Source organism: Arcanobacterium haemolyticum DSM 20595 (assembly GCF_000092365.1).
Classification (GTDB): Bacteria; Actinomycetota; Actinomycetes; order Actinomycetales; family Actinomycetaceae; genus Arcanobacterium; species Arcanobacterium haemolyticum.
In genome coordinates this window covers 1,899,922-1,957,592 of the sequence record NC_014218.1, presented here as the reverse complement: position 1 = coordinate 1,957,592, position 57,671 = coordinate 1,899,922, and the positions used below count along the sequence as shown (strand labels likewise).

41 protein-coding genes, 3 tRNA genes and 1 CRISPR repeat array (2 of these 45 only partly in view) are annotated in these 57,671 nt (G+C 53.0%); of the genes, 21 read left to right on the top strand and 23 right to left on the bottom strand.

Translation table 11 applies throughout. The features are described 5' to 3' along the window. Both ARCH_RS09515 and ARCH_RS10570 read right to left on the bottom strand, forming a co-directional pair. Positions 1-80 carry the start of a hypothetical protein gene (locus ARCH_RS09515; RefSeq protein ID WP_148214505.1) on the bottom strand. It extends 175 nt beyond the left edge of the window, so 80 of the gene's 255 nt are visible here — the first part of the coding sequence; it begins with the start codon at positions 78-80; its stop codon lies off the left edge, out of view. A gap of 401 nt (positions 81-481) precedes the next feature. Further along, entirely contained in the window at positions 482-733 is a 252-nt protein-coding gene (locus ARCH_RS10570) for a transposase (protein WP_389401101.1), read from the bottom strand. A gap of 443 nt (positions 734-1,176) precedes the next feature. Between ARCH_RS10570 and ARCH_RS09020 the strand changes: the two genes are divergently transcribed. Beyond that, positions 1,177-4,191 (top strand): Cys-Gln thioester bond-forming surface protein, encoded by a 3,015-nt coding sequence (locus ARCH_RS09020; RefSeq protein ID WP_013170959.1) that lies wholly within the window; start codon positions 1,177-1,179, stop codon positions 4,189-4,191. 286 nt (positions 4,192-4,477) lie between these two features. Here the strand turns inward: ARCH_RS09020 and ARCH_RS09015 are convergent, their stop codons facing one another. Further along, positions 4,478-5,812, bottom strand: a complete 1,335-nt coding sequence (locus tag ARCH_RS09015) for an MATE family efflux transporter (protein ID WP_013170958.1) — start codon at positions 5,810-5,812, stop codon at positions 4,478-4,480. 695 nt (positions 5,813-6,507) lie between these two features. On the opposite strand from ARCH_RS09015, the gene dnaB reads away from it, so the two are divergent. Then, positions 6,508-7,854 carry a replicative DNA helicase gene (dnaB, locus tag ARCH_RS09010; protein ID WP_111724864.1) on the top strand — a complete coding sequence of 449 codons (1,347 nt, stop codon included), beginning with the start codon at positions 6,508-6,510 and terminating at the stop codon, positions 7,852-7,854. A gap of 24 nt (positions 7,855-7,878) precedes the next feature. On the opposite strand, the gene ARCH_RS09005 is transcribed toward dnaB, so the two are convergent. Genes ARCH_RS09005 through ARCH_RS08985 form a run of 5 tightly spaced genes read right to left on the bottom strand, consistent with a single transcriptional unit; the run spans position 7,879 to position 11,708 of the window. Beyond that, entirely contained in the window at positions 7,879-8,592 is a 714-nt protein-coding gene (locus ARCH_RS09005; RefSeq protein ID WP_170121722.1) for an HD domain-containing protein, read from the bottom strand. A 5-nt stretch (positions 8,593-8,597) separates the two neighbouring features. Further along, positions 8,598-9,428: an aldo/keto reductase gene (locus ARCH_RS09000; RefSeq protein WP_013170955.1), complete on the bottom strand. Its 831-nt coding sequence runs from the start codon at positions 9,426-9,428 to the stop codon at positions 8,598-8,600. After that, complete coding sequence (locus ARCH_RS08995; RefSeq protein ID WP_013170954.1) at positions 9,425-10,012, bottom strand: 1-acyl-sn-glycerol-3-phosphate acyltransferase; 588 nt, start codon at positions 10,010-10,012, stop codon at positions 9,425-9,427. Before ARCH_RS08995 ends, ARCH_RS09000 begins: the two co-directional genes overlap by 4 nt. Before the next feature lie 12 nt (positions 10,013-10,024). After that, complete coding sequence (locus tag ARCH_RS08990; RefSeq protein WP_013170953.1) at positions 10,025-10,780, bottom strand: DsbA family protein; 756 nt, start codon at positions 10,778-10,780, stop codon at positions 10,025-10,027. A gap of 7 nt (positions 10,781-10,787) precedes the next feature. Further along, positions 10,788-11,708, bottom strand: a complete 921-nt coding sequence (locus tag ARCH_RS08985) for a DUF4862 family protein (protein ID WP_013170952.1) — start codon at positions 11,706-11,708, stop codon at positions 10,788-10,790. Positions 11,709-11,775: 67 nt separating this feature from the next. On the opposite strand from ARCH_RS08985, the gene ARCH_RS08980 reads away from it, so the two are divergent. From ARCH_RS08980 to tgt, 3 genes are read left to right on the top strand one after another with little or no spacing between them, the layout of a single operon-like run. Then, positions 11,776-12,354, top strand: a complete 579-nt coding sequence (locus tag ARCH_RS08980) for a hypothetical protein (protein WP_145961597.1) — start codon at positions 11,776-11,778, stop codon at positions 12,352-12,354. 24 nt (positions 12,355-12,378) lie between these two features. Then, positions 12,379-13,206: a DUF4261 domain-containing protein gene (locus ARCH_RS08975; protein WP_013170950.1), complete on the top strand. Its 828-nt coding sequence runs from the start codon at positions 12,379-12,381 to the stop codon at positions 13,204-13,206. A gap of 19 nt (positions 13,207-13,225) precedes the next feature. After that, complete coding sequence (tgt, locus tag ARCH_RS08970; protein WP_013170949.1) at positions 13,226-14,449, top strand: tRNA guanosine(34) transglycosylase Tgt; 1,224 nt, start codon at positions 13,226-13,228, stop codon at positions 14,447-14,449. A gap of 49 nt (positions 14,450-14,498) precedes the next feature. Here tgt and ARCH_RS08965 read toward each other — a convergent pair whose 3' ends face one another. Next, a complete protein-coding gene (locus ARCH_RS08965) occupies positions 14,499-15,833 on the bottom strand; it encodes a hypothetical protein (RefSeq protein WP_013170948.1) in 1,335 nt (444 codons plus the stop codon). Positions 15,834-15,993: 160 nt separating this feature from the next. Here ARCH_RS08965 and ARCH_RS08960 point away from each other — a divergent pair, with 160 nt between their 5' ends. The 3 genes from ARCH_RS08960 (at position 15,994) to ARCH_RS08945 (ending at position 20,722) form a co-directional block, all read left to right on the top strand. Continuing rightward, on the top strand, positions 15,994-16,593 hold the full coding sequence (locus ARCH_RS08960; RefSeq protein WP_013170947.1) for a TetR/AcrR family transcriptional regulator: 600 nt from the start codon (positions 15,994-15,996) through the stop codon (positions 16,591-16,593). Continuing rightward, the gene (gene hrpB, locus ARCH_RS08955) at positions 16,590-19,013 is read left to right on the top strand and encodes an ATP-dependent helicase HrpB (RefSeq protein WP_013170946.1); all 2,424 of its coding nucleotides are present in this window, start codon (positions 16,590-16,592) and stop codon (positions 19,011-19,013) included. The genes ARCH_RS08960 and hrpB overlap by 4 nt, the downstream gene beginning before the upstream one ends. Positions 19,014-19,565: 552 nt before the next feature. Beyond that, positions 19,566-20,722, top strand: a protein-coding gene (locus ARCH_RS08945; protein ID WP_389400668.1) for an IS3 family transposase whose coding sequence is annotated in 2 segments (ribosomal slippage) — positions 19,566-19,842 and positions 19,842-20,722 — 1,158 coding nt in all. Because the reading frame shifts where the segments join, the coding sequence is not laid out codon by codon here. A 119-nt stretch (positions 20,723-20,841) separates the two neighbouring features. Here the strand turns inward: ARCH_RS08945 and ARCH_RS10165 are convergent. Both ARCH_RS10165 and ARCH_RS08940 read right to left on the bottom strand, forming a co-directional pair. Further along, positions 20,842-21,009, bottom strand: a complete 168-nt coding sequence (locus tag ARCH_RS10165) for a hypothetical protein (RefSeq protein ID WP_013170945.1) — start codon at positions 21,007-21,009, stop codon at positions 20,842-20,844. A gap of 261 nt (positions 21,010-21,270) precedes the next feature. After that, positions 21,271-21,495, bottom strand: a complete 225-nt coding sequence (locus tag ARCH_RS08940; RefSeq protein WP_145961598.1) for a hypothetical protein — start codon at positions 21,493-21,495, stop codon at positions 21,271-21,273. Between the two features lie 174 nt (positions 21,496-21,669). Between ARCH_RS08940 and ARCH_RS09500 the strand changes: the two genes are divergently transcribed. After that, complete coding sequence (locus ARCH_RS09500; protein ID WP_013170943.1) at positions 21,670-22,314, top strand: HAD-IA family hydrolase; 645 nt, start codon at positions 21,670-21,672, stop codon at positions 22,312-22,314. 17 nt (positions 22,315-22,331) lie between these two features. Next, positions 22,332-23,519, top strand: a complete 1,188-nt coding sequence (gene rlmC, locus ARCH_RS08930) for a 23S rRNA (uracil(747)-C(5))-methyltransferase RlmC (protein ID WP_013170942.1) — start codon at positions 22,332-22,334, stop codon at positions 23,517-23,519. Positions 23,520-24,015: 496 nt separating this feature from the next. Here rlmC and ARCH_RS08925 read toward each other — a convergent pair whose 3' ends face one another. Beyond that, positions 24,016-24,837: a type 1 glutamine amidotransferase gene (locus ARCH_RS08925; RefSeq protein WP_013170941.1), complete on the bottom strand. Its 822-nt coding sequence runs from the start codon at positions 24,835-24,837 to the stop codon at positions 24,016-24,018. Continuing rightward, the gene (locus ARCH_RS08920) at positions 24,834-26,195 is read right to left on the bottom strand and encodes a Mur ligase family protein (RefSeq protein WP_041640486.1); all 1,362 of its coding nucleotides are present in this window, start codon (positions 26,193-26,195) and stop codon (positions 24,834-24,836) included. Before ARCH_RS08920 ends, ARCH_RS08925 begins: the two co-directional genes overlap by 4 nt. A 227-nt stretch (positions 26,196-26,422) precedes the next feature. Here ARCH_RS08920 and ARCH_RS10160 point away from each other — a divergent pair, with 227 nt between their 5' ends. Next, positions 26,423-26,593 carry a hypothetical protein gene (locus ARCH_RS10160; protein ID WP_170121724.1) on the top strand — a complete coding sequence of 57 codons (171 nt, stop codon included), beginning with the start codon at positions 26,423-26,425 and terminating at the stop codon, positions 26,591-26,593. A gap of 26 nt (positions 26,594-26,619) precedes the next feature. Continuing rightward, complete coding sequence (locus ARCH_RS08915; RefSeq protein ID WP_081440811.1) at positions 26,620-27,756, top strand: thioester domain-containing protein; 1,137 nt, start codon at positions 26,620-26,622, stop codon at positions 27,754-27,756. A 68-nt stretch (positions 27,757-27,824) separates the two neighbouring features. On the opposite strand, the gene ARCH_RS08910 is transcribed toward ARCH_RS08915, so the two are convergent. The 3 genes from ARCH_RS08910 to ARCH_RS08900 form a co-directional block, all read right to left on the bottom strand. Next, positions 27,825-31,484, bottom strand: a complete 3,660-nt coding sequence (locus tag ARCH_RS08910) for an endo-alpha-N-acetylgalactosaminidase family protein (protein WP_049765869.1) — start codon at positions 31,482-31,484, stop codon at positions 27,825-27,827. Positions 31,485-31,702: 218 nt separating this feature from the next. Next, a tRNA-Arg gene (locus ARCH_RS08905) sits at positions 31,703-31,775 on the bottom strand. Positions 31,776-31,876: 101 nt separating this feature from the next. Continuing rightward, positions 31,877-33,448: an SLC13 family permease gene (locus ARCH_RS08900; protein WP_013170938.1), complete on the bottom strand. Its 1,572-nt coding sequence runs from the start codon at positions 33,446-33,448 to the stop codon at positions 31,877-31,879. A 487-nt stretch (positions 33,449-33,935) separates the two neighbouring features. Here ARCH_RS08900 and ARCH_RS08895 point away from each other — a divergent pair, with 487 nt between their 5' ends. The 4 genes from ARCH_RS08895 to ARCH_RS08880 all read left to right on the top strand — a co-directional run bounded on the left by ARCH_RS08895 (position 33,936) and on the right by ARCH_RS08880 (position 39,435). Next, entirely contained in the window at positions 33,936-35,318 is a 1,383-nt protein-coding gene (locus ARCH_RS08895; RefSeq protein WP_013170937.1) for an MFS transporter, read from the top strand. A 265-nt stretch (positions 35,319-35,583) separates the two neighbouring features. Then, positions 35,584-37,239: an alpha/beta hydrolase gene (locus ARCH_RS08890; RefSeq protein ID WP_041640482.1), complete on the top strand. Its 1,656-nt coding sequence runs from the start codon at positions 35,584-35,586 to the stop codon at positions 37,237-37,239. A 31-nt stretch (positions 37,240-37,270) separates the two neighbouring features. Further along, positions 37,271-38,674, top strand: coding sequence for a sugar porter family MFS transporter (locus ARCH_RS08885; protein WP_013170935.1), 1,404 nt, complete (start codon positions 37,271-37,273; stop codon positions 38,672-38,674). A 77-nt stretch (positions 38,675-38,751) separates the two neighbouring features. Then, a complete protein-coding gene (locus ARCH_RS08880) occupies positions 38,752-39,435 on the top strand; it encodes a GntR family transcriptional regulator (protein ID WP_013170934.1) in 684 nt (227 codons plus the stop codon). Positions 39,436-41,092: 1,657 nt separating this feature from the next. After that, positions 41,093-45,454: direct repeats of the CRISPR family, unit length 29 nt; unit sequence GGAAATACCCCCGCGTGTGCGGGGAAGAG. Between the two features lie 20 nt (positions 45,455-45,474). Here the strand turns inward: ARCH_RS08880 and cas2e are convergent. Genes cas2e through cas6e form a run of 4 tightly spaced genes read right to left on the bottom strand, consistent with a single transcriptional unit; the run spans position 45,475 to position 50,075 of the window. Continuing rightward, on the bottom strand, positions 45,475-45,792 hold the full coding sequence (gene cas2e, locus ARCH_RS08870; RefSeq protein ID WP_231957973.1) for a type I-E CRISPR-associated endoribonuclease Cas2e: 318 nt from the start codon (positions 45,790-45,792) through the stop codon (positions 45,475-45,477). Next, positions 45,755-46,738 carry a type I-E CRISPR-associated endonuclease Cas1e gene (cas1e, locus tag ARCH_RS08865; protein WP_013170930.1) on the bottom strand — a complete coding sequence of 328 codons (984 nt, stop codon included), beginning with the start codon at positions 46,736-46,738 and terminating at the stop codon, positions 45,755-45,757. Before cas1e ends, cas2e begins: the two co-directional genes overlap by 38 nt. Beyond that, the gene (locus ARCH_RS08860; RefSeq protein WP_013170929.1) at positions 46,735-49,380 is read right to left on the bottom strand and encodes a CRISPR-associated helicase/endonuclease Cas3; all 2,646 of its coding nucleotides are present in this window, start codon (positions 49,378-49,380) and stop codon (positions 46,735-46,737) included. The genes cas1e and ARCH_RS08860 overlap by 4 nt, the downstream gene beginning before the upstream one ends. After that, positions 49,377-50,075, bottom strand: coding sequence for a type I-E CRISPR-associated protein Cas6/Cse3/CasE (gene cas6e / locus ARCH_RS08855; protein ID WP_013170928.1), 699 nt, complete (start codon positions 50,073-50,075; stop codon positions 49,377-49,379). Before cas6e ends, ARCH_RS08860 begins: the two co-directional genes overlap by 4 nt. Positions 50,076-50,324: 249 nt before the next feature. Between cas6e and ARCH_RS08850 the strand changes: the two genes are divergently transcribed. Genes ARCH_RS08850 through cas5e form a run of 4 tightly spaced genes read left to right on the top strand, consistent with a single transcriptional unit; the run spans position 50,325 to position 54,390 of the window. Beyond that, complete coding sequence (locus ARCH_RS08850) at positions 50,325-51,965, top strand: type I-E CRISPR-associated protein Cse1/CasA (protein WP_013170927.1); 1,641 nt, start codon at positions 50,325-50,327, stop codon at positions 51,963-51,965. A gap of 1 nt (position 51,966) precedes the next feature. Beyond that, positions 51,967-52,593, top strand: a complete 627-nt coding sequence (locus ARCH_RS08845) for a type I-E CRISPR-associated protein Cse2/CasB (protein WP_013170926.1) — start codon at positions 51,967-51,969, stop codon at positions 52,591-52,593. 13 nt (positions 52,594-52,606) lie between these two features. After that, on the top strand, positions 52,607-53,662 hold the full coding sequence (gene cas7e, locus ARCH_RS08840; RefSeq protein WP_013170925.1) for a type I-E CRISPR-associated protein Cas7/Cse4/CasC: 1,056 nt from the start codon (positions 52,607-52,609) through the stop codon (positions 53,660-53,662). Further along, positions 53,659-54,390, top strand: coding sequence for a type I-E CRISPR-associated protein Cas5/CasD (gene cas5e / locus ARCH_RS08835; RefSeq protein ID WP_013170924.1), 732 nt, complete (start codon positions 53,659-53,661; stop codon positions 54,388-54,390). The genes cas7e and cas5e overlap by 4 nt, the downstream gene beginning before the upstream one ends. A gap of 370 nt (positions 54,391-54,760) precedes the next feature. Here the strand turns inward: cas5e and ARCH_RS08830 are convergent, their stop codons facing one another. The 3 genes from ARCH_RS08830 to ARCH_RS08815 form a co-directional block, all read right to left on the bottom strand. Next, on the bottom strand, positions 54,761-55,237 hold the full coding sequence (locus ARCH_RS08830; protein WP_013170923.1) for a carboxymuconolactone decarboxylase family protein: 477 nt from the start codon (positions 55,235-55,237) through the stop codon (positions 54,761-54,763). Between the two features lie 420 nt (positions 55,238-55,657). Next, positions 55,658-55,746: transfer RNA gene (locus ARCH_RS08820), tRNA-Ser, on the bottom strand. 186 nt (positions 55,747-55,932) lie between these two features. Continuing rightward, a tRNA-Ser gene (locus ARCH_RS08815) sits at positions 55,933-56,020 on the bottom strand. A 142-nt stretch (positions 56,021-56,162) separates the two neighbouring features. On the opposite strand from ARCH_RS08815, the gene ARCH_RS08810 reads away from it, so the two are divergent. Continuing rightward, a protein-coding gene (locus ARCH_RS08810) for a DUF2339 domain-containing protein (protein WP_013170922.1) crosses the window boundary here: on the top strand, positions 56,163-57,671 show its 5' portion. 798 nt of this gene lie beyond the right edge of the window; the window shows 1,509 of its 2,307 coding nt (coding positions 1-1,509); it begins with the start codon at positions 56,163-56,165; the stop codon falls past the right edge of the window.

Sequence of the window (57,671 nt, the reverse complement as noted above, 5' to 3'; positions counted from 1 at the left end):
TTTGAATACGATCCGCGCGAGCCAGCGATGCGTTCTTTAGTCTCGTATTCGCTAAGTTTTGGGCCCCGTTGTTTTTCCACAAGACGTTTTGTCTTTTTCAGGGACCGATCTTTTGGGTGAGTACTCAAATACTCATTAATACGAGCTACTGCTTGGTCCATCACCACCGAGTCGATCTCAGTTGGTGTTGGTAAATCGAAATCCTCATCAGCGTTAAGCTCATCGATCGCGGCAAGGTGAGCATGGATTTTTCTTGGAGCTTGCTCTTATACCGTGCTATAGATGTCGACCATACGAAGGAGTACTTATTAGCGTTGGCTTCGATCTTTGTCCCGTCAAGGAAATACGTCGACAAGTCAATATATCCACTTTGAGCTAAAACCATGATTGTTTGGGTGAAAATTTCTTCAAACACTGGCTCGATACGCGAAGAACGGAACCGGTTAATCGTGTTATGCGAAATCGGTGCCAGTCCAGTGAGTCACATGGCGTGTAAATCTTGCCTAGTGGCCTTAGCGATGTCTCGGGAAGAGTAGATGCCACTGGCATAGCTGTACAAGACGACCTTGAGCATCATCACTGGGTCATATGCAGGTGCTCCGCCTCCGGGATACAACCGATCCAGTAAATCACGGTCGACGTGATCGACTAGCTGATCAATGACTCGGACAAGAGCATCAGGGGCGATCAAGTCACAAACATCTGGGGGTAGCAACAATGGTTGATGCTGCATCACGGGCTTAAAACGATGGTCCACATTAACCTCCTCCACTACCCTAATTTTACCTTAAAACCCCGAAAAATCAACGAAAACAACGGTAGGAAACATGCCCATAAACAACAAAAAGACGAGGGACGAATCCCGGAAAATCCGAAATCCATCCCTCGTCAATCACAAGGCTTTTGGTACAGCCCCTACTAAGAAAGCGATAATGGTCGAGAGATTACTCTTCTTTTAAGTTTTAAATAGTAACTATCTATTGATGTAAGACGTGTGCATCGGTGTTGTTTTCGTTTAAATGTAAGTTATGTGAAATGGATTAAAAGTAATAAATGTCATTAATAGTTGCATAAAAATACGAATTAGTCACAAAGCTTAAAAGTGAAAAAGATAATTGGTATCGTAATTTTAGGAGATGTTTTGCCATCTGTATATAAAAGAAATGAGATGTGAAAATGAACGCGAAGCTTGACGCGAAGTCGAGGTTTGGTGATGTTTTCAAAAGTTCGTTCATCTTTGTTGCAGCCATTGTAGCGTTGGTGTTCGGGCCGTTGAGAGCGATTGCTGCTGATGCGGATCTATACGAGGCCTATCAAATTGGAACTGAAAAAGAAAGTACTAACCAGTTCTTTATGCGAGAGGTGGGAAAGGAGGAAGGGAAACCTGTTTACTGTGTTAACCTTCATAAAGAAAGACCGCCTGTTAAAGAGCGTCTGAATTCGAATACAGGTAAAAAAGAGTTTCCGCAATACGCTAAGCAGGATGCTACATCTGACTTTGCCAGGTATACGGACGGTGATAAATCTTCTTTGAATTCTAGGCTGATGTTTGCCTTGTGGAATGGTTACCCGAATGATGCGATGGGTCTAAAAGATGCTGGAGCCATCGACAATATTCAAGCCTTCACTAGTGCCACACAGCATGCTGTGTGGCATATTACTGACGGTTATGATTCACCTTTAGCAAGTCAAAATGACACCACAGCGAAGATCTACAAGGTTCTTATTGGGGAAGCTCAAGAGTTTGATTATTTTAATACAAAAATTAAGCCTCAGAAAGTTCCAACGGAGCTGAAGCTAAGTGTCTATGAACCGCTTAATAACGTCCCTAATGAAGGATATAAACAGTGGCAGAATTTGATTTCGACGGAATTTGTAAATGAAGTTGGTGAATCTGTCAAGCCGAAGCCAGTAAAACCTGGCGAAGGTGAAGGTGAGAAGTTCTTCGAGTTTTCCTTTAAAAAACTTGATATGGATAATAACGTTCCAGTTATTGGTGCAGGTCTAAAAATTCAAGATCAGAATAAAAAGGCAGGTGTTAAGACTTCGCTAGAAGGGGTCGGCACTAATATTCACCAATGGGATACAAGCGATACAGCGCAAAAAATCTGGTTGAAGCCTGGTGCGTATCTTCTTTATGAAACTAAAATTGCTGGCGGTTATGTACTTCCAGACTCGGGTTTGAAGACTCCACTAAACATGCTAGAAGTGAATGATGATGGAAAAGTCACACTTGCAGATACTGGATCAAAGTATGTGAAGACTGAAAACACCGCCATCAATGTTTACAACAAGCGTAATGCTGAAGTGCCGAAACCTAACTCTGCAGGAAAAAAGAAGATTCGAATCAGTAAGTTTGCTGAAGGTGCGACTGCTCAAGAGTTAAAAAATGCTGAATTGGCTCTCTATAAAGGTGAATATAGTCAGGAAGTACCGGGCGATATTGTTGCTATAAAGACGTGGATTTCTGGACCTGTGATAGACGTGGAACTCGATGAAGGTAGTTACACTCTGGTCGAGAAGAATGCTCCTGAGGGTTTTGATAAAGCTGAAAACATTGTGTTCAAAAACGAAAGTGGCAAGGTTTTTCTCAAGAATGGAGATCGTTGGTCTGAAACAACTAAGCTTGTTCCTGTAGATGCCACGCCTTTCAGAGCTTATAGTGATTTCAACGATGAAAGTACTTCGTGGAAAGGTACACCTTTTGGTAAGTTCTATTATATTGATCATGATAAAAAGAACGAGTCAGTTGATGGCGATGAAGTAATTTACTGTTTTAATGTCAACCGCAAAGCTCCAATGGAATCCTATGACTATGGAGAAAGCGTTAATGCGTGGGATAAAGTTGAGCCGAAGTTTAAGGCAGAGTACGATCAAAAATCTATGAAAGGATATGCGCACAAACCGCGGATTGAAGATCCACTAAAGTTTGGCGAGGCAATCCAACGTGTCATCTACGCAGGTTATCCGAAGAATGCGATGAAGTTTGGAGATGAATTAACTCCAGCGGCTTTCCGTACTATCACACAGTTAGCGATTTATAACTTCTCTGATTCTTTTGGGCTTGAGGAAATTGCAAAGCTAAATGAGAATGAAGCTCATGGATTTTTTGGAATTCTGAAGCCTGAAAACGTAAAAATCAAAGAAGCGTATGAAAAACTCATTCAATATGCTGTGAGCGATTCTGAACTTCCAGAAGATTCTCGCGTGCCTTTCTATGTGACCAATAACATTGAATATCAAAATTTCATAGGTACTTGGATGAATCCACAATCGGTTATTCCAGTTGTGGAAATGATTGACAAGGTAATTGTACCGCAGGATAAGGCTAAGACTGCTTCGGTTGTGTTCTCGAAGGTTGTTGCTGGTCAAGGTGATGAGCTTAAGGGTGCTTCCTTGAAGGTTGTTAAGGGTGAGAAGGCTGATGGTGAGGTTGTGAAGTCGTGGACTTCGACTGGTACGCCTGAAACTTTTGCTCTTGAGCCGGGTGTCTACACTCTTGTTGAAGATCAGGCTCCGCTTGGTTTTATGAAGGCTGAGGCTATTACGTTCCGTGTTGGTTTTGATAAGGATCATGCTAATGGCATGGTTGAGATCAAGGCTGGGGATAAGTGGACTCTTGCTAAGAATTCTGTTGTTGTGATGCAGGATAAGGCTAAGACTGCTTCGGTTGTGTTCTCGAAGGTTGTTGCTGGTCAAGGTGATGAGCTTAAGGGTGCTTCCTTGAAGGTTGTTAAGGGTGAGAAGGCTGATGGTGAGGTTGTGAAGTCGTGGACTTCGACTGGTACGCCTGAAACTTTTGCTCTTGAGCCGGGTGTTTACACTCTTGTTGAAGATCAGGCTCCGCTTGGTTTTATGAAGGCTGAGGCTATTACGTTCCGTGTTGGTTTTGATAAGGATCATGCTAATGGCATGGTTGAGATCAAGGCTGGGGATAAGTGGACTCTTGCTAAGAATTCTGTTGTTGTGATGCAGGACGAACGAGAGAAGACGCCAGATACTCCGACTAAGCCGGAAGAGCCGAAGACTCCAGAAGCTCCGAAGGTTGTTCCAAGTCCAAAGTTCGAAGACTCTAAGAAATCTGGTCTTGCTAGGACAGGTCTAGATCTTGGTGTTGCTGGAATGGTAGCAACAGGTTTGATTGCTGCTGGTGTTCTTGGCCTTGCTGCTCGTAAGCGTAACAAGGCCTGAAGAAACTAAAGTTTCTTAAATAAAGGGAGTGCCTGGGAAGAACATCTGCCCAGGCACTTTCTTTTTGGTAGTCGTTCAAGATAAACGTAAAGACCGCAAAAATCTGGGGAATATGGGGAAGTCTTCGCTATAGAGTAAGATCTCCCCGTATTTCCCGTATCTCGTTAGTAGCGTCACCAGCGACAGTGCCTTTTACTGCAATCGATCTATTCGACGCTGCATCCCATTGCACAAACCGCGCGAAATAAGATTGGTGCGCTTCCTGCTACTGAAATAGTCGATAAGCTTATGACTCAAGATACATCCAGGCATCCCCGCGCGTACGAACATACTGTGTACCAGCCCGAACAGCCATCGTCACGCCGCCATAACCAATCCACAAGATCACCATTCCCCAGATGTCCCCAAACACCTCAGGGAACCACAACACCACACCTGCAATCGGTGCAAACGCACACAAAGTCGCCACCATATACCACGCCAAACGCCGAGTATCGCCAGCCCCAATCAACACCCCGTCCAGCATGAACGCCAGGGACGCCACCGGCAATGCCAGAGCCGCAATCCACAGCACGGTTCGGGACAGGATGCGAACGTCGTCGTCACTACTCATCACCCACGGAACCACAAACGAAAGCGCCACCAGAAGTGCGCCCAGGCCGGCGCCCACCCAGAGGCCCCAGAGGACGCAGCGGTCGAGGATGCGGCGCACGCGCGCGTGATCGCCGGAACCGAGCGCCTGGCCCACGAGGATTTGCGCCGCGGTGGCAAGCGAATCCAGGCCGTATGACATGAAATTCCAGAGCGTCATCACGATTTGGTTTGTGGCCAGTGCGACTGCACCCAGGCCTGAAGTGGCGGCGATCAGCAGCAAGATCGCCGTGCGGAGCGACACCGTGCGGATAATCAGCGGGACTGCCTCTGACAGCGACCGTAGCACGCCCGCGCCAGACGGGAAAAGGGCCGCGTGGGCGGCGTGGGCGCGGCGGGCCACAATCCAGGCGAGTGCGATGCCCATGCAGGTTTGTGCGATTGCAGTTCCCAGGCCTGCACCCACAATCCCCAGGTCAAGGCCGTAAATCAGGAAGGCGTTGAGCGGGATATTTGCAACTGCACCGGCCGTGGCGGCGATGAACGGAGTGCGCGCGTCTGCAAATCCCCGTAACGTGCCCGTTCCCGCCAGCACCACGAGCATTCCGGGAAGGCCCCACGCGCTGGCATGGAGGTAGGAGACCGCTTGAGAAGCGACGGCGGGCGACGGGCCGAACCAGCCAATAATCGTTGCGCCGCCGAAGAAAAGTGCCAGCCCCAGGAGTGCGCCCAGGCCGAATGCTAACCACATCCCGTCCAGGCCAAAGCGGAAGCCTTCTTTATCATTGCCTGCGCCTACCGCACGGGCTGTTGCCGCCGTGGTGGCGTACGTGAGGAAAATACACAAGCCCACCAACGTTGTGAGAATCGTGGAGGCCAGCGACAGGCCCGCAAGCGGAGTGACACCGAGCCAGCCGATCATCGTAGTATCGGCGGCTACCAAGAGGGGTTCTGCGAGCAGTGCGCCCAATGACGGTAAAGCTAAACGGATAATTGATGAATCGACGTGTGTCAGATCGGCGTTCGCCACGCATGCCTCCTCAAGCAGGGATACGTCTATCTTACCTGTGGACTTTGTGGGGCTTAGGTGGAAAGGAAAACATGTAATTATCCACAGAGATTTATCCACATCGGTGTGGGGAACTCGCAATGGAAGATGTAACTTAACCACAGGTTCTCCACACAGGTGGAAAAGTTTGTGGCGGTTTTCCGCGCGAATTACATCAGATGTACACAGGCGTGGATAAGTTTCTGAAAATCTGTGGATAACTTTTGGTTTTTATCGCAGATTTATACACAGCTCCACAGGGTTTATCCACAAAATTACATAAAATAATCACACCGGGTGTGGAAAAAGATGTGATTCATGTGGGTAAATGACAAGAAAACCGTGTATATGGGTGTTGGTTTGTTAGCGAACGGTGGATATTGTGGTTAAACAGGCTGTGGAATCTGCTGGAGTGGTGCGAAGTGTATGGTCTGTTCGGGCTGCTGGTAGGTGCGGGGTGAGGTTGCCGGGTGTGGGGTGGGGCTGGCGGGTGAGGTTGGCGGGGGTCGGCGGTCAGGAACCTCAATGTGAAATTGCTGGGCAGCTGCTATGCTGCTTGAAAAATAGTGGATAATGGATGTTGTCCTGTGTGTTCATGAATTTGTGTAGATTAAAGGGTGAAGTCCACAAATTTATATTTTTTACATATAGATATATGAGGTTGATTAGTGAGTGACATGTCCAATTCCCAGTTTGAACGCACGCCGCCTCATGACATCGATGCCGAACGCTCGGTTCTCGGCGGAATGATGCTGAGCAAAGACGCCCTGGCAGATGTGTCCGAAATGCTCGATGCGCAAGACTTCTATCGTCCCGCACACGCCACGATTTTCACGGTTGTGATCAGCCTGTTCGGTGCGGGCCAGCCGGCCGATGCGATCACGGTTGCCGCAGAACTCCAGCGCCAAGGCAAGCTGGAACAGGTTGGCGGCCGCGCAGTCCTCCACGATCTCGTCTCATCGGTCCCAACTGCCGCAAATGCCTCCTACTACGCTACGATCGTCCACGAACAGGCGATGCTCCGCAGGCTGGTGGAAACAGGCACGCGCATCGCCCAGCTCGGCTACACCACGGACGGGGGAGATGTTGCCGAACTCCTCAACCTGGCGCAGTCCGAAGTGTATTCGATGAGCGATTCGAAAACGTCCAACGAATACGCCTCGCTGTACGAAATTATCCCTGGCCTGGTTGAAGAGCTGGAGATGAATTCGGCGCGCGATGGCCAGCTGGCTGGTTTATCCACAGGCTTCCATGATCTGGATAAGGTGCTGCTTGGCCTGCGCCCGAATCAGATGATTATTGTGGCGGCCCGCCCAGGTATGGGTAAAACAACGTTGGCGATGGATTTCTGCCGCCACATTGCGATCCAGGAGAATAAGCCGGTTGCGTTCTTCTCACTGGAAATGAACCGTAACGAATTGGCGATGCGCATGTTGTCGGCGGAGTCGGAGGTGTGGCTGTCGAAGCTGATTTCTGGCGAACTTGAGCAGCGTGATTGGGAGCGTATTTCGCGCACGCTTGAACGGGTAAATCAGGCGCCGCTTTATGTGGATGATTCGCCGAATCTTACAATGATGGAGATCCGTTCGAAGGCGCGCCGGATGCGCCAGCAGCACGGCATTCAGTTGATTGTGATTGATTACTTGCAGCTGCTTACGTCGGGTGGCCGTAGTCCGGAGTCGCGTCAGCAGGAAGTGTCGGAGTTTTCGCGTTCGATCAAGCTTCTGGCGAAGGAGTTGGAGATTCCGATTATTGCGATCGCCCAGCTCAATCGTGAAACGGAACGCCGTGATTCGAAGAAGCCGCAGGTGTCTGATCTTCGTGAATCGGGTTCGTTGGAACAGGATGCGGATGTGGTTATTTTGATTAACCGCCCGAAGGATCGCGATGAGATGGGTGCGTTGCCGCCTGCCCAGGTGATTGTGGGTAAGAATCGTTCAGGCCCGACTTCTGATGATATTGAGCTCGAGTTCCAGGGTTCGCTTACGCGCTTTGCGAATTACGCATCGGCGGAGGATTATTAGGCCGACGCCGGACTGCCCGCTTCCTCACCCGAGTTCGCTGGCGAGCCGGTGAAAGTAGGTGCGTTGGACGTCGATTGCTTCACGCCATAGGCGGGTAGCAGTTGGAGTGGAGCATTCGGTTGTCCACAGGGCGTCTAGCCGCGGTAGGTAGGTATTAAGCCAGTCGCGTTGTTCGGCTGTGGATTTTTCCATGAAGCGCACGTATTTGAGGGTGTCGGCAACGCGGTAGGCGCCGAAGCGATCGATGTTGTCGCAGTCTCCGATGGAGCGTGCGAGCAGGCTGGGTTCGGATTCGAAGGTGAGGTAGGGGCGCCCGTAGGCGTCGCAGCAGGTGCCTTCGTTATCGGTTCGCGCGTTCCACAGATCGTCTGTGTGCATGGCGATTCCTTGGGTGATGTCCGCGCGTTCCGTATCGCTTAGCCCCAGTTCACATAGGAATTTATCGACGACGATCGCGCCCGCCCGCCCGTGATCTACCGGCACTTGTGAATCGAATTTTCCGGTGTCGTGGAGCAGGCACCCCAGCGCGAGCAGATCTTCGTCCAGGCCTTCACTGCGGGCCACAACCCGCCCGATGCGGGCAACGCGTAGCGAGTGTTCGAATCGGTAGCGGCGTGATCCGAGGCTGACGGTCTGGCCGTCAACTTTCCGATCGTCGGACATGAGGTAGGCTTCAAGAAACTTGAGTGCGGGTGCGAAGGCGTCACGGGCACTGATTTCAGAGTGTGTATTGCCCATGGCCATCACAGTTTTGCGAAGCGATCAGGGTGTGGGCCCATGCGGCCGGATTCGCCGCGATCGAGGCTTCGAATCGCGGCTAAGTCGGCCGCATCCAGCACCACGTTGAACGAGTCAAAATTTTCGCGTTGGCGGGCCAATGTGGAGGCCTTTGGGATGGCAACGAAGCCTTCGGCGCGATGCCAGGCCAGAACAATTTGTGCCGGGGTAGCGTTGTGTTTGCTTGCGATCTCCACGATCACGGGATCGGCCAGATCGGTGCCGCGCCCTAATGGAGACCAGGATTCCACGGTGATGCCGTGTTCACGGCAGTAATCCACAACGGCCCGGTTCTGGAAGTAGGGGTGGATTTCGATTTGGTTGATGGCAGGAACGCTTGTGCCGTTGGCAGCCAGTTTTTCCAAATGTGAGATCTGGAAGTTGGACACGCCAACGGATCGTGCCCGCCCGTCTGCCACAAACGATTCCAGCACACGGAAGGTGCTGGTGAAATCGCCGCCGTACAGCATTTCTAGCGGCCAGTGTATGAGGAAAAGATCCACGTAAGAGGTGCGCAAATCTACCAATGACTGCGCAAAAGTACGCCGAGCATCGGCTTCCTCATGGTGAGGATTATTGAGCTTGGTGGTCACAAAAAGGCTGCCGCGCGGCACGCCAGATTCCACGAGCGCCCGCCCAACTCCGGCCTCATTCCCGTACATTTGAGCGGTGTCAATGTGCCGGTATCCTACCGCTAGCGCCTGGGTGACAACGCTAGGCGCATCGGCCGGATCAATCTTGTAGGTGCCGAAACCAAGAACGGGGATGGGCCGGCCGGAGTTGAGCGTGATGTTCATGAGCGTGTTTCCTCGATTGGTGATTCGTTACGGAGGCGTGGAACGCAGGTGAGTTCGGGCTTCACGCCAACTTTATCGGCGTAGAATGCCCTGATCTTGTCCATATCTTCTTCCATGTTGCCGGTGAGCATCATGGAGCCTTTCCAGCCGTAGCGTTTGGTTGTAGAATCCACAAACCCGAACACCACGGGGATCCCAGCTTCGTACGCCATGTGGTAGAAGCCTGATTTCCAAAACTCGCGCCGCCCGCGGGTGCCTTTAGGAGTGACGCAGAGCGTGAAATCGCTGGCCTTGCGGGCTTGTTCAGCGATGCTCTGAACAAGCCCGTGGTTCGAGTTCCTATCTACCCCAACCCCGCCTACCGCGCGCGCAATCGGCCCGATCGGCCCGTTGATGATGGAGTTTTTTACGAGGAAGCGCAGATCACGCCCGACATCCCAGAAAGCAACGATCATGTAGACGGCGTCCCAATTGGATGTGTGGGGTGCGCCGATAAGGATTGCCTTGGGTGGGAGCGGTTCGACATCCATCTGCCACCGGGAGAATTTTTGGAATGTGCGGGAAATAAACCGCTTGAAAGACATAGGGTTCCTTATTTACTTGTGGTTTTCTGCGCGTTGGAGTTCTTGGTTAATGATTCCGATGAATTGGTCGGCTGGGTAGGCGCCTGGAACGAAGGAGTATCCAATGAGGAATGCCGGGGTTCCGGTGATTCCGAGTGATGTTCCGCGGCTACGTTCGGTATCGACTGCCTTCACTGTTTCTGGATCCTTCAGATCTGCTGCGAATTTTTCGGTGTCCATGCCGATTTTCCCGGCGAGTTCCGTGAGCGCTTCAGGTTTTGCTTCGGGTGCGTTTGCGAAGAGTTCATGATGGTATTCCCAGAATTGGTTTTGTAGTGCAGCTGCGTGGGAGGCTTGCGCGATGAGGACAGATTCGTCGCCGAGCACTGGCATCGAGTTGTATTCGATACGGATTTTTCCGGAGTCAATGAAGTCTTGTAGCTTTGGGAGAGTTTCAAGAGACCATTGGCGGCAGTGCCCGCAGCGATAATCCGAATACATTTCAATGATCACGGGCGCGTCCACGTTTCCGAGCGCACGCGGATCGTTCGATTCCTTGCGGTGTTGTTGTTCGATTATCGCTTTAATTTCTGGGGTCAGTTCCTTTTTCGTTTCCGTGTTTTCCTTTGGTTGCGACGTGGACGACGACGGGGCCGCCGCTTTCCCTTCCTTGGACGATAGGGTGCCGGAGACGACAAAGCTGAGGACGAGCACTGCTACTGTGAGCAGGGCGATCAACGCGATGATGATTGTACGGTTGTTTTTTGGTGTATTTGCTGGCTGACTCATATTTCTTTTACCCTATCTGCGATCCCGTAACGGAGCCTGCTGACATCGCAATGTGGCGAAGCATATCTAGCCTAGTAGAGAGTGGGACATCTGCACCAATGCTCACCTTTGCTCCCAGTAAAGACACAGGATAGGCGCGGGCAGCGGTGGCAACAGCGTCTACCCGGGCAGCGGTCATGAGCGATGTTGGTTCGTCCTCATGCAATGGCACATGATCGTCATTCCAGGCCGGGCCAAAGCTGTTGGGCTGATCGTGAGCGCCAGAGAAAATAACACCGCCAAGAACGCCAGCATCGCCAGCTACCTGAACGTGAGCCAACGGAGTATCCGGATTACGGCCTTCAATCGCGGAACGGCCCCAATTAATCACCACCTGGATCCCATGATCGGCGGCTACACGCATCTCATCTGCCAAACTCAAAAAGCCCTTCTGCGGATCCTGACCCTCGATAAACTCATCCTGATGCTCAATCACTAAACGAGCACCATCCCAATCCCATTGAGACGCCACTTCTAACGAACGAGCAAACGCATCCGCATGAGCACCACCAGTAGGTGCAGAATGCAACGCAACATGGGTAAACACCTGCCGATTCGCGGCATCATTCACCTCTTTAATAGCCCACGATGCATTCAATAAATAATCGAGAGCGGCAGCGCGCCCGCCGCCGTCGTTCGACGCCAAACCAAACCCCGAATTCTCACCCAACTTGTGCATCACACCAGGAATCGGAGTCAACATATTTGTGGAAAAATGTTCGGAAAGTTGGGACGCAAACCATTCCACGTCGTCAGAAATACGCGCGCGGAACGGAATCTCTAAGCCGTTCACCCACGGCTGGGCAGCCAGCGCGCCATAAAAATCTTCCTGCTCAGAACGCGAAGCAGGCAACGATGCGTACGCACCAACAATAAACGGAACTGCCACAAGAAACCTTCCCATCAAAAACGCAAATATGGTTTAAGTTTACGGCGAAGCCAAGAAAGGTGGTATTTTGACAAGCATGAGAGGCGGAATATCCCACTGGCGAACAATCATCAGCATGATCATCGTAACCACGATCGTCTCCATTGGATTCTGGAGCACATACCATCTGGCCGTTACCGACCAACTGAACCTCGATACGCGCCGCGATTCAACCATTACGTACCGGACCCACAACATCGCCGAATCGAGAATCTACGTCTCAGACTATATAGGCGACCAAGCCAACACGTTCGCGCTCATGAGAACTCTGCCGCTCAGTGACAAAATCGCACTCCTCGGAATCGTGGATCAGGGCGTCACCGTAAGCCTCCACTCAGTTAACCTCCACGATGAAGCCATACAACGCGACATCCTCTATTCGGCAGCCGTCCTCACCGCAGTAATCAAAGACGCCAAATATGTGGCCTACCAAAGCGGAACACTCCACATCGAAGTCACGCGAAACGACGTAGTTTCCTTTATTCCAGACGGCGCCCTCACATCCTTCGACCAACAAACATGGGATCGCGTCCGCCGCGCCGTACCCGAAGCCGTCCCGTCACTCATTGAGGTACGGAACACCACCGTTAAGATGAGAGAACCATAAGCAAGCTCCCGTAAACTGAAACACATGGACCATCTTGGAATAAACGCAATCCACCCAACCGCGCCCGAATACCTCACCGCGGCGGCACTCTTCACGGCGCCAATCGACGTCGGCGCCGCCGTTGCCCGAATCCGCGAACTCTGGGGCGAAGACATCGATCCCCAATGGGTGAACATTGACGCCGCCCAAACCGGCGGCCTCAGCGGCGAACTCCTCACCTTCCAACTCCAAGGCGTCCATGTGATGATTACGCCTGTTGTGGGGCAGCTCCAGATCGATAAAGGGCAGCTGCCGGAACACCACACGCACGTGGCAATCACGCTGTTCGCGCCGCTTTCCGGCCTGGAAGACGGAAAGATCGCCGGGGAACACCAGATGCGCGGCGAAAACGCGAGCGAACTCATGCGCCGGCACCGGATGGTGTCCGCCCACATCGCCTACACGCAGGTGGCCGATGCGCTCATGCGCGAAGATGCCGCGATCGGCGTGTACCGGCACGAACTGGGCGTGATCCACCCACCGCAGATGGTATCGGCGTTGGCGGATTCGCTGACTCACGGCCAGGCCCCGCTGCCGTTGTGGATCAACGTGCGGTTGGGGGATGGGCCAACCACGCGCGCCCGCACGCTCGGGCTACCATTGTTTGGGCACCTGGATCTGGAAGTGACTGGCGATGGGCGAACGTTAGAAGAAACGGCCGCGGTAGTGGAATCTACCGCGAACTATATTGTGATGGGCGATAGCTACTTATTGCCTGGGCAAACGATCGGTGCAGGTGACGGTGGCAGCTATCCTGTGACTCAAGAAGTATCTGTGGCTGACGGCAGTACAGTAATTCGAATTGTGATGTGAGTTCTTCGGGAGGAACGTGATGAGTTTTTCACTTGATACACGGCTAGATGGGCAGCTTGGGCGCACTGGCACGATTCACACCCCGCACGGGGATATTCAGACTCCGGCTTTTATTCCGGTGGCAACGAAGGCCACGGTGAAGTCGGTTCTTCCTGAGACGATGCGGGAAATCGGCGCGCAGGCCCTGTTGTCTAACGCGTACCACCTGTATTTGCAGCCGGGTTCGGACGTAGTGGACGCCGCGGGTGGCGTGGCTGCGTTTGAAAACTGGCACGGCCCAACGTTCACCGATTCCGGCGGTTTCCAGGTGTTGAGCTTGGGTTCTGGGTTCAAGAAGGTGCTTTCTGAAGAGTTCAACGGGAAGGCTCACGTGGACGGCCAAGTGGCCACCAACAAGGAGCGGTTAGCGAACGTGGACGACGACGGCGTGTGGTTCCGTTCCCACCTGAACGGTTCGAAGCATCGTTTCACGCCAGAAGTGTCGATGCGGATCCAGCACGAACTGGGTGCGGATATTATTTTTGCGTTCGACGAACTCACCACCCTGCTTAATTCCCGCGGCTACCAGGAAGAAGCCTTGGAACGTACACGCCTGTGGGCGGAACGGTGTTTGCGAGCACACAAAGAGCTGACCGAAGAGCGTGCAGACAAGCCATACCAGCAGCTTTTTGGTGTGATTCAAGGGGCGCAATACGAAGATTTGCGCCGGAAGGCCGCCCGCGATTTGGGAAGCATGGAAATCGACGGCCAACGGTTCGACGGCTTCGGCGTTGGCGGCGCGTTAGAAAAAGAAAACCTGGGCACAATCGTGCGCTGGGTGAACGAAGAACTTCCTGAAGATCGTGCCCGTCACCTACTGGGAATCTCCGAACCTGACGATCTGTTCGTGGGTGTGGAAAACGGCGTCGATACGTTCGATTGTGTAAACCCATCGCGCGTGGCACGCAACGCCGCGATCTATTCGCCAGACGGGCGCTTCAACGCAAACCGCGCCCAATACAAGCGCGATTTTTCGCCGCTCGTGGAAGGTTGCGAATGCTACACGTGCACGCACTACACGCGCGCCTACATCCACCACCTGTTCAAAGCGAAAGAAATGGTGGTCAATACCCTCACCACCATCCACAACGAACACTTCACCATCAAACTAGTTGATGACATCCGTGCTCACATGAAAGCCGGCACCTACTGGGAATTCAAGGAAGAAACCCTGGGCCGATTCTACGGGACAAAGAACAAGTAGGGGTTAGGGGATCGCCGGTGGCCGGTGATCCCCTAAATACTAGCGAATCTTAGAATTCGCGCGTGCTGGATTCCTGGAGGCGGGCAAGCGTGTCGGCATCCGGGAAACCGGTGATGTTCCAGCGCGGCGGCCAGGCGTCAGGATCGCGTTCGAACCCGGCCGGCCACACATCGCGAGCAACGTGTGAACGTAGCGTAATGTTGATGGCCGGTTCGTTTTCCCACGGGTGTGGGGATTCTTGGCGGGTGAACGTGATCATGTCCGTGTCTGGGATAGATCCGGAGGAATCGCTGGCATCCCACGTGGTGACGCCCACGGATTCGCCTGAGTCAGTTTCCATGATGCGGTAGTCTTTGAGGCTGCCAAAATTGCCCCAGCGGCTCATGATGTCCGTTTGAGCCGAATAGATGGCGCGGCGATGATCCGTGCGTAGGGCGCTGAGTTCGCGGGAAAGTTCATCGCCTGGGAACGGAACCCATTCGCGCCAGCCATCCGCGGCGAGCGTGTGGGGGAGTGGGTAGACCATCGATTCCGTATCGCTTGCGTCGCGTAGTGCTTTGACGACGTCGATCAGGTGCGGATCGTCCGCAAACACAATATAGAACTGTGTGCGTGAGGCGGGGATAAACAGCGGAATATCGCCGGGGCGATCTGCGGTAATGTGCTGGGCGATATTATGCATCATATCTACGTCGCACCACCACGATAACTGGAGGCCCTCCGGCTTCATGAACGCGATAACCTGGGCGCCTCCCACGTTTGCCACACCCATCTCAATCAAGTGACGCTCTTCGCCGGTGTAGGAACGAAGGTGGGAAACGGCGTCGGACATAACTTCGCCAATCTCCCGCATATCTCCGGAAAGCTGCGAATAAAACAACGGAAGGTGGCCTTGGGTGGTTTCGCGTGCCAAGCCAACCGCGATGAAATCCGTGAGTGGCAGGTAGACGATCGAATCTCCGTCGTGGTGGGAACGTAAGAAATATGGCGCGGAATCGACCAGCGGGATCAGACGGGACTGTTCAAGTTCTTGGGCTGAAAGCGGTTCAGGATCTGGGGCCGGAGGCAAAACGTCCGTGCCATGATCGGTGTTGAGGAGGCTCGGATGCGGGGAGGCGACCGGAAGATCCGCGGGGGCAGCCGTGGGGGCCGGTGGTTCTGCTGGCGGGGTTGCCTGGGCAATGCCGATTGTGAGGAGGCGGTTGAGGATATCGGTGCGCGCCGATTCTTCCGCGTCTTCGCGGATAAGTGCGCCTGGCCGGAACCGGAATGATCGCCCATCGGCAAGCAAAATATCCAGCCACTCATCGCTGGCCGAAATCACGGCGTCGTGTAATTCCGGATGAGAAGAAGCTACCTTGTGTGCCCACGTCATAAAATCCATATGTCTATTCTTCCACGAACTTGGGGTATGCCCAAAGGCGCTTTGAGAAAACAACATAAGGCAACGCGGGACTTTGGGAACGCGAGAATAGCGAAAAACAGGGTAACCTTGGATTTGTTCCCTATTTATTTACTTGTGTGATGTCCCGAAAGGAATTGCGGTGCCAAGAATCTCAGCTCCTACAGTTAAAGAGCATCACGATATCGTGTTCGAAAAGCTCATTAACTCAGCCGAAGAAATTCTTCGGTCCCCGGAAAAGCCGTCGTTTACAGCGGGTGCTGTGGCGAAGAAAGCTGGGATTGCTCGTAATTCTATTTATCGTTACGTGCCGTCGGTAGATCACCTCCGCCTATTGGTGTTGGAACGTTACCTTCCTGTGTGGAAGGAGCGTGCAACGGCCGCTATGGAACAGGCTGATTCTTCTGCGGATAGACTGATTGCTTTAGTAGAAGTCAGTATGGAACTAGGTGCGGAAACTGGCCACCAGTGGCTGATTAACGTGCTGAAAGCTACCAAAATGACTCCCGAAGCGTTCGAATCGATGGAAAGCCTGCCGCCGTCGGTAGTGCATTTCCACCGTGAACTGGCAATGATCGTCGTCCAATTGTGGCAAGAAATCGATCCGGCTGGGGCGGCAATGAACGCCCGTATTACGCGCAGCCTGATGGATTGTGGCTTGCGTGCGTTGGATGATGGCCTGGCATTGGAAGACGTTCGCTCCTCTGTGCTAGATGCCGTTCGCTCGCTGATTAAGGCGTGAACTTTTCAGATTTATTAACTGATCCGCCGGCTTTGCCGGTGTGCTCGGTGATCCCTGATATTGCCGAAACAGAAGGAAATGTTGTTATTGCTGCGCCTCCGGGCAGCGGTAAAACCACGATTGTTCCTGCGATTTTTGCGGATCTTTTGCCTGGTTCGAAGGTGATTGTGGTGCAGCCGCGGCGCGTGGCTGCACGCGCCGCCGCGAAGCGGATCGCATCGTTGCTCGGTGAACCTGTGGGGGATCGGATCGGTTTTCGAGTCCGTGGGCAGAGCATGGCCGGGCGGTCGATTGAGATGGTGACGCCTGGCGTCATGTTGCGCATGATTCAGTCCGATCCCGAGCTGTCCGGGGTGGGGTGCGTTATCGTCGACGAAATCCACGAACGCGATCTGGAAACCGATCTGGTGACCGCTTTTGTGTTGGATATTCAGGAATCATTGCGTCCGGATCTTCGCTTGGTTGCGATGTCAGCTACCGTAGCGTTGGAGCAGACCGCCGCGTTGTTGGGTGGCTGTGTGGTGAATGTGCCGGGAGAGATTCATCCGGTTGATATTCACGACATCCCCGGCCCTCAACCGTTGAGCCATACCCGTTCTGGTGCGATTGTGGTGGCGAACGATTTTATTGAGCACGTTGCGCAGGTGGTATTCCGCGCCCGCCGCGAGTGTTCTGGGTCCATTTTGGTTTTCGTTCCGGGCGTTCGTGAGATTTCCGCGGTATCAAGCCGGTTGAGTGGCATGGATATTCCTGTGATGGCGCTGCATGGCCAGTTGGGTTCGCGCGAGCAGGATTGCGTGCTTGAGTATCGCGGGGATCGCGTTATTGTGGCAACCGCGTTGGCCGAGTCCTCATTGACGGTTCCGGGCGTCCGCGTGGTTGTGGATTCTGGGTTGGCTCGCGAATCGCGCGTGGATTCTGGCGTGGGTGGTTTAGTTACGGTTTTTGCGTCGCAAGCATCGATGATTCAGCGTGCCGGGCGCGCGGGCCGCGAGGCTCCCGGCGTTGCGTATCGCTGTATTCCGCTTATTCGCGCGGAAAAGTATGCCTTGCCTGAGATTCGCACCGCCGATTTAACCGATGCCGTGTTGCAGTGTTCCGCGTGGGGCGCGCCGCGCATGAGCGGCTTGCGTTTGCTGGATCCGCCGCATCCGGGCCACCTCGATTTCGCATGCAGCGAGTTGCGTTCCTTGGGTTTGATGAACGACGACGGTGCGGTCACGCCCCTTGGCAGGCGCGCATCGACTTTCCCTTTGGGGGCCCGCGAAGCACGGGCGTTGATTGACGGATGCGACTATGTGGGTGTTTCACGTGGAACGGACATATGTGCCTTTTTGTCTGCGGATATGCGTATCGATAACGCCGATCTTCCAGCAACGATCAGGCGTGGCCGTAACTCGGATATCGAACGCGAAGCACGCCGTTTGAGGAAACTGATAGCCGACGCGGGTGTGAATGTTTCACGTGAAACGGGAACCTGGGCCTTAGACGATGCGGTGGGAATCGTCGTCGGCCTGGCACATCCCCAGTGGATCGCGCGCGCTCGCGGGCAAGGATACGTACTTGCGAACGGGCGCGGGGCAGTGCTGCCAGAAAATTCGCCGCTGGTGGGCGAAGAATGGCTGGCTATCGCAGATCTTGGGCACACTCAAGGCCGATCGGATGCGATGATTTACGCGGCCGCGCCTATTGATGTGGAGACTGCGGTGATGGTAGCGGAACACCTCATCACGGAAACTGTGGAGATCGTGGACGGAGGCGAAATCCGGGGCGTGAATATTCGGCGGTTGGGAGAAATCGAACTGAGTCGTACCGACGTCACACTCTCCCCAACGCAACTGGTAGAAGTTCGAAAAGCTGCCGTTCGTCGTCGAGGGATCACCGGACTCCCGTGGACTGACGCAACTTCCCAGGTCAGGCAACGAATAGCGTTCCTGCATGCGGCATGCGGCGAACCCTGGCCGGACGTCAGTGACGCTGCGCTCGACGCAACCCTAGACGATTGGCTGCTCCCGTTCGTCACCGCACACGGAATCGATCTCCCGGCAGCCCTCAACGCACTCAAGCCCTGGGAAACCGGGCACCTCTTCGACGAACTCGCCCCAGAACGAATCGCCACGCCGCTCGGAACCTCGCGGCTCGACTATTCCAGCGGAAAACCGCGCGCAAACATGCGCATCCAAGAAGCCTTCGGCTGGGAGAAAACCCCGGAAATCTGCGGAATTCGCGTGACGCTCGAACTCCTTTCGCCCGCCCGGCGGCCACTCGCCATCACCGATGACCTAGAATCATTCTGGGCCGGACCCTACCACGGCGTGCGGGCAGATATGCGCGGCCGCTACCCCAAACACCCCTGGCCCGAAGATCCCGCCCACGCACAAGCAACCCGGCGCACGAAAAAGCGCGATGCTGAAAGGTGATTTGTAACCTTCAGTAGGGTATTAAATGGCTTATGTTGAAGAAGCATTGGTGTACGGTCGATCGAGTGGATTAAAAATCCGCTATGTGACGATTTTTCATAAGACCATTTCACAAAAATTCACTTCCACCTTTTTCAAGATATTTACCCGTAGGCTGGAGAAAAACGACAGGATGGCTAAGCAAGGGCATTCTTATTACCCGCCAGGATCTCACAGAAGCTGCAGAACAGCAGTTTGCATTACTTGCTCATCAAAATTATTTACAACACTTACAAGAAAGTGCGTTTACTACACAGTTAGCAGAGCTGTGGGGAGAGATTAATGTTGTCCACTTCCACTGCATAGATTATGGCAAGAACCATTACGTACAGAATTTGTTAACGCACTTACTCTCAAATAACAGGGAGTAACGATCAACTCGCAACTGTTTTGCGTAAAGCTATTAATCCATTCGAATCAAACATGGATCTGGCCCGGGCTGAAAAAACTAGACCATCTGGCTTGAGAGTGTCTTCCGTGACAGCCCCGGTTGGGGCAGGAAGATTGGAGAGCATGAAGAAGTTCTCGAAGCACACACCCGAACAAATCGTGGTGAAGCTCGACAAGGCCAGGTCCTTGAAGGAATCTGGCAGCACCGTGGCAGAGGTTTGCCGTGAGCTTGGCATCAGTGAGGCAACGTATCACCGGTGGCAGAGACAGTACGGCGACATGACTCGCAGTGAAGCACGGCGGTTCAAGGAGCTGCAGGAAGAAAACGAGAAGCTCAAGCGGTTGCTTGGGGAGGCTGAACTCGAAAAGTCGCTGCTTAGGGAGTTAGCAGAGGGAAAATTCTGACCCTGGCACGCAAGTACGAAGCGATTGACCATGCCCTATCGTTGGGGTACTCAGTGCGCTTGGCATGCCGCGTTGTCGGGGTTTCCCGCGGGGCGTACTACAACGCCCGACGCCACACAACCGGGCCTTCTGCCACCGACAAGCACGCCTCGTTGCGTAGCTGGTTGGTGACCTTCGCTGCATCCCATCGTCGCTGGGGCTACCGCCGCGCGTGGGTTAAGGCTCGTGAGGCCGGGTTTGACTGCGGCCGCGATGTCGTGCGCCGCATATGGCGCCAGGAGGGTCTGCGGGTGTTTCCACGCAAGGCTCCCAAGCGGCGGTGTCTGCCCCTATCCACCCCTCGGGTTGAGCCAGCTGCGTGTCCCGGTGATGTGTGGGCATTGGACTTCCAGTTCGACACTGACTACCACGGTAAGACGTTTAAGATCTGCAACGTCATCGATGAGTTCACACGTGAGCACGTGGGATTCGAGGTCGGGCGGTCTATTACCGCCGTGTCAGTCATTGAACTGTTGAGCAATCTTGCTGCCTCCAGAGGTGGCCGTCCGCGAGTGTTGCGCATGGATAACGGCCCTGAGTTCATCAGCCACGAGCTGAACAAGTGGGCAGCCAAGGAGGGCACTGTTGAGGCGTTCATACCACCAGGAAGGCCATGGCACAACGGATTCGTGGAGTCGTTTCACAACCGCCTCCGCGATGAGCTACTCGAAGACGAGATGTTCGACGACCCGGCCCACGCCAGCCACTGCCTCAGGTTGTGGTCAAAGCGCTACAATACGTGTCATCCGCACTCAAGCTTGGGCTTTGTCCCGCCAGCGCAGTACGCCAAACAATGGCACCTAACCCAGGGAGGCCCTCAAGCCGCCCGGTCCTAGATTTCAGCCCGCTCCAGATCCGGTGCGAACAAACCCAAAAAATAAGGAATATATTATCCATCGTCTTAGTGAACGTTTTGAATATTAAGGCCTTTGGAAAAGAGAACCGACTGAACCTTTTATGCCGCGTCGGCGCGTAACCTGTTATATGCGGCCATGCCCAACATGAAAAGCCCGATAACACTCAATAACGCTCCTGTTGAAGCATAGATGAGGCGATTATCCAACACGTCCAAGATAAATAGTGCTTGGGTGTCCTCACCTTCTACGGCCGCTTCCATGAACATTGTTGCGTTATAAAAACTGTTCAATGATGCGATGAGTATTATAACGCCAGCAAAGACACGAAGCGGAATCGGTCAAGAAATTTCTTGATCCTCCGAACGTCACTGTTTCGATGCTAAAACCCTATCATTAGCAGAACAGGGTGATCTTACGAACTTACAAAAAACTCACTTATTTCCGGAGATAGGGTCATATATGAGCCTATCTCCGGGTGTGGGTGAATTTTGCGTAAGAAATCGATAATAGGCGAGCGCGGTGGAGGATTACTTCACCTGCCAGATGCTGAAACCGCATGGAAGTTCAGGCATGAGTTCGCCAGCAACAAGATCGGCTCCTAATAGACTCGTTCCGGTCATGCTAGAAACTAAGGGAGCGTGGGCGGCGCCGGTATCCCGTGGCTTCAATCGGTACTGGCGGTTGCTGGCGAAATCGTGAGTGGCGATGCCGGCGGTCCTGATTATTTCGAGAATAGTGGCAATATTTGCCACTATTCCGGCTATGGTCAGCATTACCGAACCGTAAGTATGTAATCGTGGATAAGTATGTGCATAGAACCGACGCTGAGGTGCTGGTGGGAACCGGACTAGGCGCAGCTAAGCTCTGGTGAGGGCATGCAGAATTGGTAGTAGAGCCCGCCCCACCATCTCGACTACACTAGAACCATGCGCAGATTACTTTTTGATCTTTTCGGTTTGTTTATGAAAGCCCAAAACGAATCCGGCATGGCAGGCATTCACGAAGCGGCCCGGATTCGCGAACTAGGTATTGACCCGCATGAATTCGACCTAGCCTACCGGGAACTGCGCGATCCGTTGGATGCGAACACCCAAGATTTCGAACAATACATGGCCGCAATGGGCGAACGCCTAGGCGCTGATTTCTGTGCCATTCCAGGCCTAGTTGAGGCCACCGAACAAGCCGATGTTGATTCCTGGTCCGCCCACCACCCTGACATGGTTGCCTGGCTAGAACACATGCACCGCGATGGCCAAGCCCCCGCAGTCCTCTCCAACATCCCACGCACACACCTAGGCTGGGTACGCGAAAACAAGCCGTGGATCACCCTGTTCGAACCAGCATTCTTCTCATGCGACCTGGGCCTAGCCAAACCAGACCACGCCATCTACCACCACGCGATCAACCACCTAGGTGGAACCGGCCACGATATTCTGTTCTTCGACGATACGTACGCGAACGTCGTCGGCGCCCGTGAAGCAGGCCTACGTGCCGTCCACTTCACCGGAATCGAACAAGCGCAACGCGACGTCGCCGCATTCCTCGCCGGAGCAGACCTCGGCCGCGAGTAGGAGGTAAAGTTAAGTGCGTGAATAAACCTCAGCACCCACTTTCTCGCGCCGCACACCGTACCCTCCCAGCCACAACCCCCGAAACCGCGGGGCTGCTGGACTGCGATTATTTCACCACCGGCCGCTGCCATTCCTGCACCGACATCACAGTGCCATACCCGGAACAGGTAGCGAAGAAGGTGGCGCGCGCTCGCGAACTGATCCCGGCGCGAGTGTGGGAGGAGCCGTTTATATCGGAGATCGAAGGCTACCGGAATAAGGTCAAGCTGGTTGTGACCGGCACCGCGAACCAGCCGAAACTCGGGATTTTGGGTGCGGGCGGCGGGGTGGATCTGCGCGATTGCCCGCTTCCCAGCACTGGAATCCGCGGCGCGATCCCGTCCATCGCGCGCTTCATCACCGCCTGCGGCCTGGACCCGTATTCGCCTGCCACAGATCATGGCACGCTCAAGTACGTGATTATCACCGAATCGTTCGACGGCGAACTGATGGTCCGCTTCGTCGCCCGCCGCCGTGGCGTGCAAGGGATTTTGTTCAAACGCCGTGCTGAATTGTTGCGCGAGGTACCGAATATTCGCGTCGTTTCGCTGAACGTGCAGCCGGAGCGCAAGGCGATCATCGAAGGTGAGGAAGAAATTCTTATTACCGACCACGGGGTTTTGCCCATGCGCTTAGGCGGCGAACTGACGCTGAATGTGCGCCCGCAATCGTTCTTCCAAACGCAAACCGAATGCGCGGCGCACCTCTACACTACCGCGGCCGAATGGCTTGAGAATGTGGATTCTGCCTGGGATTTGTACTGCGGCGTGGGCGGATTCGCGATGGCGTTGGCTCAGTTGGGGAATGCGAGCAAGGTGATTGGAGTGGAAGTTTCGGAGCAGGCAGTGGAGGCTGCTCGGGTGGCGGCGCGCGATCTTCCAGGTGTGGCTTTTGTGGCCGCTGACGTGAGTGAGTGGATCGCGGAACAGGGTGAGGAAAGGCCGGGGGCCGTTGTTGTTAATCCTCCTCGGCGCGGAATCAGCCCCGAATTGTGTGCGTGGTTGAATGAATCTGGGCCGGACTATGTTTTGTACTCCTCATGCAATGCGGAAACGTTGGCGCGGGACGTGGCGGCCATGCCGGCGTACCGTGTGGAACGCGCGCAAGTAGTTGATATGTTCCCGCATACGAAGCATTTTGAGACGCTTGTGTTGTTGAAACGGTAGGAGCTGGCCGCATAGGTGCGGGTTTTTACGAAAAAATCACCCATTTCCGGAGATAGGCTGATATATGGCCCTATCGCCGCGTGTGGGTGATTTTTTCGTCAGCGCCCTGGTGCCATGGCTAGCATGAGCCCGCCAGTCAACTGATAGAAGGTTAGGTGTGGTGGTAAGTTGGTTAGAAACAGGTGAATCTGGCGGGTGTGCGCCGGCGCCAGAATATCGCCCAGCTGCACAGCAGCCTCATATAGAGAACTGCTGTGCTGTGTGCCGCCGAAATAGCGCCGATAATCGGGAGATTTGGCCGGCCAAACCTGGCAGATTGGGCCGGCCGCGGTGTGGTGGGCTGGGCCGCTAGTGGGTGCGATTGTGATCCTGGGTGGGGTGATTGTTCAGCAAAGAATTCTTTCCAATTTGAAAGGATAGCGACCGGCGATTACTTCTTTATCATTGGGGGAAGTTATAAAGAAGTATAAAATCGACGTCGTTTACGCACGTTTTGTCAGGAAATAAATGCTTCGCGTTCGGTCCGAAGTTCGGCAATGCTTGGCACGTGAACCGGGGCAAGATCCTTCACATCCACGCCAATTGCCAAAGCTAGCAACATATCAGCGAACTGTGGATTGCGCGCCAAAACTGGCCCATGCATATAGGTGGCGAAAATAGAACCTTGCACAATGCCGTCGGTAGGCTTCCCATCAAACAACGTGACGTAACCTTCCGGGGTGGCCTCAGGAATCGCGGACGGATCTGGGGTGCGCGTATCGTTGGTTTGAGCGGGGGCTTTGCCGGGAACGCCGTTGCCAGTGCCGTACGTGACGTACCCCAGAGGGGCCGCATCCGGGCCCAACGCGGTGGCGCCGCCATGGTTTTCAAAACCATACAGTGTGTCCGTGACGCCGTGAGCCGCCAGTGCAGGCGCCGGAGCAGTGCGAAGTTCGCCGATCGCGCGCAGGCCTTGAGGGAGAGTGATCACGTCAAGCAGGCCGGCGCCCGGCGTGCGCATCCCACGAGCGTCCGTATACCATGTGCCCAAAACTTGCAAGGCGGCACAGATGCCGAGCACGGGCCGGCCGGAGGCCACTGCCCGTGCGAGCCCCTGATCAGCAGCCAGCTTACGTGCAGCAATCGTTTGAGCAATGTCTTCGCCGCCACCTAACGTGTAAATATCTAATGATTCTGGGATCGAATCGTGGATGCCGACGTGGACGATTTCGGCGTCGATCCCGCGCGCCCGCGCTCTGTACGCCAAAATATCAGCGTTACCCGAATCCCCATACGTTCCAAGAACCTCAGGAAGAAGAATCCCAATCCGAAGAGTCATAGTGTGTAGCCTCGTTTCAGCAGCTCAGCGCGAGTATCGCGGAAAGACGTGTAGTTCAATAAAACATCCACATCTCCAGTTGGTGTTTGTAGCAATGCTTCCACCGGATCTGTAACGAAATGCGTATCAATACCCGCGTAGTGCAAGCGAACATCCAGGTCAGCGCCGCGTTCGCCGCACGCCCATACATTTCGCCCCGCAAGCCGCGAAAAATCGACATCCCACAGCCATGACAAATCCACGCCGTCAGGAATCTGGCCATTGATTCCGACGACGATCGTGGCTCCCGGACGCAGCATAGTCAACGACTCTTGCCAACCAGCCGGATTTTTTGCCAACAACAACCGCACCCTGCGCCCATCGATATCCATATTCGCATAGCGGCCAGCCACAGACTCCACAGCCGCAATCCCGCGCGCAGCATCCTCTGGAGTAACACCCAAGCTCACAGCTGCAGCCAATGCTTGGCATGCATTCGAACGATTCGCGCGCCCTGGAAGTTGAATATCAACTGGCGTATCCCCGTGTGGCCCATGAACAACCATCTGGCTACCCGGCTGGAAAGATTCGGCGTTACTAGACCACGCCCACAAAGGCGTAGGCCTCGAAAAATCCGACTCCTGGGTGGCGGGCGCTTCCAGCGGAACCGCCCGCCACCACACGTCAGCATCCGAACCCGATGCACGCGGCACGGACGAATCACGGGAAGCGGCAGGGGCGGAGTCGTTATACACAATAATCCCGCCAGTACGCGGTGCTGTCAGAGAATCCCCAGACCATCCGCGGCCCGCAGCAACCCACACCGGCCGGTGCGAATCCCACGCTGCCGATGTCATCAACGGATCGTCCACATTCGCAATCACTGCCGCGTCCGGAAATTCCGCCACAGCACCCCGTAGCCGGCCTTCAATCGTGGAAATCTCACCCACACGATCTAGCTGGTCACGGCTCAAATTCAAGAAAACAAAAGCATCTGGCGATACGTTGTGAGCCACCCGTGGAACCCACATTTCATCCACCTCAAGCACCGCTACATCCGCGTGCGGATCCTCCATCACTGCCGCCAGAACGCCCGGCAACATATTGTCCCCGCCGCGATTCGTAGCCACCCGCAGCCCTCCAGCCGCGCAGGCCTCCGCAATCATGCGTGTAGTTGTGGACTTGCCATTCGTGCCAGTCACAATCACTACCTTCATGTTGCGCGTCAAATCCCGCAACAATGATGGGCTCAATCGTGATGCTACCCGGCCGCCAATCATTCCGCCCGATCCGCGGCCAAGTAGGCGGGAAGTTTGGGCGGCTAGGCGCCCCGCAATGATACTGAAATTATTTCGCATCCCAAGGTGTGAATGTGCCATGCGGATCATTCTACCGCGAACATAAAGCTGGAAGACAAACTGTAGTAGGCCTGAGATAGGGTGGCGAATACTCACCATGGTATTAATGGGCTATTGACAACTTTCTTGATTTTTTTCAGGTTCATACTTTATGGTGTAAAAGTTTTCATGAAATGCTAGCGAAGAGGGCTTTGTGTTTCATATATGAAACACCTCAGAAAGATTTCTTAATAGTTAAAAGGAGAGGTATGTCTTCTCATTCGCGCACTAGGCGTATTCTTGCCACGCTGAGCGCCATCGCATTCGCGTTTGTTCCAAGTACCCTTGCCAATGCTGCTGAAAACAAGCCGGCGATTCCTAAGGTTCAGTATCAAATTGAACGGTCAGACGGAGACGATCTGGGTATTACCTTCCGCTGAAATCTGGCACCAGTGGTCATAATCGAATGCGTCCTGTAACCCCACAGTTATTCCGAGTTAATTCTACCGGAGCGACCGCAGCAGAATATCGCGCTTACTGTATCGAGTTCTTTGTGTCTGCGATCAAGGGGAAGTATGCGATTCCTGAAGATTGGACAACTTTCAAGGCAAAGAATCGCTTTAAGAACGACGACGTTCGGCAAAAGATCGCGTGGATCATTCAGCATTCTTACCCAGCGATGACGCTGGATAAGTTGATGGAAGAAACACAGCTGACTGAGGTGGATGCGCGTCAGGCGATCTCCGCAACTCAGGCGGCTATCTGGCATCTTACTGATGGGATAGAGTTCAACTTCCGCGGAGCCTATGCATATAACCAATGGCAAGGAAAGCCTGTTGTAGTAGAAGGATCTGTTGCTGCAAATATGGAGAAGCTCTATAGCTACCTCCTTTCCTCGTCAAACACGGGCCTTACTGAAGAACAGATCCGCCCTGAATTCACATTGTCATCACACACGGTGGGCTTTACTGCGGGGAGCCTGGTTGGGCCGATCAAGCTCACAACTAGCGTCACTCCACAAAAGATTGACGTATCTGACGGTTTAAAGCTGACAGATAAAGAAGGTAAAGAAATCACTGTTGAGCGCATTGCGAAGGGTGAAGAGTTTTATGTTGACGCACGCCAAAAGACTGGCAACGGAAGCGTTGATATCAAGGCTACATTTGCAGCCAAACCAACCTACAGCGGAACGATCCTCAGCCCGTTCCAGTATGGGCGCCGCGGCCAGTCAGTGATCCTCATTGAAGAGAAGTCCAACAATGAAACGGCTGGAATTTCGGCATCGTGGGAAGGTGGCAAGTCTGAGACAATCACTGAACGAGGTGAGATAGTCGATATTGTTGAAGACACCGCTCCACCGGTAAAGGGCCGCGCTGATGTTGTTGAGACAACTGAAGATACGAAGCCAACTCCAGGAAAGAACACTGGTAAGACGGAAGAAAAGAAGCCTCAGGTCAAGCATGGAAAGCCGAAGGCCTCGGCGGTCAGTCCAGCATTGGCAAAGTCGGGTGTTAACAACGCGCTTGCTATCGCGTTCTTTGCGGGTGGAGTCTTGACTCTTGGAGCAATTTTGTTGCTTGTACGCAAATACATGAAACGATAAGTAAATCGTAAGCCAATGAAAAATGCGGGATTCGCCTACGAATCCCGCATTTTTTAAACCGCCGCTAGTCAGCTGAATTTGCGACGCCGTAGGAGGATTCCTCCACACACCAATGTTCCTGTGAGTGCGATAGCGAATCCAAGGCTCACACCAGTTTTGCTCAGTTCACTAGCTTTCACTTTGCCTGCATGATTGTGGTTTCCTGCTTGGGATGAGCCACCGCTGGTGCCACCATCAGATCCACCAGGGCCTTTGCCAGCCTCGCCGGCTCCGTCTGAATCCTTGGCAGCAACTCCTAGGTCTTCTACCCGGAAGTTGTCGATTGTAAGGTCAACGCCCCATGCTTCAGCGATTTTTTCGAAGCCCACCCAGTAAACCCCGTCTTTATCGGCGGTGAATTCTAGAATGAGTTTTTGGGTTCCTGGCCCGCCAACGCCGGTGCCGCGTGCTTCTTCTACCGGGATGGTCTGGACTTTTTCGCTTACCGGCTGGCCGTCTTTCACGGTGTCAAAACCGAGGATGAGGTTGTGCATTCCGGCGTAGGAGTTTTGATAGTCCATGGATACGCGGTACTTGTGCCCGTGGGCGAACGGGACGGATGCTTCAGTTGTGCGGAGGAAAACGCCTTCATTTTCTTCGTGCGCCAGCACAGACCAGTTTCCGCTGAGCACGTTGTCGCTCAACTTCCCCTTTTTCACGATGGTGCCTTTCAGATCCCGGCCGTACCATCCAGAATCTGAATATGGGGAGTGCTTCACGGCCATTTGTGTGCGTGCATCGCCATATTGCGCCTGGTCAGAGCCTGTTGTGAACGGCCAGTAGCTGGAGTCTACGTGTTCGAAATCCTCGAAGATCACGGTTTCTGGAGTGCTTGCGGCATCTTTCGGGGCGGTGAACGATACGATGCGAAGATCGTCGATACTGACCTTTGCGTCCCCAGCTCCGGCTGCGATCGTGAAGGTGACCGGTTCGCCATCGCTATGGAACGTGACGCGGGCACGCTGGAAGTACGTCTTCAGCTTTTCGTCGGAGGCGGTGCCGTTTTGTGCGGTGCTCATGGTGAGGCGCGTGGTTGGCACGCCGTTCGCAACCGGTTGGCTTCCGGCAGCCGTGACGCCCTTTCCAGTCACGCTCAGCGCAACCGGACGTTTCTTCCCAGGTTCGATTTCAATCCAGGCCCACACGGAGTAGTCGCCCTGCGGGAGTTTGGTGAGGGTTTGGGATATCGACGCCGCACCCGGCCCGCGTAGTTCAGCCTGGCGGTTTCCGCGATCCGTTGTGACGATTCCGGCCTGGCCGGTTACCGTGTAGTGCTTGGTGAGATCGCCGGAGAAGAATCCAGGATCAGAAATGAAGCTTCCTGCACCCCAGTTCGGATCGGTTTTTCGTGGCGCCGCGTTCGGGTAGAGAACGTATGGAGTGTGAGGTTCCGTTGTGAGGGTTACTGTTCCGCCCACGTTCGGCACGGTGTGTGGTTCAGTTCGCCCGTCGTCGCCTAGACGATAGAGAGTGAACGACGGCGTTGCGGCGAATGTTCCCGTCAACTTCCATGTGGAGGTACCACCGGCCGGGTTGTAATGGTAGAGCTTTGAACCGGAATCGGTTTCAGTACCAACGCCATCGGTGGCGTTCCATGGGAGAAGGTAGGCGCCGTTGTTGTACACGGTTTGGCCGGCGTAGGTGATCGTGCGCTGATCGTAGATCGGGTTGTTCTTCTTCGAGTCCGCTTCGCGATACTTGTTGCCCTTTTCGTCGGTCTTCCACACAAACTCATTGGTTGTTGGAACCTTCGTGGTCACAACCGTTCCGTTCGTAAACGTGGCTGAGCCTTCCTTGCCATCCTTCGGCTGAGCGTAGGTGAGAAGATCGGACTGCTGTAAGAACTTCACAGGAAGATTGCGCTGCCAAATGTTGGCAATGAACGGGTTGTAATCGTACTTACCCTGCCAGCCTTCGAACTCCTCCAAGTTCGTGTTCATCAGCAAAGAATCAGGGTTCCACGTATCGCGCCACGAGTTTTCAATAAACCGAACAAGCATCGAATTAATGCCCTTGAGGCTACCGTAGCCATGGCTCAAACCGTACCGTTCTTCGGTAGCCCAATGGCTCCACCGTGAATTGTCGGCCATCGAATGGGCCCATTCAGAACCAACCTGCCAGCCTTGCTTATTCATCTCATCAGAAAGGCGCTTGCCCATCCAGCCATAGCGGCGGTAAACGTCGAAATACAGCCAATCGAGCTGGTCGCTTACGTCGTCGGCAGTAAAACCATCCACGGCCTTCTTGCCGGAAAGTTCGTCACGGAAATTCTGGAAACGGTTCAGAACCTTGCCGGTAGTCAAATCTTCCACAGAATTCATTGCGTAGGATTGATTCATCCAGCCCCACTGCGGATTATGAGGGTTAATCGTGCACGAGTTTTCGTAATTTGCGCCAGTTCCCTTGGTGCCGTGTTCGCCGTCGTCCATACACTGCGCCTCAGAATATGTTTCCGTCACGTTCACGTGAACACCATACTTAGCGTTGAAATCACGCGAATCCTTCAACAGCGTTACCAAATCTTTGAACCCACCAGCGCGATCGTTGTAGTGACTTCCATAATCACCGTGCGCCGAATCGTGACCCTCCGCCTGGTAACCCTTCAACAAAACAAGCTGACCAAGATTATCGGTAGCAAGCGAAATCCTCTTCGTATCGTCAAGCGTACGCAAGAACGGGTGCGTTGCCTGCGAAACAATATTGAACGGAATTCGCTGAACAACCTGCTTCTTCGTCTCAGTGAAACCACGCGGGAGTCCCTTAGCAACCATCAACTCGCGGGTAGCAATCGCAGAATCCTGCCAATCTACCGCGCCGGAATTGTTGATATCCCCAACTAGGCGCACGTCTGCAAACGGCAACGGTTCCTGGCCGATCTTGTTCGCACCGCGGGCCTCACGCCCGAAAATCACCCATTCACCTGGGGAAATCGATGCGGTTGCTGTGCCGTCTGGGGCCGTGTGTACCGCGCCAAGCCAACGGTGGTTGACGTCCTTGCTATCCGGCTTCTGCTTCCACTCTTTATCGGGGACTTCTTCATCTCCAATCGCATTCGAATACAATCCGGCGGCCAGCGCCGAATCGCTGGCCGCCGCGAACCAGCCATTGGCGGCGGTTGTGTCCTTATTAGAAAAATCGATCACCGTATCGCCGATGGCCCGGTTCGATTTATTTGTGCCAAAACGTAATTCGCCCTTGTTGGCGGCCGATACCGTTACAAGATTGAGGCGTGGAATCTGGAGGCGATCAATGCGGCCTTCAGGATCATCAATGGCTGAAATCTCCCAGTGGAGTGTACCCTTGCTCAGTGAAATTGTGGCGGTGAGGTGGGCTTTCAGGGAAGGAATGGCGATTCGGTAGGTGGCCGAATCGTTCGTCACCTGAGGCGCTTCAACCGTCACTTTCTGCTCTTTGCCATTAACAAGAACAGATGAGATAGCATCCCCACTGTGGCCCAAGATCGTGCGATCACCCAATGAATAGGCGATCACCTGCGGAAAGTGTGGATGGAGAGTGGCCGTGATCGTTCCGTCCGAAATCTTAAACGAATCTTTGATCTGCGGGATACTAGGCGCAGTCCAATCCGTTGTGGCTTCGGGCTGTGCGTCGTCTGCATGCGCAACCACAGGAATTGCCATGCCAGCTAGAGCAACTGCGGCACTCAACCCTCCAATTAATTTAGTCTTCATAGTTCCCCTTTGAATCTGAGACATGAATGGTGCTCCCCAAAAAACCAGCCTTTTGACGTAAAATTCACCCACAGCCGGTGATAGGCCCATATAGAGACCTATCTCCGGAAATAAGTGAGTTTTTCGTTAGCGCTTAATAAGCTAAGGGCAGCTAGGATCGAGTTTATCCCAAAATAACAAATCGACCCAGCGGGATAATTCACCACTGGGCCGAGAAGCGCGCCCGGAGGGACTCGAACCCCCAACCTTCTGATCCGTAGTCAGACGCTCTATCCGTTGAGCTACGGGCGCATTTTGTTTTGCTGTTCCTTGGAACGTCCTCTAGCTTACAACGATTTTCACCCAGATGCTAACTAGAAAACGTGGCGTAGGAAACATTTCGATCCTGCTGTTTAGTATCCGAGCACCAGCGGCCCCACCCACACGCTGAACACGGTAATGAAGGCGATACCGATGAGGTTGAGCCAGATGCCCACGCGCACCATTTGCCGAATCGAAATGGCCCCAGATCCGTAGGCGATCGCGTTCGGTGGCGTGGCCACCGGCAGCATGAAGGCGCACGTAGCCGCAAGCGCCACAGGGATCACTAGCGCTTCCACGGGCACGCCGATCCCTACGGCCACAGCCCCGATGATCGGCAAGAAGGCGGCGGCGGTGGCGGTATTGGAGGTCATTTCGGTCAGGAAGATGATTAGCCCGGCCACGAGCACAATAATCAGGATCATAGGCAGTCCGGCCAGCCCGCGTGCCTGGTCTCCGATCCATAGTGACAGCCCGGAGCTCCCGAACGCGGCTGAAAGCGAGAGTCCGCCGCCGAGCAGCAACAGCACGTCCCATGGGATGTCCTTGGCGGTGTCCCAATCGAGCAGTGCGATGCCTTGGGTTGGTTTGGCTGGGGTGATAAAGAGGATGAGCGCAATGATCATGGCGATCCCGGAATCGTTGATGGGCGCCTCAGGCCACACAACGGGGAGGAAGATCCAGGCCAGCGCCCCGCCGGTGAAGATGATTGCCACCATGTATTCCTGAACCGTCATGCGGCCCATTGCTTTGAGTTCTCGTTGGATGACCGTTTTTCCGCCTGGCAGTTCATTGATTTCTGGTTTGTAGATGCGGACGAGTACTGCCCAGGTGACGAGTAGGAATGCCCAAGCCATGGGGGCTGCGAAGAGCATCCACTTTCCGAAGCTGAGTGTGATTCCGTGGGTTTCTTGAAGGTAGGCGCGGAGGAGGACATTTGGTGGGGTTCCGATGAGCGTTGAGAGGGAGGCGATGGAGGCTGAGTAGGCGATGCCGAGCATGAGTGCGGTGGAGAAGTTGGAGAGTTTGGGTCGGGTTTCGCCCGTGCTTCCGCTCGCGTCGTCTTCGCTCACGTCGCCTACGGTGTGGAGGATGGAGAGTCCGATGGGGAGCATCATGACTGCGGTTGCGGTGTTTGATACCCACATTGAGAGGAATCCGGTGGCTACCATGAAGCCGAGTATGAGCCGCTTGGGTTGCGTTCCTACGATAAGTACGGTGACAAGGGCGATTCGCCGTTGGAGGTTCCAGCGTTGCATTGCGAGCGCGAGGAAGAATCCGCCCATGAAGAGGAAGATTGTGTCGGATGCGTAGGGGGCTGCGGCTTCTTTAATGGGGACGACGCCGAATGCGGGGAGCGCGATAAGTGGGACAAGTGCGGTGGCTGGGAGTGGGATCGCCTCGGTCATCCACCAGACGCCCATGAGGACGGCGATTGCGGCGGTGATTGCGATTTGGTGGCGAGTGACAGTCATGTCTTTCGCTGCGAATGTTTCGCGAAGCTGGTCGGAGATGGTGTCGGGGAAAATCATGTAGATGATCGCGGCGATCAAGATTCCGCCGACTACTGGCAGGAAGTGCCGAATGAGGGCGTTTCCTTGTTCAGGGAGGGCTTGCGATCCGCGTGATATTGCTGTGCTTTCGTGGGTGACGGGGGCGCGCATGGTGTCTCCTGTAGGGTTTAGCCGGCGGTCATAGTCTTACTGTAGCCCACGACATAGGACTTTAGTGCTAGGTTGATGTTTTTAGTGGAAAACCTAAGTACGCTTTTGGCGTACAAAATCCCTTTTGTTGCGCATCGTTACCCAGAAACTTTCAGGTTGGTGTGCAACCATTGGCATATTCGTGGCAGGAGTCAACGGGGATCAGTGAGGATCAATGGGGCAGAAGAAGAGAACAAGGTATGCGCATTGGTCCAGCGATCGTGGGCTACGGTGAAACGGTCCCCGCCTCAAACCTGATTGCTTGTGTGATGGTTTAGAAATTAGTTTCGCGGTGCGCCCGGAACGGATCTTCCTCTATTTACGTATTTACGGCTTTGCTTGGAAAGGTCACGCTGAGTAACAGAACGTTACAGATTGTCACTCCTGCTGGAATGTCCCGAAAAGCTTTTAATAGGCTGAAGGCGTCGGTTGTACAAAGGAGTATATTGTGTCTGAAAAAGTACCGTCACCGGGAATTGATTTTGATCGGATTGAATTAGATCCGTTGGAAGATGACGCGTCGGAAAAGGCTTACGCACAGCGTTTCGAAAAGGCTGATCCGGGCACGTTCGCAAAGTATATGAAGCGTCGCTGGGTTGTTTTCGCGGTGGCCTATTTTGGCTACGTGTGTGCCTACTTGGTTCGCAACAATTTCAAGCTTCAAAGTGAGGCCATTCGTTTGGAAAATGGCTGGGAGCTCACCAGTATTGGCTTTATTCTTACCGCATTCACGCTCACGTATGGTTTTGCGAAGTTCTTCATGGGCATTCTGTCTGACCGCGTCAGCCTCCGCCGCATTTTCGCCGGCTGCTTGGGTGGTTCTGCTCTGGTGTGTATTGCGATGGCGTATGTTCACAACTTTTGGCTCCTCTTTGTACTGATGCTGATTTTAGGTACGTTGCAGGGTGCGCTGGCCCCGTCGTCGATGGCGATGATCGCAAACTGGTATCCGAATCGTTCGCGTGGTTCGGGTATCGCAATCTGGAACACGTCGCAAAACTTGGGTGGTGCGGGACTTCCGTTGATTCTGACGTGGATCGCAACGCTTGGTGGTGCTGGAAACACGGCCGCTGGTTTCTTGATTCCGGGTGTTCTTGTGGTGGCGTTGAGCCTGGTGTTCTGGAAGTTTGGTGGCGATCGTCCGGAAGACGAGCACATGCCGCGTTTGAACAAAATTTATGGCCCATACGGCGAACCGGATGTGGAGGAAGTTCCAGATGAAGGTTACGCAAAGACGTTCTGGCGTTTCGTTCTCACATCGCCTGTTGTGTTGATCGTGGCGTTGATTAACGCGATTTTGTACTTCTTGCGTTTCGGTATTTTGAATTGGATGCCAGCGTTTTTGGGTACGGAGATGGGCTTTACTGAGGCTCAGTATTTGACCGCGTTCTCCGTGCTGGAATGGGTAGCTATTCCGGGATGTTTCTTCTTCGCGTGGGTTGCGATTAAGGCGCCGAATCGGCAGTCGATTGTTGGGTCGGTTGGTTTGATCTCGTTGGCTGGCTTGGTCTGGGTTTACATGGGCAACACGTCGTACCCGGTTCTGTTGGTTATTTCGGGCTTGATGGGTGCGTTGATTTATGGTCCTCAGTTGATCGTGAACATCATGACCTTGAACGTGGTTCCGTTGAAGGCTGCGGGTGCCGCCGTTGGGTTTGTTGGCTTGTTTGGTTACATTGTGGGTGAGATGGCTGCGAACCTGATTATGCCTATTCTTGCGGATAAGCTTTCGTGGAACGCTAGCTTCTTTGTGCTGTTCGCCTTGTCGCTGCTTGGTGGTGCGTTGTATCTGTTGATTTCGCGTTACGAAAAGAAGATTGTGAAGGCGTAACGTTTCGTTTTTCACCAGTCGGCGCATCCTAAGGGTGCGCCGATTTTGTGATGGAGGGTGGTGTTAGGTTGGCAGGTATGGAAAGAGCAGTGTGGGGTTGGGGCCAGCAGATGTGGCGACGGCGGTGCGGGTAGTCACGTCCGGTGCTCCTGTTGCGTCTGGGGCATGTTCGATTCATCGGTAGTGGACGGATCTTGCAAATTCTATAGATACCCTAGTGTGGTTGATGTACCCTAGGGTTATTAAGCGTAGTAAAGGGGCTACCGTGAAACTTTCGTATTCTCAATCGGGCACACAAGTGATTGGAACGATTGTTGCGTTCCATGGTGTTACGGATAATGCTGCGTCGCTTGCTGATCTGGCAAATCATTATGGGCACGAATGGCGTGTGGTGTTGGTGGATTCGCTGGGGCATGGGTTATCTGAACATTTCACGGAAGAAGAATTAGCTGATCCTTACCGTGCCGCATATCGGGCTGCGGAAACCGTGACGGAACATATTGCAGCCTCAGCTGTGGGAGGCAAGGTTGCGCTGATCGGGCATTCGATGGGTGGTGCTATCGCGGCAGAATTGGCCGCTTCGCATCCAGAATATGTGGAAGCCGCTGTGCTGGAAGATCCTGCTCTTCTTACCCCGGAGTTAGATCGAATGTACCGGGGTGATGCGCCAAACTTGGTGGCTGGCCAGCAACGGGTTCGCGCTTTGGTAGGAGAAGCGATCATTGATCTGCAATCCACTTACAAGAATTGGTCCCCGCAAGAATACGCCGGATGGGCGCAAGGGAAAACCCAGGTAGATCTCGCGTTCGCGGCCACGGGAGTAGTCGGCACAACCGATGTGAGCCTACTGGATCAAATCACGGTTCCAACGGTTCTTTTGAGCGGCGATGGGGCTGATGTTCTTTTTGATGATGAACGCTTTGCTGCCATCACCAACCCGCACGTTGAAGCCATTCGAGTGCCCAACGCAACCCATACGGTTCGCCGTGATCAATCAGAGGTTTTCTACCGAGTAGTCGATCAGTTCTTAGAACGTATCGTGGCACAACGTCGCATTGTAGAACCGTTTATTCGGCCAGATATGCGTGAGGTTATCGCCACCGCTCCGCCACAAGATACGTGGGATATTACGGGTATCAGAGAACGCACGGCCCAAACTTTACTAGACATAATAACGGAACCAGATACCACCACCATCAAACTCACCCACTGCGAAGCGCGAGTAATTGGGGATAACGTGAGCCCCGGCGTCGTCGTCCTTTCTCTCCACGGTGGCGGATACGTGGCCGGGCACCCAAGTTTTGACGACGATCGCCACCGCGATTTAGCGCGTGACTTGGGAGCGGTGATAGTCTCGCCGGATTACCGGCTCGCGCCGGAACATGCCTACCCGGCAGCGGTAGATGACGCACTCGAAACGTTGATCTACTGCGCGAAAACCTGGCCTGACGCGGATATTGTGGTGTATGGCGATTCGGCGGGAAGTGGGATCGGTGCGCAACTCTTCGCCGCGAATATACCGGAAGATGTGCGGGCGCGTGTGCGATGTTTCGTGGCTCTCGAACCGTGCCTCAAACCAGGAATGGCAACCGAATCGTGGAACACGTTCCGTGACGGGCCGGTGTGGCACGCGGAAGCGTCGCGGCACGCGTGGGCACACTACTTACGCGAAGGACGGCCGTACCATGTGGCTGAACCAGCCCACATGCCGCCCACGCTCGTGATCGTCAACTCGGTAGATCCACTCCGGGACGAAGCAATCGACTGGGCGCGAACCCTCGTGGATGGGGGCGTGCACACCGAACTCCACATGATCGCCGGATCCGTTCACGGCGGGCTCTCTATTCCAGGCAGCGCAGTCTGGAAACAAAACCGCCACCTCATCTCCACATTCTGTGCGGACGTAGCACAACCACAATAAGCACACTCTCGATCACAAGGACGTTTTCGATATGACACACAAAAAGACAAGCCTTCTGCAGCTCGCAGTTGCGGCAGCACTAGGGGGATTTCTCTTCGGTTTTGATTTGGCCGTGATAAACGGCGCGATCGGCTCTGTTTCTGGGGCTGAAACTGGTTTCGATCTATCCGCATCCATGACTGGCGTGGTGGTGTCCATTGTGAGCCTAGGTGCCGCCGTTGGTGCGTGGTTCGCTGGGGCTGCTGCGAATAAATACGGGCGTGTGCGTGTGATGGTTACAGCGGCATTACTGTTTGCTATCTCTGCGCTGATGTCTGGGCTCTCATTCGATGTTTATTCCCTGATCATCTGGCGTTTGGTGGGCGGCTTTGGTGTGGGTATTTCCGCGGTGATTGCCCCGGCCTACATTGCGGAAATTGCGCCGGCAGATAAGCGTGGCCGGTTGGGTACGTTGCAACAGTTGGCTATCGGCGTTGGTATCTTCGGTGCTTTTATATCTAACTATGCGTTTGTGAGCGGCTTTGGCAATGCTGATGCTTCCGCATGGTTCGGTTTGGAAGTGTGGCGTTGGATGTTCATGAGTGAGCTTCTGCCAGCAATCATTTACGGTGCGATGGCGTTGCGTTTGCCTGAATCTCCACGTTACCTCGTGGGTATTGGGCGTGAATCGGAAGCGCGTGACATCATCCAGATGATCCGCGCTGATTCGGATCCGGATGGGCGAATTGACGAAATCCGGAAGAGCCTTCACGGCCACAAGCCATCAGTGAAGCAGCTGCTGGATTCCCGGTACGGACTGAAGCCTGTAGCGTGGGTAGCGTTGGCGTTCGCCTTCCTGATCCAAATGGCTGGTATTAACAACGTTCTTCTCTATGCCACGCAGCTCTGGGAAACCGTTGGATTCCAAGGGAACCTATCTGTCTTTATCCCAGTGGTTACATCGATTATCGGTATTATCATGACCTTAATTGGTATGTCCCTTATTGATCGTGTTGGCCGTAAGCCACTGTTGCTATGGGGTGCTGTGGGCATGTTCGTGATGATGCTGGCATCCGGTATCTCCTTCATGCAATCCTCCGGAGCTGATGATGGCACCCTCCACCTGAGCACCGGCTGGGCATTCACGGCACTCTTCAGTGTTCACATGGTCTATATCATCTTCTGTGGAACATGGGGCGTTGTGCTCTGGGTTTTCCTAGGCGAAATCTTCCCGAACCTCATCCGTACCGCGGGTTTGGGCCTGGCCACCGCAGGAAACTGGGTGGGCGGCACGCTGATTACCTTCCTCTTCCCAGTATCGATGAAATACCTGGGATTGGCAGGCACCTACTTCTCCTACGCAGTTGTTGGTGCACTCCTTATCTGGCTAGTTGTTGTATACATTCCAGAAACACGCAATAAGGAGCTCGAAGAAATGTCCTTCTCCACTCGCTGATGTAAGGAGCGGAGTGTGGGCACGCAGCATGATGAATACTGCGTGCCCAGTTTCATTCACGGATAGAATGAGCTGTTATGAAGCCAAAATACACTGACATCTATGAAAAGCTGCTCACCCGCTTATCGGCGATGGAGCCGGGAGATCAGCTGGCCAGCGAAACACAATTGTCAAAAGATTTTCATGTTTCCCCAATGACTGTTCGCCGCGCCCTTATGCTGCTTCAACAAGAAGGCCGAACAATCGGGATTCCTGGCAAGGGAACGTTCGTATCGCATCGTTCGGGCCGGGTGGCTGGCGAAGGTTTCGCGCCTGCAATTTCCGCTAACGGGGTGGTGCCGGAGGCCCGGTTGTTTTCGGCGTCGATGGAGTTGGCTGATGACGACGCCGCGCAACAATTCTCCCTAGGCGCCGGTAGTTTTATTGTGACGATCGAACGGCTTCATTATGGGGATGGCGAACCGATCGGGATTGAAATCGTGCGCGTGAATCCTGACGTTTTCCCTGAAGCCCTGCGGATGGATCTCACCTGCGACGGATCGATCCTGGACCACATCGCGAAAACTGTACCTGATGGGAAATGGACGAAGGAATACTCGATTCGGGCGGCGCTCGCAACGAACGAAGAAGCCGAAATGCTGGGTGTAGAAGATTCGTGCGCCTGCCTCCATGTTGTGGTGAACATGATGGATTCGCATAGTGTATGCGTGGGGCGTTCTCACTGCGTGTATATGGGTAATAAATACGAGGTCGAGTTTTAGGATTTTCGTGGGCCGAACCGGGCTTTAAAGGAGATTGAAGTGCTCCGGGTTTTGTTCTTAGGCTTTTGTTTTGATTTCTAGTATTTCCTGTGGCGGGTTCTGCTTCTAAGATTCGGTTTCTGCCTCGATCGGGGTTCGGTAGCCTAAGCTGTGGTGGACTCTAGTCTCGTTCTACCAGGACACCGACTCGAATGTCGCGATTTCTACCTCGACGTCATCCCGCCTGCGAGTATGGATGAGCTCGTTGTAGACAACGCTGATACTGCGACCCGTGATCCCAATGGTGAATGAGACTTGTTTCCTTAGCACACACGATCAGTTGGTTGAGAGCTTGCAGCGGCAAAGCTTTGGCATGGAATCTGATAACGCCCACCCAACGATGTGTCGGGAGTAAACGTCGGTGACAAACGCGGCGTCCACAAAGCCGTTCTTCGTGCGCACATACGTAAATGTTAGCCACCCACAATTTGTTCACAACCGATATTCCCTCACGGCAAAGAGCATGCCACATGTTCCACACACCCTAGACACCGTCATTATCTCGATGAACAGCACTCATGCGTTTAAACAGCACAGCCACACGCGAAGGCGGCGAGCACGTAAACCACGAGCCTGATACCCACGCAAGGTGAGCCCACCAGCCCGGTTATGCTTCACCGTCTTACAGATAAACTCGACAAAGAAAATACTCCCGGTACCCATCGATAAACCGGATCATGTCTTAACGTGGCCTGGTTGTGACGCGAAAAAAGCTGAGGCAGCCTTCAGCAGTTCGTTAGTGTCGCGTAGCTGGTGATACGACGTAGCCTCGCGTTCTTGGCGGCCACATCTTCAGGCACAGGTTTCTGGGGATGTTTCGCGCACGGCGGGCCTGCTTAAAGTCCATTGACAGGCCGTGTGCCACGAGACGGCCAGCTTTAGAGCTACTGCCTGCGGCTTGCACCAGCATGTTGTCCACCAAGATGTCTTCCACAAGACGAACCACACGGCCCTTGGCATCCTGGCCAAATATCCCTGGCATATTCGAAGATATTCCCATCTACTCAAACAAAACAAAACCCGGGACACTTCATGAGCGCGTTCTTGACACGAATGTCTGAAATACCCCCGCGTGTGCGGGGAAGAGCGTTTGAAGCTTGAACAACCATTGGTGTTGAAGCTTCATTAAGGGTTCCGGATATGAATACGTCTTGTCCGTCGGGGAAAATATCGGTGTTCTTGGTCAAGAATGATCCGATTTCGCCGCGGGCTTCGACTATTACGCGCAAATCTTCTACATGTACGCTAAAGCGTGAGCCGTCAGGGGTTTGTGTTATGGCTCCGTTGATAGGTGCGCAGATCATTATTCTGTTCATAGTTTTGGTCTTTCTGGAGATATGGATGGAGATACTTGGAAGGGTGTGGAGTGATTCGAGCTACGTTCAGAGATTCGTGATGCAAGATCATCCCTAGTTTGAGGTTGAATAACAGTGCGTAGTTGCGATATACCTTGATCAAGGCTCATATTCGAGCCGAGCAATTGTAGCTCGGGTATCGGTATGAGTCTTTTTAATATTTCTGGATTTATGTATCGAACAGTGTTCTCTTCGATATTTCGTTGTACGAATCGCACAATGTTGTTTCGGCCGTAAACGCTTAACGCAATAGCGTCATTAATGGAAATACCCCCGCGTGTGCGGGGAATAGAATCGGAAAGAGTGCGGTGAGTCTGGCCTATGGGAAATACCCCCGCGTGTGCGGGGAAGAGCTGTGAGTTTCGAGAGAAAGAACAACTAAGCGGGAAATACCCCCGCGTGTGCGGGGAAGAGCGGACACCAAGTTCCGCGACATTCTTTGCGATGGAAATACCCCCGCGTGTGCGGGGAAGAGTCGGATATTGAGGTTCGCGTGAAACGAAATCTGGAAATACCCCCGCGTGTGCGGGGAAGAGTTCGCTTTTTGCTCTACTTCAGTAAAAGCGTCGGAAATACCCCCGCGTGTGCGGGGAAGAGATCAAGGCTTCAAAAATGACTGGCGCGAAACCGGAAATACCCCCGCGTGTGCGGGGAAGAGTCGAAGGGTAAGAACGTTTTCGTCGCGTGTACGGAAATACCCCCGCGTGTGCGGGGAAGAGTCCCTTATTTTATTGACACTGTGGATGAGAAAGGAAATACCCCCGCGTGTGCGGGGAAGAGGGATATGTGTCTGAGGACGGTCTAACAAACTCGGAAATACCCCCGCGTGTGCGGGGAAGAGTGGGGCTGCAATGCAAAAAAAGAGCCACTACCGGAAATACCCCCGCGTGTGCGGGGAAGAGGTTCCTTTAAGCCAGGTAATGAAGAATGAAGCGGAAATACCCCCGCGTGTGCGGGGAAGAGTGCCGATCTATCTGTGCGGGACGTGGACAGCTGGAAATACCCCCGCGTGTGCGGGGAAGAGTGCCGATCTATCTGTGCGGGACGTGGACAGCTGGAAATACCCCCGCGTGTGCGGGGAAGAGCGGCTCCATCTCATCGCTGACATGTGCGAAATGGAAATACCCCCGCGTGTGCGGGGAAGAGGAGCATCGAGGCGCCTGGCATAATCGATGCGGGGAAATACCCCCGCGTGTGCGGGGAAGAGCGAATGATACGTCTTTTTTTCCTGGATTGTCCAGAAATACCCCCGCGTGTGCGGGGAAGAGGGCGTAGGTGAAAAGACTTTGCGTAAATGGGAGGAAATACCCCCGCGTGTGCGGGGAAGAGGTACGTATCCACGGTGGTCTTAATCGACTCGTGGAAATACCCCCGCGTGTGCGGGGAAGAGTCACCATGACCGGTGTGGCGAGTGTTCCGATAGGAAATACCCCCGCGTGTGCGGGGAAGAGTGCGTGTGGTGTTCCAAGGTAAAGGCGCACCTGGAAATACCCCCGCGTGTGCGGGGAAGAGGGACCAGTCGGGCCTTGCTTACCGGGCGAACCGGAAATACCCCCGCGTGTGCGGGGAAGAGCGCAAAGCACTATCGGGCTAGCAATCGTTGCTGGAAATACCCCCGCGTGTGCGGGGAAGAGCGATAACATTGCTTTTAGCAGAGCCAGTTATCGGAAATACCCCCGCGTGTGCGGGGAAGAGCGGTTAATGATTGGATTAAAGCTATCATCGGCGGAAATACCCCCGCGTGTGCGGGGAAGAGCGAGCAATTGTTGAACTGCCAGTAGGTCAGAAGGAAATACCCCCGCGTGTGCGGGGAAGAGTGTGCGCTTTGAAGCAGTAGACATCATATCCCGGAAATACCCCCGCGTGTGCGGGGAAGAGTGGCAAGCGGAATCCTAGGCGCTGAACCAGCAGGAAATACCCCCGCGTGTGCGGGGAAGAGAGCGACAAGCGCTCCGACGAGAGCGAGGAAAAGGAAATACCCCCGCGTGTGCGGGGAAGAGTTTCCTTGGACTTCTGAGAATGCCCATGCTTCGGAAATACCCCCGCGTGTGCGGGGAAGAGTTTGACTAACTGAGCTGTTCACATTGACTAATGGAAATACCCCCGCGTGTGCGGGGAAGAGTTAGATAACGCTAATTATTCAAACGTGCGAGAGGAAATACCCCCGCGTGTGCGGGGAAGAGAATTATGGTGGGTGACACCACCAATGGTAGAGGGAAATACCCCCGCGTGTGCGGGGAAGAGGTACCGAAGTAGTCGACGATGGTACAGCGCGGGGAAATACCCCCGCGTGTGCGGGGAAGAGCAACCGGTCCGCACGCTCCTCCTCGCACGCTGGGAAATACCCCCGCGTGTGCGGGGAAGAGGGGATATGGAACGTGGTAATAATGATGAACCTAGAAATACCCCCGCGTGTGCGGGGAAGAGCACGCCCGCACAGTATGCGCTGATTATGCGCTGGAAATACCCCCGCGTGTGCGGGGAAGAGAAGCAATCCCCTACTAGATTCGAAATAGAAATAGAAATACCCCCGCGTGTGCGGGGAAGAGCGCCGAAAGTGTTATTTGCTGATTCGGTAGCCGGAAATACCCCCGCGTGTGCGGGGAAGAGCTGCTTGATTCGGTGTTGGTGGTTCCGGCGAAGGAAATACCCCCGCGTGTGCGGGGAAGAGCTCTAAGGAACCGATCTGCGTCATCAACTCAGTGAAATACCCCCGCGTGTGCGGGGAAGAGCCAAATCATGACCTACCTACCAACCAACTCCAGGAAATACCCCCGCGTGTGCGGGGAAGAGTGGCGAATCTTGATTGGATTCCATTGGTACACGGAAATACCCCCGCGTGTGCGGGGAAGAGCGGTTTAACCAATTTCCAAGGCTGGAGCTACCCGGAAATACCCCCGCGTGTGCGGGGAAGAGGCAGTCCCTGATCTACCTGACGACGAAAACCTGGAAATACCCCCGCGTGTGCGGGGAAGAGCCGACGACGACCACATGCACATTACCCACATAGGAAATACCCCCGCGTGTGCGGGGAAGAGATCCATACGGACGAAACAACTGCTCATTCCACGGAAATACCCCCGCGTGTGCGGGGAAGAGCTGCTCTTTTTTACGAACCGCTTCCAAACGGTGGAAATACCCCCGCGTGTGCGGGGAAGAGGTGGTTTGGGTAGCCCGCCACCAATAATCGTGGGAAATACCCCCGCGTGTGCGGGGAAGAGTACACGTACACTACCGCCGAATTTGAAGCAATGGAAATACCCCCGCGTGTGCGGGGAAGAGAATTCCGCCTGGCGCGCCTAAGCGTGTGAACAGGAAATACCCCCGCGTGTGCGGGGAAGAGAATCCGTCTGGGTGTGTGCCGGGCAACCTCAGGGGAAATACCCCCGCGTGTGCGGGGAAGAGATGACCTGGTATAGACCCGCTTCAGAAACAACGGAAATACCCCCGCGTGTGCGGGGAAGAGTAACTTGGAGCCGCGAACACTCTACACTACTGGGAAATACCCCCGCGTGTGCGGGGAAGAGTCCGCGGAACTGGCGGTGGTGTGCATACTGCGGGAAATACCCCCGCGTGTGCGGGGAAGAGTTCTTAGTGAATGACGCGCCGCGCTTCGAGACGGAAATACCCCCGCGTGTGCGGGGAAGAGATCACGCAAACCAGAAGCCCGAGCATTCAAGCGGAAATACCCCCGCGTGTGCGGGGAAGAGACGTCGTCGAGCGTCTTAATAACTAGCTGCGTGGAAATACCCCCGCGTGTGCGGGGAAGAGCGAGCGCCGCGGCCCCGATGAGTAGTGCAATCGGAAATACCCCCGCGTGTGCGGGGAAGAGCGTGTATCTGATAGTTACAGTGTCTCTGAAGCGGAAATACCCCCGCGTGTGCGGGGAAGAGACTTATCTTCTCTTCACTGCGCGATCCGGCGCGGAAATACCCCCGCGTGTGCGGGGAAGAGCCTCTTTCGATTAGTTTCTGAAAAGCTTGCTGGGAAATACCCCCGCGTGTGCGGGGAAGAGCCATCAATTACTCGAACCTTCTTGCTCTTGAGGGAAATACCCCCGCGTGTGCGGGGAAGAGCGCGTTTGCTTGTTTCTTCCACGTATTTGCTTGGAAATACCCCCGCGTGTGCGGGGAAGAGACGATTTGGACCCTACGCGCCTACCATCAACAGGAAATACCCCCGCGTGTGCGGGGAAGAGGGATATCGGTTAAATAGAGTTTTGGCAGGCTTGGAAATACCCCCGCGTGTGCGGGGAAGAGAACTCATTGTAAGAGTTAGCAGACAGACCGACGGAAATACCCCCGCGTGTGCGGGGAAGAGCGGCGCAGCCTATCCCGCTGCACGCCTAACACTGAAATACCCCCGCGTGTGCGGGGAAGAGGCAAGTTACCGCTTGAAATAACGAGACAACCTGGAAATACCCCCGCGTGTGCGGGGAAGAGCGCAGCTTATTGAATCCCGAGACTTCGCCAAGGGAAATACCCCCGCGTGTGCGGGGAAGAGAGTATTTACCGTGGAACACATCTTATCTGGCAGGAAATACCCCCGCGTGTGCGGGGAAGAGCGATTACGTCAAGGCTGGCTTGAACGGCTATCGGAAATACCCCCGCGTGTGCGGGGAAGAGACTAACTGACCTGCGCTTTTTCAGCGGTTGTAACGGAGTTTTTGTTCACCGCGCGCAACACGATTGGAGATAAGGATAGCTCCATCTAGATCAACAATGTCGCACGCGGTGCGTCCTTTAGTTTTCACTGAAAACCCCTGTTCTCTCGTGTTGTCGCTATAAATTATATTTGCATTTCCGTTAAAAGGAACTTCTCCGATTCTTTCCCACAATTTTTCACAAACGGCTCGAGAAATATTTCCTACATAAATACCACTATCTACTTCTGTGAGGAATCTGTTCAAATACCCGTGTAAATGATCAGGAGCCGCAGTCAAAGTTACTACTGCAAACATCATCTTCCTTTCCGTACTGCGTGTGCCCAGAAACTTCGCCAAAATCGTCGATTAATCGGTCATCGTTTCGTGAAGGAAGGTGTGGTTCTAAAATGTCCATCAAAGTAGCAAGCATGTCTTGCATGATGTGCTTTTTATGAATGAAAGTTCGGATGTCGCGTCGAATAGCTTCGATATGTTGATCGTCATGCGCATGTTGGAAAACTATGGGGAGTACATATTTCGCTTTGTAAAGATCAGCAAGATCAAAAAGAAGTGCACGGATATCTCCACGATGAATGATACCTAGAGCCGGATTGACACCTATTGCGGCACAAACAGTTGCAGCGATGCCGTACATGATTGCATTAGCAACGTTGAGTCCGGTATTTACTGGGTCAGTTCCTTTTGTGTCACGTTTGAAGTTTTTGATTTTTGCTTTCTTTGCAAGTTCGCGGTAGGTCGTACGCATAAGACGACCTTCAATCCCGCGCATAACTTCGATTTTGCCGTGAGGGATGAGTCCGACGCCGAATTGTTTTGCGTAAAGTTTAACTGCGGCAACTTTTTGGGCTTCAGTAGACGAAATAAGATGGGCTTGAGCAATAGCCCAACGGGCCGACGACGTCAGCGGTGTTGCGTACGTATATGCGTTCACTCCGCCTCCACCCGAAAAAATAATGCTACAGCCAGAACGAGCGCACGATGTGATCGCAGCATTCGAGATGCTTGTTCCGGGTCCTAGGCAGAGAACACCTAATCCGGCCACAGGTAGTTGGATTCGGCGTATGGTTGCTTCGGCGCTGGGATTATCGTCGTCGTTAGTAGCGGCCTGAATCGCAACTACGCCAGTGCGGTCTTGACGAATCAGACAGTATTCCACATAAAGAAACGATACTCGATCAGCAATTCGAATCTGGTGGCTTGCCGGAATTGTGCTGAAAGCAAGTGCTTCTGCTGAATAACTCATAAGCCTTTATCGCTCTCGTCACGATCAGTAAATCCTAAAAGCTCGTCATACCAACGATCTGCTTGCGGCATGAAATAGTATCCGGCAAGAAGGGACCGTGATCCGGCCAAACTAATCATGTCATGTTCAGCGAGATACTCTTCCCTTCCTTGTGATCGGGCTAAATAGAGTGGCATAGAGGCGCGAAGAGCGTGACGAATCTGTTCTTTATCCTGACTTGTCAGTGCTAGGAGTTCTTCGGGTGTTCCCTTCCAGCTTCCAGGAATTTTCCCTGATACGCTCCCCATGATCAGGCGTGCTTGAGAACCTTGATCGATAAGGCGTGTAGTGGATTCGTCCGCAGGATTATCAGTAGTTAAGCCACTGAACTTACTAACTTCTGCATGTGGTTCCAGTGCAGCTGATATTTCGGCACGATTGCTGTCTCCTCGCATACTTTTAAGGAGGTTCTGGGTTAGTGCGTCGTGATCAGAGTCGGTTTCGGCGTTGGTAAAATCAACATGTGCGGAATCGATAAAATCTTGTGCATGATCTGGAATGATAAGTTGCTTATGGTTGGACAACCATGTGTAAGTTCGTCGTAACTCTGCCGCGAGATACGGCAAGTATTGCCCATCTTCGTCGCTTTCGAACCAGGTGATTGTGAGCGTCTTTTCTTTTTCGTTAGGGCAACGTTCAGATCGGTGGGGATCCGGGTGGCGCCATTGCCGGCCTGCGCGTTGCACGAGAGAAGGAGCCGGGCAGATTTCGGAGTTAAGAAAATCAAGATCGATGTCCAGAGACGCTTCAATAGCCTGGGTTCCGATAACGGTAATATTCTCCCCGGTTCCTTTCGGGCCTACCAAGTCGAGAAGCTGAGTAGCAGTTTGACGACGATGTTCCGCAGTCATTCGTGAATGAAGCAGAAGCACGTGTTCGCCCCGCAGTTGCAACTCACGTGCAATATCTTGAGCTCGGCGTACCGTGTTGCAGATAATTCCAATGCGAGCTGTTGGATACTGTTGGCGGATATTTGTGTGCCATGCGATATGTGATGAGACAAGCGAATCAAACGTTGTTTGTCGTAGGTCGATGTTCATGGTGACGTTCAAAGATTCCACCGGCGTTGACATGATATTGGTTGATGTAACTTCATCAATTGATGGGAAAATTGGTGGGCTCAGAGGTTCATCGCCTTGGGAGTATGCTGCAAGTAATTGTTCTCGTTGTGAACTAGGCATAGTTGCAGTCAAGAACGTTACTCGCGTTCGGGTTTTAGCAAGCCAAGGAAGGATGCCTTCAAGCAGTTTTGACTGATAGGGATCAAGCGTGTGCACTTCATCAATGACTATGTGAGCGTTTGCAAGGGCAAGAAGGCGGAAATGGATCCATTTCCCTGGAAGAGACGCTGCGAGTGCTTGGTCGATTGTTCCTACGCACACCGGGGCGAAAAGCCGTGCTGCTCCTGCGCGCACAAAAGAAGACGGATATAAACCATCGGGTTTATCGGTTGTGTTTAGTGTTTGTCCGTTAATGGCTTCGTCGTCGTAAACTGATATCGGTTTAGTGTAAAAATCTTCAACTGAAGCTAAACCGTGAGCTAATGCAGCAACGTTGCAGGTGCCTTGGTAGGCGTGTTGTACGCGCCGCATAATGGCGTTCGATGTGGCTTGAGTAGGGAGTAAGAAAATGAGGCGTTCGGGGCGAGTTGAATGCCGTAGCAGGGCGGCTTCTGTTTTTCCGCTACCTGTGGTGGCCATGAGTGACCACAGTCCATCGCCAGCATCTAAGGCGCGCTGTTGAATAGGACGAGGTGAGTATTTGCCAAGAATAGCTTCGCGTGCTGCTTGTGGATTGGGCCAAGGAGAATAAATACCTACGGTATTGTGTACTCGTTTTTCAGCTTCTGCTTTTCGGCGTGTAACCCATGACGAAGGGTCGTTGAGTAGTTCAGGTTCATGACTGAGTAAATCAAATCCACTGTCAACAAATAGTGCTCCCGACGCGATACGATCTGCGAGGATAACCAGCCCTGATAGGAGAAGTACGATTGTTGGATCGACTTTTTCTGGAATGTCTTTCGTAGTTATGTTGCATTCTTTAAGGACAAGATCGGTGAGGTCTTTTTGAGCTTGCTCCCATCCATAATCTTTATATCCGTTCTGGATTTTTGTTGATTCTGCGCGTTTTAGAACGGGGAGGAAACGGCCGTGATGCCCTCCAAGCACAAGGTGGAGCCAAAGTTTAGAGGCAGCACGTGCTTCGGTGGGTGGACTTGGTTGAAGAGTGTAAGCCGAGGAGCATTCGTGGCGGCGAACATCGATTTTTGTGCGGTCAAGCAGGATATGCCGTGGTGGAATAGGCTTGTAATTTCCGCTTGAATCGATTATTTCTCTGATTTTTTGCCACTCTAACCCGTTTTCCTGAGGACGTTGTTGGAAGAGTGGGTTAGCTTTTCCGACGTCATGTAGTCCCATAACCGCGATGACGATACTGCGTGCTTGTTTTCCGAGGTTTTCTTCAATGAGCTCACGTAACCCGGGGCGAAGCCAGTGGTCGTAGAGAGCTCCTGCAACAGTGACGGTATCGAGAAGATGCGCGATTAGCGGGTAAGTTTTTTCGAAACCGTCTTGTTTTGCCCACAGTTCGGGATGCGTGTTCATTGCAATTCCTGGACTGATAGAAGCCCGCATCCGTACGATTTTGCACGTCCGATTCCGTGACGAATAGTGTCGTTGAGGAGTTTTCCATCAGTTACGGTGGCAACGCCATCGATAGTATCCACTTGTACGGTTAACGACGACGTGGCGTGACCGTTCCTATCGACGCCGAGGAGTTCACGTTGGTGATTGAGAATGGTGACATCGTCGAGGACTCCGCTGAACTTGTTACAGAGCCACGGTGTGATAGTGGTGCTTTCAGGGGAGTTTTGTGATGAATCTGAATTCGTATCGAATGGAACGGGAGCGGTAATAATACGGCTCTTGTCTGGTGTTGCTGGATCGCTAGTGGTTTTCCGGCGAATAGCATTGATCGAAAGGCGGAATCGGATGGGGGTGCCTGGAGCATATTCGGGCTGATTGCGTTCGATAGTTTCAACGCCAAGAGGCAGATGTTCTGGGGCTATGTTGGACTGGATAAGGAAAAATGGTGGCTGTCCAGGAAGATAATCCGTACGGAACAAGATTTCTAGGTCTTTTCGCGGAGTTCCAGAATCTATATCTGTAAAAAGGGCCATCACTGCACGGTGACGGAATTTTGGATCAGTTTCGTTCCATCCTCTGCGTGGTTTATTCACCACTTCTTGGCTCAATGCAATATGAAGCGGATATTTCGTGTAATAGAGCGGTGCTGGCATTGGGTGGCTCCTTTGCAATGATAGACTGACTGAGTTCCTCGCATTAGCGGGGGTATTTCCATTGTTTTTCAATATCGGTTCCCCGCTGTTGCGGGGGTAGGTGGGCGTTTATCTGGTTGGATGAGCGCCCATCATTGTCTCTAGAGTAACACTGTTTTCAATTAAAAAGACATTGTTTTTCAATATTGACTTTCTATATTTTTTCCTTTACAGTAAATGTTAATCCAATCACTGTGAGGAAGGTGTGATATGGAAGTAAATGTCCTAAAAGATACAAATTGGATTTGCACAACACAAGGTTTTGTTTCACCTGTTGAAGCAATGCGTAGGGCCCACGAATCTGATTTCATACTGGATTTCAACAAGCCTGGTTATGAAGTGTCGGCAACTTTTCGGTTCTTGTTGTCACTATCTGCTTTAGTGTTACGGCATGAAGAAAGCATTGACCTGCATGATCATGAATCTAAACTCGATCTTATTGCTAGAGGATTTAGCGATAAGGCTATTGAACGGGCCTGTTTCGATGTAGAACAAGGCGCAGATATTTTCGGAGAAAAATTTCCGTTCATGCAGCGCCCTGCTCTGCCACCAACTAGCGCCAAAGACACATCACGCCGATTAGGGCCAGGCGATCAAGAAATTAAAAAACTTTTACCAGCAATGCCTTCTGAACAAGGAGAAGATTACTGGAATTTGAGTGTCAGTTTTCCGAAACGATTGCCGCTAGAAGACGCAGTTCTAAAGCTTGTGCTTTTCCATTATTACTCCATGGCTGGAAATAATGCTTATGACGGCAATAAAGCACGAATGGGAGCTCCAGGAATCCGATTCTTAGGAAAAGGAAACACGGCAACTGAGTTTATGTGGGCTTGCGAAGGCGAAAGCTTCCTATATTCCTTATTGGCATCGTTGCCAATGAACTGGGTAGAAGGAGAAGGATTGCCTGCCTGGGCAGATCGTGAAGGTATGCGCTCGCGTTCTACAAACGGAACCTTCCATCCGTTATGGTCAGGCACATGGAGCTCAAATACTGCAGTATGCTACTGGGAAGAAAACGGCGGTAAGCCCCAACTTGCTGGTGTACGAGTTGGAGGTGTGCCTGATAACTGGCTACCTATTCCATATGACGGCAAAAAGTCAGAAACTTTACTCAAGGAATGGTGGGATCTGCGAAACGAAAGCGATCCAATGTACCTCTATTGTGTAAATAAATATGGAGACGGAAGCAAAAAAGCGCAGCGCATTGATTTTGGTCGAGACGGCCTCGATATAGCAGTCGAATGGGCAGCTGAAGAAAAACTTCAAGCTCTGATTTCATCAGGAAACGCTAACGTGTTGCTGAGCGATGGAGACGAAAGAAAGCCAATCTTTTTCAGGCATCAAATTGAGGGAACTGCGTCATCGCCATCAATCCGTGCATCACAAGTGTTTTACGTAGATCCGGCCATTTGGGCTTTCGGTCTTTCATCGGATGATAGTGAACGCGTCACCCAAGATTCTCAGTTGATACGAACTGTCCATAACAAAGTAACTGGAGTGTTCCGTCGTCGAAATAAAGCAGACGAAAGCGCAGAAGCTAAAGGTAATGCAGCACCCGTGCTGGATGCGCTAGAAGAATCAAAAGCAGATGCTTCGGCAGCATACTGGCGCTATATGGAACCAGTTTATGAAGACTACATGACGGCGATTCGCAACCATAGCGATGACTCCGTGATGCTCTACGACAATGTTATTGATGCGGCAATGAAAGCATTCGATGACGTAACCACACCGTACTTAGGGCAATATCCACAACAAATTTACTCGGTTCGTTCCGTCATTAACAGAATGATCCGAGCCGAAATACGTGAGTACCGCACGGCACCTAACCGAAATACTGAAGGGAACTAGTATGGAAGATACATCGCAAGGACGCGCTGATATCGCGTTACTCCACAGGATTGCACACGAAAGAACAGAAGGTAAGGCAGAAGGTGGGTATAACTACCGGACGCAACGCGCCAATATTAGGCGTGGTGCAGATGCATTTACTGAAACATTCGCCTATCCATACGTGTATCCAGCCTTACCGCCAGATGCCACACCGAAACAACGCACCACACTGTTGCGAGTAGCTGCTCTCGTTGCTGAATTCACTAATGTGCCTGCGCTAGAAAATGAGACCGAGAAGAAATACAAGCCTTTCGGAGTTTGGTGTGCTGAACTATCCTCTGCGTGGGCAAAGCAAAAGTCAAACACAGGAAAAGCGTCATTTGACCCGCGAAATCCTGATCATATTGCGAAGCGTTTAGCCTATCTTCATACCCAAGATTTCGAAGAAGCATATCGAACTATTTGGCGAATCATGCAGATGGCAAACACACTCAACGCAGCTCCTTCCTGTGACTACATCGCTATCTATTCGTTACTCAGCCGGTGGGGAAACGGAGTGAGCGAAGGCTCGCGAGGAGTTCGAGCGAGCGTCCTGAAAGATTATTACGGCAATGTAGGCCGTACCAAAGACAACACTGAGAACTAAGTAAAGGGAAAACATGTCTAAAAACATTACAATTCACTGCGTAGCCAACGTTCCACACTCCAACCTCAACCGAGATGACTCCGGAACGCCAAAGCGTCTTATGCAAGGTGGAGCGCTCCGGGCTATGCATTCGTCTCAGAGCATTAAGCGTGGTATTCGTGGGAAATACGAGGAAGCTAGCCTTGATATTTCTGTTCGTTCTGGAAAACTTGTGGATGAAGTTATCGACATGATTTCTTCTCTCAATCCAGAAGCAGATGCGAAAAGCTATCAGAAAGCGGCAGCAAAACGCATCGGAGAGCTCACTAAGGGGTCATCCTCTGAAGCTGAATCAGATCGTTCTGCCTGGTTGAGCGTTGAAGAATGCACTACTCTTGCGCAGAGTCTTCTTGATGGTGATGAAAATGCTACCTTCATTCACAACGGCAAAACTGGTTCACTTGCTATCGCCGCTTTTGGTCGAATGTTTGCAAACGCGCAAGAAAAGAATACAGAAGCTGCCATTGCCGTGTCACCAGGCGTCACTACCCACGCGGCGACTATCGAATCGGACTATTTCTCTACCGGTGACGATGTGCGTGAACGGAATAATGAATCGGGAGCAACGTATCTTGGCGTGGCGCGGTATGTGAACGGAACATTCTACCGAACCATTTCAATCGACAAAGATCAGCTCAAGAAATCATGGGCAGGATACGGTGTCGAAGGTTGCCGTGAAAATCTCCGTGAATTCATTCGAGCATGTGTTTATGGAATGCCGCGCGGTAAGGAAAACTCTACGGCCCCATACACGTTACCAAGCTTAGTTTTGGTGGAAGAACAGCGTTACCGTTCTGCTTACACCTTCGAAAAGCCAGTGAAAGTTGGTGCAGAAGGCGGATATGAAGAAGAAACAATCAAGGAACTAGATCGGCAGTTCGGTCGGGCACGTTCGTTCGATCCAGGTAACTTCGGGCCACTTGAGATCGTTTCTGGTACGGCTGATCTTGCAGATGAAGCATTTGCTGGCGTGCAGCGTGCGAGCCTCGATGCCATGATCGATTCCGTGGTTGATTGGATCCTGCAGTGATCGAATCGCTATATATTCGACTCAGTGGTCCGCTTCAATCTTGGGCGGGGCCTGCAGTCAGTGGAAATATTGTGCGAACGGAACGATATCCGACGCGTTCTGGACTCATAGGGTTATTGGCAAGCGCATTGGGAGCCCAACGTGGCGAATGGCCGGATTGGCTTAACGACGTTGAATTCATGGTTCGTGAAGATCGCAGGCCAATCATCACCGATGACTTTCACACGATCAATCCTCGTACAGAGTCTGTGGAATTCCGTAGCCGATACTTAATCGTCCAAGGGAATTCAGCATCGAAAGCATGTGGTAAAAAAGCATTGGTTTTCACTCCGGATGCTCAAGGTGGCACTTCAGTTGTGAATCGAACCTACCTTGCTGATGGCGAGTTCGTTGTGCGGATTACTGCTGATGGTCATTTGGATGAGCTAGAAGACGCGCTATCTTCTCCAGGTTTTGTAACATATTTAGGACGGAAAGCCTTCGCTCCAGAATTTCCGTTCTATCTGGGGAGAGGTTCCTCCGAGGCAATGAATAACCTTCCTGTGGTGGCTATAGCGTTGAAGAATAATCGTGGAGATGAGGTTTCCCGCCCTGTCACTACAGTTCTTTACGGGCCATATCATCCGGAAAAAGGTAGACGTCAACAAATAGCGATCCCTGTGGTTGCAGATCGTGATACTCAATTATCGGTTATTGCGAACCAGCTTGATATCCGTAGACCGCTATAACGCGAGCGATCAAGATCTTTTGTTATACAGAGATAACGTAAGAGAGCTGGCTAGGAGGAAGCTAAACTTCCTAGCCAGCTCTCTTACAAATTAGTCCCTATTAATCTTGCTTTAAGTAGTGATTTTTGAATAATGGCGAGCTGACACTCAGTACCAACACTTAACTCTGCAAACGTATCAAGCAGACGATGAAGGACTCATCCCAACCCATATACGACGTGGCGTATTAAGCCAAGATCTGCCCTACGACGTCGTCGTCAAATGGCACGAAATCGGAAAAGGCCTCCAGAAAATCGCCGCAAAAATGACTCAGCCGCACCACTCATCCTCAACGAACGAGTAAATGCGGCCAAGCCAAAAACAAGAAAAACTACTGCTTCGGGTAACGACGCGTCGGATGCTGGGAAACCACCGAAACTCGATTAAACGCATTAATCGAAATGATGCCCCACTCTAACGCCACCAACTGCTCCTGGGTGAAAAATTCCAACGCTTCACCGATAAGCTGATGGTAATCAGCCTCTTCTGGGAGTCGCGTAATCGTTTCCGCAAGGCGAATCGCTATCCGCTCCTGGTCAGTGAAAACACGCTGTGAATGACGCCAAGTCGGCAAAATATCAATCTGACGCTGGGTAACGCCCACACTCAACGCACGCGGAACATGAACCGATAAACAGGTCGCGCAACCATTAAGCTGCGAGGCGCGCAAATAAGCCAACTCCACAATCGTGCGCGGCAAGCCAGTTTCGTCATAAGCCTTGCCGAGAGCTGTTGCCACGCCCTCCATCGCGTTATAGACATCGGGCAAAACCTGGTCAATATAAGGCGGTTTAACGGGCGCGCACATGGCTTCTCCTTTAATCGAGTGACAAAACCAGGGTAAAAATCTATCACGCGCGGTTTAGGGGAGGGAAACACTGTTTTCTGTCGGCATATTTCTGAGGAGGATGGGGAAGTCCAGTGGGATATTGCCGGAAGTGGTCGGGATGGTGCTGGATGCCAGCGGAATATCCTGGAATACCGCCCAGATGCAGGGGTTGAAATTGGTGGAAATTTGCTACCTACGATTCGGTAATGCTGATTATTTCGGGAATACTGACAAATATTGCCACTATTCTCGAAATAATCAGGGATGGGTGTGGTAGTGGCGGCCGATTGTGGAGTTGGTAGGTAGGTGTGGTTGCTGGCAGGCCGCAGTGATGCCGGCTGACTGAATGCATGTCCAACAAAAATCCCCCAGCACGCGCACGTGCCGGGGGATCAAACGCGGAGACAGAGGGATTTGAACCCTCGAGCCGCTTTTAGGCGACTACTCCCTTAGCAGGGGAGCGCTTTCGACCACTCAGCCATGTCTCCTTCAGGTGTGCCGTGCTCATAAGCACATGCATTCCCTTAGGTCTCCCACAATAGCGGATTCCTAGTAGTTTTCACCACTTGGCGTGCTGATCATCATGAAACGATCAGCATCTGCGTGTTTCCACGCCAGTTATCAACTGGTAACGTGTGTCATCGCAGATAACCACCACTATTGCAGTTAACCGGCGGAGAGTGGGGGATTCGAACCCCCGATGCAGGGTTACTACATACTGGTTTTCAAGACCAGCTCATTCGGCCGCTCTGACAACTCTCCTGTGCGATAATCAGCGCGCGATGCTCCTCGCATACGATGCCTTTTAACGCTTCCATAATTGTAAGGGAATTGAGACGCAAGTAAAAACTGGTAGCGCACTTATTTGCTTTAGTATGGATATGGAACTAATTGGAGGGGTGCTGTGCGTTTTCGTTTGATGGCTTTAGTCGTTGCGATTTTGGGTGTGTTTGGGCCGGTCGGAATCGCTCCTTCGGCCTGGGCTGCGCCGGAAGAAAACCCTGATTCTTCGCGGGATTCACTGCTTTTCATAGGTATGTCAGGGATCCGTCCGAGCGATATTGATTTTTCTTCGCGTGAGCTGTCACGGCTGCTTTCGTTATATTCGTTTGCGGCGCTTAGTCCGCGTTCGGTGTCTCCTCTCACATGCCCTTCCGAGGGGTGGATGCAGTTACGTACCTCACGTGACGTCTCAGATCGCCTTCCAGAATCTTTTGTTGTGGCTTTGGGAGACGAGTGTCATTCGGCGGGGATCGTTGAAGATCCAGCCTCGCTCTATGACGCTTACCCGCAAACTGTCCACATTCGCAATTTTGCGCTCCGTCTCGGGGAAACCGAATGGCCAGAACAGTCCTTGTTTTCGGCTGACGTCACCGCAATGGGAACGAACGCCACTATTCCGGTAGCCTCCCACGACGGCACGGTTTCGCAATGGTTCGCGTTGCCAGACGGCGGTGCACCAGAAAATGCCGCCCATGCTCAAGAAGAGTTGCAGAAGCGTTTAGAGACTGCCCCGGGGGACGTTGTCGTTGACTTAGGCAGCGTGCGGGGCTCGCCGCGCTATCTCGACATTGCAACCCAGATTCCGCTGGTTGAGCAAAAACTCATCAACTTGTTGGAAGCTAACGAGCGTTCTGCTCATCCGCGCCGGGTGATGATCGCATCGCTGGGAGACCAGTGGCGCCGTGCTCATCTGCATTTTTTCGCCACGAATCTGCCGTTGGCGTCGGAAAATTCTGCCAGCCAGAATAACGCTACAGCGGCAGAGTCAACGCTGGGCACGATCCGTTCGCAGCTGACCCGGGCAGATGGTTTCATCACCATCGCCGACGTCCGCAACATGATTTCCGGTAAATATTCTGGGTTAACGGTTCGCCCCACTGATTCGATCACTGCCGCCATGAAACCGGTGCTAGATGTGACCCGTCATGCCTATGTGGCGGCGTCTTCGTCCGCGAAGTGGTATCAGGTGTTCAACACGGTTGTCCTGCTTGGTTTTGCGGGAGTTTTCGTGATGTTCTTGGCTCAGCCGGCGCGTCAGGGACATCGTTGGGGTGCGCCTAACCGGTTGTGGTCGATGCTGGAACAGTTCAATTTGTGGGCTTTTGCATGGGTTCCGGCGGCCATGATTCTCAACTTTTTGCCGTGGTGGGAGTTGCCTGGTAAGCCGGGTGCTATGCAGGCGTGGGCGATTGTGATGACGTCGCTCATCGCCGTGGCGTTGGTGGCATTGTCGCATTTGACGCCGCATCGTGCTGGTTTTATCGCGTTAGTGGCGTTCACGATTTTGAGCCTGGACATTATCGCCGGTTCGCCCCATCAGCGTAACGGTTTCATGGGTTCGTTGATTTTAACCTCGCGGCGCTATTACGGGGTGTCGAATCGGACCTATCTGATTTTGGTGGCCTGTGGT

What these genes read in the sequence shown, in the direction of transcription:
- ARCH_RS10570 (WP_389401101.1), bottom strand. Translation starts at nt 733, where the DNA reads ATGCAGCATCAACCATTGTTGCTACCCCCAGATGTTTGTGACTTGATC.
- ARCH_RS09020 (WP_013170959.1), top strand. Translation starts at nt 1,177, where the DNA reads ATGAACGCGAAGCTTGACGCGAAGTCGAGGTTTGGTGATGTTTTCAAA.
- dnaB (WP_111724864.1), top strand. Translation starts at nt 6,508, where the DNA reads ATGTCCAATTCCCAGTTTGAACGCACGCCGCCTCATGACATCGATGCC.
- ARCH_RS09005 (WP_170121722.1), bottom strand. Translation starts at nt 8,592, where the DNA reads ATGGGCAATACACACTCTGAAATCAGTGCCCGTGACGCCTTCGCACCC.
- ARCH_RS09000 (WP_013170955.1), bottom strand. Translation starts at nt 9,428, where the DNA reads ATGAACATCACGCTCAACTCCGGCCGGCCCATCCCCGTTCTTGGTTTC.
- ARCH_RS08995 (WP_013170954.1), bottom strand. Translation starts at nt 10,012, where the DNA reads ATGTCTTTCAAGCGGTTTATTTCCCGCACATTCCAAAAATTCTCCCGG.
- ARCH_RS08990 (WP_013170953.1), bottom strand. Translation starts at nt 10,780, where the DNA reads ATGAGTCAGCCAGCAAATACACCAAAAAACAACCGTACAATCATCATC.
- ARCH_RS08975 (WP_013170950.1), top strand. Translation starts at nt 12,379, where the DNA reads ATGGACCATCTTGGAATAAACGCAATCCACCCAACCGCGCCCGAATAC.
- tgt (WP_013170949.1), top strand. Translation starts at nt 13,226, where the DNA reads ATGAGTTTTTCACTTGATACACGGCTAGATGGGCAGCTTGGGCGCACT.
- ARCH_RS08965 (WP_013170948.1), bottom strand. Translation starts at nt 15,833, where the DNA reads ATGGATTTTATGACGTGGGCACACAAGGTAGCTTCTTCTCATCCGGAA.
- ARCH_RS10165 (WP_013170945.1), bottom strand. Translation starts at nt 21,009, where the DNA reads ATGTTCATGGAAGCGGCCGTAGAAGGTGAGGACACCCAAGCACTATTT.
- ARCH_RS09500 (WP_013170943.1), top strand. Translation starts at nt 21,670, where the DNA reads ATGCGCAGATTACTTTTTGATCTTTTCGGTTTGTTTATGAAAGCCCAA.
- ARCH_RS08925 (WP_013170941.1), bottom strand. Translation starts at nt 24,837, where the DNA reads ATGACTCTTCGGATTGGGATTCTTCTTCCTGAGGTTCTTGGAACGTAT.
- ARCH_RS08920 (WP_041640486.1), bottom strand. Translation starts at nt 26,195, where the DNA reads ATGGCACATTCACACCTTGGGATGCGAAATAATTTCAGTATCATTGCG.
- ARCH_RS10160 (WP_170121724.1), top strand. Translation starts at nt 26,423, where the DNA reads ATGTCTTCTCATTCGCGCACTAGGCGTATTCTTGCCACGCTGAGCGCC.
- ARCH_RS08915 (WP_081440811.1), top strand. Translation starts at nt 26,620, where the DNA reads ATGCGTCCTGTAACCCCACAGTTATTCCGAGTTAATTCTACCGGAGCG.
- ARCH_RS08910 (WP_049765869.1), bottom strand. Translation starts at nt 31,484, where the DNA reads ATGAAGACTAAATTAATTGGAGGGTTGAGTGCCGCAGTTGCTCTAGCT.
- ARCH_RS08900 (WP_013170938.1), bottom strand. Translation starts at nt 33,448, where the DNA reads ATGCGCGCCCCCGTCACCCACGAAAGCACAGCAATATCACGCGGATCG.
- ARCH_RS08885 (WP_013170935.1), top strand. Translation starts at nt 37,271, where the DNA reads ATGACACACAAAAAGACAAGCCTTCTGCAGCTCGCAGTTGCGGCAGCA.
- ARCH_RS08880 (WP_013170934.1), top strand. Translation starts at nt 38,752, where the DNA reads ATGAAGCCAAAATACACTGACATCTATGAAAAGCTGCTCACCCGCTTA.
- cas2e (WP_231957973.1), bottom strand. Translation starts at nt 45,792, where the DNA reads ATGATGTTTGCAGTAGTAACTTTGACTGCGGCTCCTGATCATTTACAC.
- cas1e (WP_013170930.1), bottom strand. Translation starts at nt 46,738, where the DNA reads ATGAGTTATTCAGCAGAAGCACTTGCTTTCAGCACAATTCCGGCAAGC.
- ARCH_RS08860 (WP_013170929.1), bottom strand. Translation starts at nt 49,380, where the DNA reads ATGAACACGCATCCCGAACTGTGGGCAAAACAAGACGGTTTCGAAAAA.
- cas6e (WP_013170928.1), bottom strand. Translation starts at nt 50,075, where the DNA reads ATGCCAGCACCGCTCTATTACACGAAATATCCGCTTCATATTGCATTG.
- ARCH_RS08850 (WP_013170927.1), top strand. Translation starts at nt 50,325, where the DNA reads ATGGAAGTAAATGTCCTAAAAGATACAAATTGGATTTGCACAACACAA.
- ARCH_RS08845 (WP_013170926.1), top strand. Translation starts at nt 51,967, where the DNA reads ATGGAAGATACATCGCAAGGACGCGCTGATATCGCGTTACTCCACAGG.
- cas7e (WP_013170925.1), top strand. Translation starts at nt 52,607, where the DNA reads ATGTCTAAAAACATTACAATTCACTGCGTAGCCAACGTTCCACACTCC.
- ARCH_RS08830 (WP_013170923.1), bottom strand. Translation starts at nt 55,237, where the DNA reads ATGTGCGCGCCCGTTAAACCGCCTTATATTGACCAGGTTTTGCCCGAT.